At 50.5% G+C, this 57,671-nt stretch carries 27 protein-coding genes and 1 pseudogene (1 of these 28 only partly in view); 4 read left to right on the forward strand and 24 right to left on the reverse strand.

The window, feature by feature from the left end:
* Positions 1–186: 186 nt before the first annotated feature.
* From ACX9GV_RS10900 to lrp, 24 genes and pseudogenes are all read right to left on the reverse strand, one after another.
* Positions 187–1,458, reverse strand: a complete 1,272-nt coding sequence (locus tag ACX9GV_RS10900) for a tetratricopeptide repeat protein (protein WP_473195528.1) — start codon at positions 1,456–1,458, stop codon at positions 187–189.
* A gap of 200 nt (positions 1,459–1,658) precedes the next feature.
* The gene (locus tag ACX9GV_RS10905) at positions 1,659–4,157 is read right to left on the reverse strand and encodes a TolC family protein (protein WP_473195529.1); all 2,499 of its coding nucleotides are present in this window, start codon (positions 4,155–4,157) and stop codon (positions 1,659–1,661) included.
* Between the two features lie 4 nt (positions 4,158–4,161).
* A complete protein-coding gene (locus ACX9GV_RS10910) occupies positions 4,162–5,340 on the reverse strand; it encodes an HlyD family type I secretion periplasmic adaptor subunit (protein WP_473198020.1) in 1,179 nt (392 codons plus the stop codon).
* A gap of 308 nt (positions 5,341–5,648) precedes the next feature.
* A complete protein-coding gene (locus tag ACX9GV_RS10915; protein WP_473195530.1) occupies positions 5,649–7,880 on the reverse strand; it encodes a type I secretion system permease/ATPase in 2,232 nt (743 codons plus the stop codon).
* A gap of 565 nt (positions 7,881–8,445) precedes the next feature.
* The gene (locus ACX9GV_RS10920; protein WP_473195531.1) at positions 8,446–9,393 is read right to left on the reverse strand and encodes an OmpA family protein; all 948 of its coding nucleotides are present in this window, start codon (positions 9,391–9,393) and stop codon (positions 8,446–8,448) included.
* Between the two features lie 148 nt (positions 9,394–9,541).
* On the reverse strand, positions 9,542–11,845 hold the full coding sequence (locus ACX9GV_RS10925; RefSeq protein WP_473195532.1) for an FG-GAP-like repeat-containing protein: 2,304 nt from the start codon (positions 11,843–11,845) through the stop codon (positions 9,542–9,544).
* Entirely contained in the window at positions 11,842–31,176 is a 19,335-nt protein-coding gene (locus ACX9GV_RS10930) for an Ig-like domain-containing protein (protein ID WP_473195533.1), read from the reverse strand. The genes ACX9GV_RS10925 and ACX9GV_RS10930 overlap by 4 nt, the downstream gene beginning before the upstream one ends.
* 464 nt (positions 31,177–31,640) lie before the next feature.
* A complete protein-coding gene (napF, locus tag ACX9GV_RS10935) occupies positions 31,641–32,204 on the reverse strand; it encodes a ferredoxin-type protein NapF (RefSeq protein WP_473195534.1) in 564 nt (187 codons plus the stop codon).
* Entirely contained in the window at positions 32,204–32,812 is a 609-nt protein-coding gene (gene dmsD / locus ACX9GV_RS10940) for a Tat proofreading chaperone DmsD (RefSeq protein WP_023492771.1), read from the reverse strand. Before dmsD ends, napF begins: the two co-directional genes overlap by 1 nt.
* Before the next feature lie 48 nt (positions 32,813–32,860).
* On the reverse strand, positions 32,861–33,721 hold the full coding sequence (locus ACX9GV_RS10945; RefSeq protein ID WP_473195535.1) for a DmsC/YnfH family molybdoenzyme membrane anchor subunit: 861 nt from the start codon (positions 33,719–33,721) through the stop codon (positions 32,861–32,863).
* A gap of 1 nt (position 33,722) precedes the next feature.
* On the reverse strand, positions 33,723–34,340 hold the full coding sequence (locus ACX9GV_RS10950) for a DMSO/selenate family reductase complex B subunit (RefSeq protein WP_473195536.1): 618 nt from the start codon (positions 34,338–34,340) through the stop codon (positions 33,723–33,725).
* A gap of 10 nt (positions 34,341–34,350) precedes the next feature.
* Positions 34,351–36,807 carry a dimethylsulfoxide reductase subunit A gene (gene dmsA, locus ACX9GV_RS10955; protein ID WP_473198021.1) on the reverse strand — a complete coding sequence of 819 codons (2,457 nt, stop codon included), beginning with the start codon at positions 36,805–36,807 and terminating at the stop codon, positions 34,351–34,353.
* 735 nt (positions 36,808–37,542) lie between these two features.
* Entirely contained in the window at positions 37,543–38,637 is a 1,095-nt protein-coding gene (locus tag ACX9GV_RS10960; protein WP_473195537.1) for a fimbrial protein, read from the reverse strand.
* A 188-nt stretch (positions 38,638–38,825) separates the two neighbouring features.
* Positions 38,826–41,318, reverse strand: coding sequence for a fimbria/pilus outer membrane usher protein (locus tag ACX9GV_RS10965; protein ID WP_473195538.1), 2,493 nt, complete (start codon positions 41,316–41,318; stop codon positions 38,826–38,828).
* Positions 41,319–41,335: 17 nt separating this feature from the next.
* The gene (locus ACX9GV_RS10970; protein WP_473195539.1) at positions 41,336–42,058 is read right to left on the reverse strand and encodes a fimbrial biogenesis chaperone; all 723 of its coding nucleotides are present in this window, start codon (positions 42,056–42,058) and stop codon (positions 41,336–41,338) included.
* A 319-nt stretch (positions 42,059–42,377) separates the two neighbouring features.
* On the reverse strand, positions 42,378–42,902 hold the full coding sequence (locus tag ACX9GV_RS10975; RefSeq protein WP_473195540.1) for a fimbrial protein: 525 nt from the start codon (positions 42,900–42,902) through the stop codon (positions 42,378–42,380).
* A gap of 708 nt (positions 42,903–43,610) precedes the next feature.
* Positions 43,611–44,069 (reverse strand): annotated as a pseudogene (locus ACX9GV_RS10980) (molybdopterin dinucleotide binding domain-containing protein); the annotation flags it as partial.
* 173 nt (positions 44,070–44,242) lie between these two features.
* Positions 44,243–45,535, reverse strand: a complete 1,293-nt coding sequence (gene serS / locus ACX9GV_RS10985) for a serine--tRNA ligase (protein WP_473195541.1) — start codon at positions 45,533–45,535, stop codon at positions 44,243–44,245.
* A gap of 389 nt (positions 45,536–45,924) precedes the next feature.
* Complete coding sequence (locus tag ACX9GV_RS10990) at positions 45,925–47,268, reverse strand: replication-associated recombination protein A (protein WP_473195542.1); 1,344 nt, start codon at positions 47,266–47,268, stop codon at positions 45,925–45,927.
* A gap of 7 nt (positions 47,269–47,275) precedes the next feature.
* Positions 47,276–47,887, reverse strand: coding sequence for an outer membrane lipoprotein periplasmic chaperone LolA (lolA, locus tag ACX9GV_RS10995; RefSeq protein WP_023491924.1), 612 nt, complete (start codon positions 47,885–47,887; stop codon positions 47,276–47,278).
* Positions 47,888–48,149: 262 nt separating this feature from the next.
* Positions 48,150–48,494, reverse strand: a complete 345-nt coding sequence (locus tag ACX9GV_RS11000; protein WP_473195543.1) for a type II toxin-antitoxin system HicB family antitoxin — start codon at positions 48,492–48,494, stop codon at positions 48,150–48,152.
* A complete protein-coding gene (locus ACX9GV_RS11005) occupies positions 48,491–48,745 on the reverse strand; it encodes a type II toxin-antitoxin system HicA family toxin (protein WP_037386120.1) in 255 nt (84 codons plus the stop codon). Before ACX9GV_RS11005 ends, ACX9GV_RS11000 begins: the two co-directional genes overlap by 4 nt.
* Positions 48,746–48,934: 189 nt before the next feature.
* The gene (locus tag ACX9GV_RS11010) at positions 48,935–52,447 is read right to left on the reverse strand and encodes a DNA translocase FtsK 4TM domain-containing protein (RefSeq protein ID WP_473195544.1); all 3,513 of its coding nucleotides are present in this window, start codon (positions 52,445–52,447) and stop codon (positions 48,935–48,937) included.
* 120 nt (positions 52,448–52,567) lie between these two features.
* A complete protein-coding gene (gene lrp / locus ACX9GV_RS11015; protein WP_023491928.1) occupies positions 52,568–53,062 on the reverse strand; it encodes a leucine-responsive transcriptional regulator Lrp in 495 nt (164 codons plus the stop codon).
* Positions 53,063–53,275: 213 nt separating this feature from the next.
* Between lrp and ACX9GV_RS11020 the strand changes: the two genes are divergently transcribed.
* From ACX9GV_RS11020 to cydC, 4 genes are all read left to right on the forward strand, one after another.
* Entirely contained in the window at positions 53,276–53,590 is a 315-nt protein-coding gene (locus ACX9GV_RS11020) for a hypothetical protein (RefSeq protein WP_473195545.1), read from the forward strand.
* Positions 53,591–53,663: 73 nt separating this feature from the next.
* Positions 53,664–54,641, forward strand: coding sequence for a thioredoxin-disulfide reductase (gene trxB, locus ACX9GV_RS11025; RefSeq protein ID WP_473195546.1), 978 nt, complete (start codon positions 53,664–53,666; stop codon positions 54,639–54,641).
* A 324-nt stretch (positions 54,642–54,965) separates the two neighbouring features.
* A complete protein-coding gene (gene cydD, locus ACX9GV_RS11030; protein WP_473195547.1) occupies positions 54,966–56,732 on the forward strand; it encodes a heme ABC transporter permease/ATP-binding protein CydD in 1,767 nt (588 codons plus the stop codon).
* Between the two features lie 2 nt (positions 56,733–56,734).
* On the forward strand, positions 56,735–57,671 hold the 5' portion of the coding sequence (gene cydC / locus ACX9GV_RS11035; RefSeq protein ID WP_473195548.1) for a heme ABC transporter ATP-binding protein/permease CydC. It continues 809 nt past the right edge of the window; 937 of the gene's 1,746 nt are visible here — the first part of the coding sequence; it begins with the start codon at positions 56,735–56,737; its stop codon lies beyond the right edge, outside the window.

The raw sequence follows: 57,671 nt of genomic DNA on the forward strand, positions 1-57,671 counted from the left end.
TTAGCCAAGCTCACTCTACTGGCAAGCACTTGCCGGTAGAGTGAGCCTTAAGGATGAAGTGAAAATGCTCGCCATACCTCTCTCGGCTTTATTGATGACGGGGATATGCCCGTCAAACTGGCAGTTTCACCTCACGACGTCAGGAAAACGGGTTAACCCGTGTTTTCCTGACGTCGTAGAGGCCGCTCAATCGATATTTTTAAGTTGCCATTCGCCAGCAAGAATACGATCAAGCATAAAGAAAGGCATGTATTCACGCCAAGTATGCTCTTTCACCACACTGGCATATTGGCATAGGCTATTGCTGTGCTGATCCAAGACTTCCCACCGCTGTAATTCACCCTCTTCTTTACTGCTAGCGAGGCCGGCCAATTGATAGCTGACATTGCTGCCAACATGAAATTTATTGGTTTTCCAACGGATTGGCGCATGGGGAGGGAAAGGTTGTGCTTGATAGAACCCAAACATATCATCGTGACTGAGCAAACTCTGTCGGATGGTGGGCCAGAGCTGCTGACGCATAAAATATTGATCGACAAAACGACGATGATTATCTTGCTTACTCAAATAATCACTAACCTGTACAGGAATTGAAGGCAGATTAGCATTATGACAACCGCCCCACATCCCGGCTAACAGCAGTTCAGTATGGGTAAAGTAATCACGCATATGGTGATACCAATAATCACTCTGCAACCACGCTTCAACCGCCCCTTGCTCTCGTTCAGAGAGCAACGAATCAGCATCACGAATAAGATAACGTTTGACTTCGGGGTCATCCAGAACCAGAAAACGCCACATCAGTGCTGGGACATTCTGGTGCAAATCCCCTGCAACTTTTATCACTTTAGCGCCGGTATCCAGCAAACGCTGCTGCACCGGTTGGGGCACCGTATCATCCAGATAAAAACGGCAATGCCAACCAGGGAACAGCTCTTTGCTCACTTGCGCGTTCATAATCGCACTTTCACAGTAACGCACCTGTGAACCAAAAAGAGTAAATGAGATGGCATTCTCTTGCGGATTATGGGGATTAAACGCAGGCGGATGGGATTCGGGCAGAGGATAAAGCTGGCCACCACCAAATATCTGATCCCCCTGCTCCAGTGATATCAAACCATAGTGTTTCACTTCATCGGGTCGATTCGTCCAACCACAAGCCTCCGTCAAACCATCAATCATCGTGGCCGGGAGTGCCTCTAATGGCAGACTTTGAAACAATTTCTTATAGGTTTTATAGGCTTTTTCATATTCTTCAGTTCGCATTAAACACAAGGCATAGCTGGACAATACATCAGGATTACGCGGCACCAAACGCAGTGTCGTTTCTGCAATTACTTTCCCTGCGGCATAATCATCATTCGCTATTGCGGTACGATACTGTTGCGCAAGATGGTTAAGCCGTTGTTCCTGACTATGAGACTGAGCTATTGATTTTTTTTTCTGGAAAGGAAGCATAGAATTAAATTTGCCTCAGACTGATCAATGATGATGGCGATGCTTACTGCCTGTACTGGGTGGCAGTAAGCACCCTGCTAAGATGCTTCAACGTTATGATGAACCGCCTTATTGAGGTTCACCCAACGGGGAAAAATGCAAATGCATCGCTACCACCCTATTACTTGAAATCGGTTAGGTATAGTCCCGTTTAGTTTAGCTTACCTTTCCAACCAGCTCAGTAACATTGCGGCACTGGCAATCACATTAATGTTCGCAACGTAACCATCATAACGATTATTAATCGCTGATAGCTGGTTGTTAAAATGATCGTTTTCTGCCGTGAGTACATCCAGCAAAGTCCGCTTGCCGAGGTGATACCACTGATCATAAAACATTTGCCTAACTCGATCGGTCTCTATAGACAAACGGTCAAAATCTTGTGCGCGTAAAAACGAAGAGTCACGAGTCTGGACCAAATTATTGATTTGATACTCCAAATCTCGATAGGCAGTTTCATACTGTTGTTGAGCACCCGTCGCTTTAGCCAGCGCAGCCTGCTGAGCCGCTTTCTGTGAGCCACCGCTAAACGCATTCCACTGAACATTCACGCCGGTATACCAGCCGGTTTCATTACCATTGATATCTTTAGCGGTATTCTTGGAAACCACCAAATTAAGTTGCGGCAACCCCGCAGCCTTAATACTGTCAGCCTCAGATTCAGCCGCCTTGGTTTGTGCCTGCAATTTCAGCAAATTGGGGTTTTTTGCCAAAGAGGCGATCGCCGTTGATGCCGGGACCATTGAATCTTGCCAGGAAATATTTTCAGGTAAGTTGGGTTCTACCCCCAATAAGCGCACCAGCTTGATGCGGCTTACACTTAATTGGTGTTCAATATCGTCTAAATTTGCACGGGCAGATAATAGTTTGGCTCTCGCCTGAGTAAACTCACTGGCACGGCCTTGGTCTGCTACCGTAATCTGCTCCAACATATCGGCCAGTTGCTTCATTCGCGTCATATAAGCGACTGCTACTACACGACTTTCCTGATAGCGCGCGAGATTTATCAATTCTGAGACAGTATTATACGCCAGCATCTCTTTGGTATAACTTCTCGCATTAACCGCCGCCGTCACCCCTTCTTCTGCGCTATCAACTTGATGGCTTATCTTGCCCCAATCATAGATAGGGGTGACCACTGAGACATTGCCACTGGTATCTTTGGCATTGGAGTTATTTCGCTGTAGGTCTGCGCTGCCCCCTTGGGTCGCCAAGGGTGTTGATACCCCAACCTGAACCTGCGGCCAGCGCTGACCTTTGGTTTGATCAACATAATAACCTGCGGCCAGAACATCTGCGTCAGAGGAACGCACTTCTGGGCTGTGCATCAATGCCATCGTCACCATTTTACGTAAAAAGGTATGAGATGAAGCATCGCTTTTCCCGGCGTAAACGTTATCTACCACATTACCCGCATCACGCTGGTTACTTTCAGTATTTGAACGCACTTTGTCATAAGCCGGGTCTGGCTGTAACGGCTGCGGGAAATAGTCGCCACTACTCTTCTGCTCTGGCTGCTTGCTATCTGCGGTTATTTCATTTTTGATATAAGCATCGCTACGCAGATTATTGCGGTCAACCATCTTGGGCTGCGGTTCACCCTGAGTGATATCCCCAGATTGACTATTTGCTGCCTGACTATTTTCTGCCTGGCTATTTACTGCCTGACTATTTGCTGCCTGAGTCGGTTGGCTGTTAACTGAGCTTGTCTCGCCTTTCTCAGCATAAACGTTATCTACCGCATTATCCGAGGCACGCTCAATTTCAGCAGTACTTAAACGCGTTTTGTCATAAACCGGCTCTGGCTGAAACAGTTTCTTGCTTTGAGAAACCGTGCCCTGCTGTGCTGGCTGTTTGCTGTCTGTCGATATTTCACTCTTGATATCAGCGTCTGCACGCAAACCATTAGGTTCCACTACCTTGAGCTGCGGTGCACCCTGAGTGACATCTCCTGACTGACTATTTGCTGCCTGAGTCGGTTGGCTGTTAACTGAATTTGTTTCGCCTTTCCCAGCATAAACGTTATCTACCGCATTATTTGAGGCACGCTGAATTTCAGCAGCACTTAAACGCGTTTTGTCATAAACTGGCTCTGGTTGAAACAGCGTCTGGCTTTGAGAAACCGTACCCTGCTGTGCTGGCTGTTTGCTGTCTGTCAACATTTCACTCTTGATACCAGCGTCAGCACGCACACCATTAGGTTCCACCACCTTGGGCTGCGGTGCACCCTGAATAACATCTCCTGCCTGACTATTTACTGCTTGAGTCGGTTGGCTGTTCACTGAAGTTGGATACGCACTACTCTGTGTTAAACTCTCTGTTGAACTCTCTGAGTTACTGGTCAATTTAGGCGAAGGCGTGCTTGAGACGCTAGGTGAAGTTGCGTTGGCTGCCCCATCGGCAACAAATTGCGACTGACTGTTAGCCCCAGATTGACCGCTCTCTTTAACCTGCTCCACGCTTTGCGGCGCTGAAGGTTTCAGATTAGATTGCTCAACATACTCCTCCTGGGTCACCATAGGCGGTAATGAATTAATATCATTGTCGCTCTCCCCTGATAAGGAGGACTGTTGGTCAATTGCCAGGCTAGAAAAAGGTAAACATATCGCTATTGCCATGGCTATTTTCAACCGACGAAACTCACTCTGCTTCTTTGCCATCCGCTTATCTCTCTCTAAATGCTTCACGTGCTTTTAAGACAGGTTTCAATATATAAGACAAAATTGTCTTTTCACCTGTTCTAATTTCCACTTCAGCGACCATGCCGGGCATAATCGGAAACGTTTTATCTTTCATATGCAATGCAGCTTGGTCGGTACGTACATAGACTCGATAATAGGTTGAGTCTCCACGGCCCGCACGTGCTTTTTCTTCATCGACCAAGGTATCAGAACTAAGATGTTCCACTACCCCAGACAAACCACCATAAATGGCATAGTCATAAGCAGTAACTTTCACCGTTGCAGGTAAGCCTGGACGAATAAAGGCCACATCAGCAGGCTTAATCTTGGCTTCAACTAAAAGGTTATCTTCCAAAGGAATGATCGTCATGATCTCAGCCCCTTGAGCGATAACACCGCCTATGGTGGTGGTATGAATACTATTCACCGTTCCACGCACTGGCGCGACAATGGTGGTGCGCTCCATGACATCCTGCCGACCACGCAATACTTCCTGGGTCTGAGCAAGTTCCGATTCAGCCTTATTCAGCTCATTATTCGCCTCAGAACGAAATCGGTTGATGCGATCGACGATTTGCAGTTGGAACTCATTGGCCTGGCGACGTAACCGTAGAATTTCCACATCTGACATCAGCCCTTTTTGGGCTAATGGCGCAGAAAGCGCGACTTCATTTTCCGCTAAAGCCAGACTTTTCTTAAGTGCGGCGACACTATCGTTAAGTGTTTTCAACTGAGAGTTGTAGGCTTTAGTTTCATTTTCGATAATACCAGCCTCCGCCATCACCTCTGGAGGAAACTCTAATTTGGTGTCATACGCTTGGGCGCGTAATCTGGCTATAGTTCCTTTAAGGGCTAATACTTTTGATAAAGACTCACCATAGCTGGAACCCGCGCGGGTCGGGTCCATTTTCAGTAGAACCTGCCCCTTTTCGACAATGTCGCCTTCACGGACATTCATTTCAGCCAGAATCCCACCTTCCAGGCTCTGAATGACCTGCTCGTGGCTAGCGGGGATGATTTTACCTTCACCACGGGTGACTTCTTCAACCTTGGCAAAATGTGCCCATACCAAGGCAACCACCAACACAATCAAGATAAGATAAAGCATGATCATGCTGAATGGCGTTTTTTGTGAAATCAACGCCGCCTGCAGATCATTCATAAAATGCAAGTCATCAGGCTCTATCTTTCCAGTGTGTTGCAGGTTATTACCATCCTTTTTTTTCTTGCTGTTAACTTTATCTGGCTGGTTCACGGTTTTTATCTTTGCCTCATTATCTGCTATCGTTCCATCACCATTATTGCTGTAATCCGCATTATCTGGGCCGGCTAATGCCACGTCATCCTTGTTCATCCATTGTTCCTTGTCAGTGTATTACCATCATTTTCAAGGTATAACAGTATGAACTATCTGATCTTGAAATCGATTGGATGCCATTGCAGGTCACCACTTAATGGACATTTATTCTGCTAACTGCCCGCTGCAGCTTTCTGCGCATTCTTCTCGCCATTGGCACTCAGCATGGCAATCACTTGATCTTTAGGACCATCAGTCATCACATGTCCGTCATCCATAACAATCAGACGATCAAAAATACTCAGCACGGACATACGGTGCGTCACGATAACCAAGGTTTGTCCCTCAATCGCTTTTTGCAATTGCTGAATAAACTTGTTTTCTGTCAAGACATCCATTGAGCTGGTAGGTTCGTCCATCAGTAAAACTTTAGGTTTCAGTAATAAACAACGCGCCAAGGCAACCAGTTGTCTCTGCCCACCGGAAAGGCTATTCCCCATCTCACCTACGGGCATATCATAGCCCAGCGGGTGCTTAGCGGCGATGCGATCCAACCCTGTCATCTGGGCAACGCGCAAAAACTCTGCTGTAGTGACCCCTGGATTACCTATAGTGACATTAAAGCGTAAGGTGCCACTAAAAAGTCGGCAATCCTGGCCCACATAACCCACTGCGGCACGCCAATCTGCAGGATCAACCTGGGTCGCATCAACACCATCGATGGAGAGCTGACCGCTACGCTGTTGATAAATCCGCGCCATCACCCGTAGCAATGTCGACTTACCACTGCCAATGCTGCCGATAATCGCTACGCGCTCACCAGCTTTGATGGTGATATTGATATTATCCAGAACGGAGGGTGGCACCATCATTCCAGGGACCGGATAGGCGAATGCCACCTTTTTCAGCGTCAGATTGCCATCAAATTTGGGTGTTGGCAGATAATTAAATGTTGGATCGCGTTCCGTAGGCAGTGCCATTAACTGGTCAAGAGACTTTAACGCGGTTTTTGCATGCTGATAGCGCAGCGCCAACCCAACCACTGCCGCCAGCGGTGCCAGTGAACGACCTGACAGAATGACCACCCCTATCATCGCCCCCATGGTCAGTTCCCCAGCATGAATCAGGTAGACACCAAAGACCACGATAGCCACTGTACAGGCTTGCTGCATAAAGGTGACGAAATTTGAAGTCAAGGCTGAAAGATAGCGGGTTTTCATCGAAGAAGCGGCTGCCAAAGCACTGATATCATCCCAGCGTTTTTGCATTACCCCATGCCCTTGAGTGGCTTTCAGTACTTCCATCCCCTCAATAGACTCAATCAACATCCCTTGCTTTTGGGAAATTTCACGAATATTTTCAGCCATATAACGGCTTAACGGCCATTGAATGACCACACTGACCAACAAAATAATCGGTACTGCCAAAAGTGGAATGATCGCCAATTGTCCGCCTATCATATAAATGATAAACATGAACAGAATACAGAATGGCAAATCCGAAAGTGTAGAAAGCGTGGCGGAAGTAGCAAAATCACGCACTGCTTCAAAATCACGCAATTGGTTCGCAAATGTACCAGTTGATTGCGGTTTACTTTCCATCCGCATCGCCATCACTTGCCGGAACAGCTTGGCACCGACAATCAAATCAGCTTTTTTACCGGCGATATCGATCAAATAAATACGAACTTGGCGTGAAATAAACTCAAAGATGACGGCAATCATCACCCCGATGGCCAATGACCATAATGTGACATAGGCCTGGGTCGGGATCACCCGGTCATAAACGTTCATGGTGAAAAATGTGGTGGCCAAGGTGAGAATATTGGCTAGCAATGCCGCAGTTGCCGCACTGTAAAAATAATGGCGATAACGCCACAAGGTGGAAAACAGCCAGTGACTTTCACGGGTCGACTCTGGCAATATTTCATCGTCCTGGCGTGATTCCAGTTTTGGCGTCGGACTCGCCGCCATCACATAACCAGAAGCTGACAGATCCTTCTCTGAGAGTGTCACCGTGCCACCGCTTTCAGGTGCCACAATCTGGTATAAGCTGTTGGCCTTTTGCCCGGTTCTGGCGGTAACGATACAATAAGTGCCATCATTACGCGCTACAATCACCGGGAATAAGTAAGAAGAGAGTTGCGAAAGGTCACGCTTAATCCAACCAGCTGAAATACCCACTTGCTCCAGCATACGCAACGCTAACTCGGGCTCTAGCTTATCGCCCCGTGGTAAACCGGCGTAAAGCACTTCTGGGCTGTTTACTTTGTTATAGTGCTTACACAACCACTCAACCGCCCAAAGCAACGAGTCTCTGCTGTGATCATCAATATTATCAAACTCCAGTGAATGCATCACCGAGGTCTCCGTTGCCTCTCCTGGTTCCGGCAGTTGTTTACTCATAATCTTTCCCTAGTTTTACTTAGACTTTAATTAAATCGTGTAAGAAAAACATGTGTATAACTGTGAACGTCTAGTCTGAATCTATCAGAAAACGATAGAGCATAGGCGGTAATTTATCAAATTTAGCAAGCTACTTCAAAAGTTTGCTAAAGAGAATAGGATTCTTCTGTAAGTTAAATCAATCGTAGTAACGCATTGGAATTTTCACCTGAGTAATACCTTCCAGTACCTGCACATTAATATAAATAGGGTGTGTATACTACACTAAGTACAGTGTAACAGAGATGCATCTCTGTACCAAAAATCCCGTTTAAAAAAGTGTAATAAAGATAATAGAAGTATTAAAACTATCACTTGCTATCAAAAGTCAGCAAAATTGATGACGCATAGAGTCGTAAAGGAGGGACAGAGCATAAACCAAGTCGGCGCAAATCGAAAGATATACCCGCCACCATCAAAGCAACGCACTGTTGCAGGCGTTGCTCACTCATCCAACAGTTTGAATGGCGACGGGCATATAAAGACTAGAACAAACTGCTATTCACTACTATTTAACAAACCACTACTATTTAACAACAATATCTACCCGACGCCCCTGGGCGTTACAGCTACTATCTTGATGCTTGGCATTGGCTTCACACTGCTCAGCATCTTTGGCGATCCCCATACCACTGGTATGAGTGATCAAATTTTGATTAACGCCGGCACGGATCAGTGTATCGCGAACCGTATTTGCCCTGGCCTGTGACAAGCGTTGGTTTGCTGCCGCATTACCAATAGCATCGGTGTAACCAATTAACTGAATGTCAGAGACGTTATTCCCTTCCTTAAGGAATGTTATGACATGGTCCAATTTAGCTTTTGAGGCCGGTAAGATTGAACCATACTGACTTTTGCCGGTAGGAAAATGGAGACTTTCCTGCAACAACACGGCGGTACCACCCTTAACGTATTCGCAGGCTTTCACTTGCTTCGCGCGATTAATAATGCGCGACTGTAGACGCATAGATTGCAAATCCGCCTCAGCCACTGAGCGTTTAGCTAACGCTGTCGTGGTCCCGGTCTCCCCTGGATTAACCACCAGGAAATAGGTCGTTGCACCCAGGGTTTTCAGTTGATGTTTGGGGGCCAGTTTACCTTGATACAACGGTTGATCCTGGAAGTAGGACTCAATGGCGTGCCCACCAGGGACAACACAAAAGACCGTATACTCGCCAGGCAATAGTACCGATTGCAGTTGACGATCCACATAAACCGTCGCAGGAAGTTTACCTTCCGGATAGTAGAAGACAATTTGCGCCAACTCCGGCACAACCTCTCCGACAGGACGATAACCGTTTGCAATGGTCCCTGAACCAGCGGTCTGCCCATTGGCATCTAACACCGTAGACACCGTATTGTTATGCCCACCAGGGAGTCCCTCCTGCGCAGAAGCTGGCAAAGAACACCATCCGCTGGCTAACATTAATGACACGATAGTGGCGTACTTGAATTTATTACCAAGAGCTTTCATTAAAATCTCCATGCAGGGCGATATCTCATCCATCAATATCAATAAATTGCTGGCGTTGTCATCACCCTTAATTAGGTCATCTGTAATCTGTTGATCAGCTATGCAAAAGAGCCCACAGTGTTTCCTCTGTGGGCCCCCATCTTATTGATTAGACAATAATTTGGTTATTTTGCAACAACGTTGCCAGATCAGTCTGGACATTAGCCAACGTAATAGCATAGGTAAAGGCGTTCGCATTGCCTGAACCATCGCGATCAATACTGATCACCGTGTCATAGCCGACGTTCTCCACCTTCAGGTACTTAAGAATACCTTGGGAAGAGTAGTCCAATTCCATCTTGCCATCATCCTGGAAGAAAGAGATTGAGCCGTTGTAGTCCAGCAGATCACTCAGGTCAATCAGGTCTGCATCACCGTCAGTCACCACGTCACCCACATGGAAGCCATGGATAGTATCGCTGCCATTACCGCCGGTGCCGTCAGTTTCCATCCCTGCCAAGACCTTATACATCAACGTATCGTTACCACCGTTAATCAGGTAGAACGCATCGTTGCCGCCGCGGCCTTCAAACAGGTTGTTAGCCGAGCTATCGGTAAAGGTATCGCCCTGGCTAGAGCCAATCAAGCCTTCGATACTGATCAACTTATCAGAGCCTTGGCCTGTTGCCGAGCCATTCTTACCCGTACCCTCCCAGAGTACAGCGGTGATAGCGCTTGCTGAACCGCTGTAATCAACGATATCCATCCCTGCCGTGGCACTCCAGACTGCCTTACCACTGACAATCTGGTTCCAGCCACCACTCCCGTTGTAGGTATCGTCACCCGCTGAAGCAAAGAAGGTGTCGTTATAGCCGGTACCGACAATGCCCGTTGCGGTGGTATTGGTGGCAGCTGTGTCACTTTCCGCCGTCAGTATATACGCATCATGGGATTTACCGGTGGTTAAGCCACCCCAGTTCTCATTAACCGTGCTATTGGTGTAACCGCCTTGGTCTGCGGTTGCCCCTACATGGTTGGTCTGGCCATTGGTAATACGCAACAACTGCACCGAGTAAACTTCATTCGGATCCAACCCGAAGAAGCTCACCAGACCCATACTGTTGCTCGAGCCAGAGGACTGCGGGTTAATCAACTGCGTGGCCACCAACTCACCCTTCGAGTTATACAGCTTGACGGTATTGCTGTAGAAGGTATTGATGCCTTGGCCGTCAACAATACGGATCTGCAGGCTGGTACCATCAGCGGCAATGTTGGTGTTTTTCACCAGCAAGGTCGGTGCGGCATTATCACTCGACACCACTGCGCCATCTGCACCTGAACGATACAGCACCAGGTCCATTGATCCATCCCAGTCATAATCCAGGGCGACTGCACCCGTCAGATTACTGTAGGTGGTTGCGGTCAACTTCACTGGCGCAGTATTCCACCAGGTATTAGTCCCCTGGTTCAGATAAAGTTGCGGACTAGCAGTAACACCTGAGCGTGGAACTTCAACGATATCCATCTTACCATCGTGGTTCCAGTCAACGGCCATTGAGATCCCGCCATCAAGGCTATCGCCAAACCATAATGCATCAACATCCTGCGTTAACAGATTCCCTTTACCATCGTTCAGGTAGATACGGCTTTCATCACTGTTATTCCCGCCTTTAGAACCACGGCTCAGGAACAGATCCAACCAACCATCACCGTTGTAATCGCCATAGGTCATGGAAATGGCTCTATCACCGGCATCTTCATGGCCGTCATTGCGGAATACATTGGAATAAATATCTACCTTACCAAAATTGGTCTTATTGGTAGCTGTGGTCTGGTTATACAAGACAGCAAGACCGCGCCCAAGGTTACCTCCGTTCGACGTAAGTGTGTTGAAGTCGACATGGCCAGTAATATCAATGGTACCGTTATTATCGATATCCACCGCCCCAAGTTCGTGCATAAAGCTCAAGCCAGCAGGCAGCGCGCCACCTGGGTGACCATTTGGACCATCTGGGCTCAGTACACCATTTTCGTTCTTAAGGAACGAAATAGAGTCTGCTTCCGAGTCAGCCAACACAAAGTCCAGATAGCCATCACCGTGACGGTCATAGGCTATCACCCCCCCTAAGTGGTTAAGGGTGCCTTGGTCTACTGATTTCGCCGTGTAACTGCCATCAGCATTCTGCATCCAGTAGGCAGTACGTCCACCGTTACCATAAGAGCTGACCTGTGACATCACATCAGTCAAACCATCTCGGTTAATATCCGCAAAGGTCGCCGAGTTAATAAAGCGGCCATAACTTCCCTCGGTTACATCGCTTGGTTGTGCCAGGTACTTGGAGTTGTAATCCTCCAGGTTTTGCATATTGTAGACTCGCCCAGCGTTAGCGGTACCTGTGCCCGTTGCAGCACGCGCACTCTGGAAGAATGACCACAAGCCATTTGTCCCAATGGTCACTGCTGCCGCATTCACGCCAAGGCCTTCCCCATCGGTCGTCCCCCCCACTTCTGCACGATCAGCGTATTACCATCACCCTCAGTGACCCCGATACTGGTGGAGGCACTTAACGAAGAACGGTTACCGGCCTCATCCCATACCATAAAGGCCAGATTATGCGCGCCGGCTGGTAGTGTGCTGCTGATTGACCAGCTACCGTCAGCATTGGCTCTAGCAAAGCCGATAATCTGATCCAGCCCTTCCTGGTAGGTCCCATTACCGTTGACATCACTCACCAGTGAAACAATCGCCCCTGCTTCAACCTTACCGTACTTGGCTTCGTTGAAGGTGTAGGTGGTGGTGCTGTTAACAATTTGCGGCACATCAGGCGCACCAAGGATCGCATTCGGTGCCTCCAGATCAATCACAACCTGATAATTGCTCTTGAAATTGACGTTAGTGCCCAGGTTACCTGCAGAATCAATCACCCGCAGTTGGTAGTTAAACGTGGTGCTCTGAGTGACCGCAGCCAACTGATAGTTCCAGTCAGTCCCAGTTTGAGACAACAGCGTGGTCCAGTTACTCCCATTATCAAAGGAGATCTGCAGATACTGGTTGCTCTGCAGCGCAGCACTCAAGGCCCCCTTGATGGTCACCGTACGGTCACGGGTGACCATATCGGTGTTAATCTCTGTCGCACTGTGGCTGAACAGATCGCCTGTTTTCAAACCGCTAGAAGTATCGGTAGTAATAATTGCGCTGGTGGTCATACCATTCAGGTTCGGTGCCACGGTGCTCACGGTCAGCGCATGCGCATCGGTGTCACCAATATTACCTGCCTTATCAACCACACGCGCCTGGATGGTATAGTCCTTTGAAGTCAACGGCTTGCTTTGCAGATCCACCGTCCAACTGCTGGCGGTCGTGCTGCTCGCTTTGGTCCAGGTTTCACCGCCATCCACACTCACTTCGACCCACTCGTCTGCCAGCAGGGCCTTGTTCAGTGTACCGTTAATCAACAACGTGGTATCGCTGGTGTTGAAGTCGGTATTACTGATACCCAAGTCATCACTGATTGACGTGATGCTGATAGCCGCATCAGAAATCGTCGCATCAATGGTGATGGTTTCAGTACCACTCGGCGCACTCTCCTGACCTGCATTGTTGGTCCCGGTTACTTTGAAGTTGTAAGTACCGTCTACCAATGCTGGGTTGGGTGTAAAGCTCCAATTACCACCTGGGCCCGCAGTAGTGGTACCGACCTTAGTATTACCGTTATAGATGGTAATCGTATCGCCTTCAGCCACCGAAGACGTCCCGCTCAATGTCGGCGTATTGTCCTTGGTCAGGCTGTTGTTGGTCAACTCCATACGGGTAGTGCCGGTATCATCAATAATACTGTCGATAACCGGAGCGCCTGGGGTCAATGACATAATAACGTCATAGCTGGTGCTCGGCTTGGCGCTATTACCTACCTTGTCAGTCTCTTCCACGGTCAACGTGTTTTTACCGTCATACAGTGAGCCCGTAGCGGTCAACGTCCACTGGCCATTGCTGCCTACGGTGGTGGTGCCCAGTACTTTGGTATTACCATCGCCATCGGTGGTGTATACCGTGATGGTGTTACCCTCTTCAGCACCGGTACCGTTAACCAACGGATTGCGATCATCCAACACGCTACCCTTACTGACCGGGCCGGTTATCAAGCCATACTGATCAACGACCTCAGTGATCGCTACCTTGCTCACATCCGGTGGCGTGAAGTCCAGCGTCAGGGTAAAGGTTGTCGATGGCAAACTGACGTTACCGGCCCCATCGGTTGCCTTGACGTAAAAATCATGCGTGCCTTCATTCAGGCTACTGATTGGCTTGAACGTCCAGACACCGCTGTCACTGGTTTTCGCTGAGCCTAACAGACCGGTTTGGTCATACACCATCACCACACTGTTGGCTTCCGCACGACCTGTCAGGACCGGGTAGGGATCATCTGTGGCACTGCCGCTGAGCATGCCTTGCGGTTGTGGCGCACCCACATTGTCTGCTGCCGAGTCGATAAACGGCGCGCCCGGTGCCACCGTATCGACGGTAAACACCCAGGTACCGCTGGTACTGACATTCCCGGCCGGATCTTTGGCGCTGGCGCTCCAGGTATACTCACCCTGGCCCATATCCGCATTTGGCGTAAAGCGCCATTCACCGTTGCTTTCGGCAGTGGTACTGCCCAGAATGCCGCTTTCATCGCTGACGGTGACCACACTGCCCGCCTTCGCGGTACCAATGAGGGTCGGACGCGAATCATTCGTCACCCCGTTCTGGGCTATCAGCTCCACCTTATCGACTGGGTTATTATCTTCCAGACCGGTCAGTAGTACCTTCGTTAGATCCACATCCACTTTGAAGATCAGGTGTTGCCCTTCATCGCTGGTGTTACCGGCCTTGTCGGTCACGGTCGTGGTCAGGTCATGTTGACCATTACCCAATGGGTCGCTCGGCTTAAAGCTCCAGTTCCCTTGAGCATCCACCGGCGCGCTACCGATTTCCTTATTGTTATCATAGACATGGACCACACTGCCCGGTTCAGCCTTACCACTGATGACTGGCGCGCTGTCGTCGGTAGTTTTGTTAGCAAGGATATCGCCTTGCTCGTCACCCATCTTATCTTCCACCTTCAAATTGGTGGCCGGTGCTGGTGCCTGCGTATCGACAACAATATTGAAGATACCGGTTGGGTCACTGGTGACACCGACACTGTTGGTCACCGTCGCTGTCAGGTCATGTTTACCCTCACCCAGTGCAGGCTGTGGCGTAAAGCTCCACTTACCGTCGTCGTCTACCTTGGCCGTACCGAGTTCATTCTTACCGTCGTAAACCGTCACCGTGCCGCCTGGCAACGCAGTCCCGTTCAGGGTCGGGGTGTTGTCATTGGTGACATCCCCTGGCTGCAATGCCACCGTTTCTGTTCCTGGCCCCTCATTATCGATGACCGTACCCAGCACCGGTGGTGCCGGTGGGACTGTACTGACGGTAATACTGTAAGCCGGTGACTTATCGGTAGTGTTGCCGACCAGATCGTGCTCTGTTGCGGTCAACACAGCCACACCATCCACAAGCGGCAGGTTCGGCTGCATCGACCAGGAGAGATCGGTCTTCACAACCGCCGAGCCAATAATTTCGTTGCCACGGTATACCGTAATGATATTACCCGCTTCCGCACCGGTCCCACTGATGGTTGGACGTCTGTCGTCAGTGGTGTCACCTGAGGCCACGTTACCGGTCAGGCCACCCGCTTGGTCGTCCACACCGGTGATTGCCACTTTGCTGGCATCCGGCGCGCTGAAGTCCAGCGTCAGGGTAAAGGTTGTCGATGGCAAACTGACGTTACCGGCCCCATCGGTTGCCTTGACGTAAAAATCATGCGTGCCTTCATTCAGGCTACTGATTGGCTTGAACGTCCAGACACCGCTGTCACTGGTTTTCGCTGAACCTAACAGACCGGTTTGGTCATACACCATCACCACACTGTTGGCTTCCGCACGACCTGTCAGGACCGGGTAGGGATCATCTGTGGCACTGCCGCTGAGCATGCCTTGCGGTTGTGGCGCACCCACATTGTCTGCTGCCGAGTCGATAAACGGCGCGCCCGGTGCCACCGTATCGACGGTAAACACCCAGGTACCGCTGGTACTGACATTCCCGGCCGGATCTTTGGCGCTGGCGCTCCAGGTATACTCACCCTGGCCCATATCCGCATTTGGCGTAAAGCGCCATTCACCGTTGCTTTCGGCAGTGGTACTGCCCAGAATGCCGCTTTCATCGCTGACTGTAACCACACTGCCCGCCTTCGCGGTACCAATGAGGGTCGGACGCGAATCATTCGTCACCCCGTTCTGGGCTATCAGCTCCACCTTATCGACTGGGTTATTATCTTCCAGACCGGTCAGTAGTACCTTCGTTAGATCCACATCCACTTTGAAGATCAGGTGTTGCCCTTCATCGCTGGTGTTACCGGCCTTGTCGGTCACGGTCGTGGTCAGGTCATGTTGACCATTACCCAATGGGTCGCTCGGCTTAAAGCTCCAGTTCCCTTGAGCATCCACCGGCGCGCTACCGATTTCCTTATTGTTATCATAGACATGGACCACACTGCCCGGTTCAGCCTTACCACTGATGACTGGCGAGCTGTCGTCGGTAGTTTTGTTAGCAAGGATATCGCCTTGCTCGTCACCCATCTTATCTTCCACCTTCAAATTGGTGGCCGGTGCTGGTGCCTGCGTATCGACAACAATATTGAAGATACCGGTTGGGTCACTGGTGACACCGACACTGTTGGTCACCGTCGCTGTCAGGTCATGTTTACCCTCACCCAGTGCAGGCTGTGGCGTAAAGCTCCACTTACCGTCGTCGTCTACCTTGGCCGTACCGAGTTCATTCTTACCGTCGTAAACCGTCACCGTGCCGCCTGGCAACGCAGTCCCGTTCAGGGTCGGGGTGTTGTCATTGGTGACATCCCCTGGCTGCAATGCCACCGTTTCTGCTCCTGGCCCCTCATTATCGATGACCGTACCCAGCACCGGTGGTGCCGGTGGGACTGTACTGACGGTAATACTGTAAGCCGGTGACTTATCGGTGGTGTTGCCGACCAGATCGTGCTCTGTTGCGGTCAACACAGCCACACCATCCACAAGCGGCAGGTTCGGCTGCATCGACCAGGAGAGATCACTCTTCACAACCGCCGAGCCAATAATTTCGTTGCCACGGTATACCGTAATGATGTTACCCGCTTCCGCACCGGTCCCACTGATGGTTGGACGTCTGTCGTCAGTGGTGTCACCTGAGTTCACATTGCCGGTCAAGCCCCCCACCTGGTCGTCCACCCCGGTGATCGCCACTTTGCTCGCATCCGGCGCGCTGAAGTCCAGCGTCAGGGTAAAGGTTGTCGATTGTTGGCTGACGTTACCCGCCCCATCGGTTGCCTTGACGTAAAAATCATGCGTGCCTTCATTCAGGCTATTGGTTGGCTTGAACGTCCAGACACCGCTGTCACTGGTTTTCGCTGAGCCTAACAGGCCGGTTTGGTCATACACCATCACCACACTGTTGGCCTCCGCACGACCTGTCAGGACCGGGTAGGGATCATCTGTGGCACTGCCACTGGTCATGCCTTGCGGTTGTGGCGCACCCACATTGTCTGCGGCCGAGTCGATAAACGGCACGTTCGGCGCCACCGTGTCGACGGTAAACACCCAGGTACCGCTGGTGCTGACATTCCCTGCCGGATCTTTGGCGCTGGCCCTAAAGGTATGCTCACCCTGGCCCATATCCTCATTTGGCGTAAAGCGCCATTCACCGTTGCTTTCGGCAGTGGTACTGCCCAGAATGCCGCTTTCATCGCTGACGGTGACCACACTGCCCGCCTTCGCGGTACCAATGAGGGTCGGACGCGAATCATTCGTCACCCCGTTCTGGGCTATCAGCTCCACCTTATCGACTGGGTTATTATCTTCCAGACCGGTCAGTAGTACCTTCGTTAGATCCACATCCACTTTGAAGATCAGGTGTTGCCCTTCATCGCTGGTGTTACCGGCCTTGTCGGTCACGGTCGTGGTCAGGTCATGTTGACCATTACCCAATGGGTCGCTCGGCTTAAAGCTCCAGTTCCCTTGGTCATCCACCGGCGCGCTACCGATTTCCTTATCGTTATCATAGATATGGACCACACTGCCCGGTTCAGCCTTACCACTGATGACTGGCGCGCTGTCGTCGGTAGTTTTGTTAGCAAGGATATCGCCTTGCTCGTCACCCATCTTATCTTCTACCTTCAAATTGGTGGCCGGTGCTGGTGCCTGCGTATCGACAACAATATTGAAGACACCGGTTGGGTCACTGGTGACACCGACACTGTTGGTCACCGTCGCTGTCAGGTCATGTTTACCCTCACCCAGTGCAGGCTGTGGCGTAAAGCTCCACTTACCGTCGTCGTCTACCTTGGCCGTACCGAGTTCATTCTTACCGTCGTAAACCGTCACCGTGCCGCCTGGCAACGCAGTCCCGTTCAGGGTCGGGGTGTTGTCATTGGTGACATCCCCTGGCTGCAATGCCACCGTTTCTGCTCCTGGCCCCTCATTATCGATGACCGTACCCAGCACCGGTGGTGCCGGTGGGACTGTACTGACGGTAATACTGTAAGCCGGTGACTTCTCCGTGGTATTACCCACCGCATCGCGCTCTGTTGCGGTCAACACCACCACACCATCCGCAAGCGGCAGGTTCGGCTGCATCGACCAGGAGAGATCACTCTTCACAACCGCCGAGCCAATAATTTCGTTGCCACGGTATACCGTAATGATATTCCCCGCTTCCGCACCGGTCCCACTGATGGTTGGACGTCTGTCGTCAGTGGTGTCACCTGAGTCCACATTACCGGTCAAGCCACCCACCTGGTCATCCACCCCGGTGATCGCCACTTTGCTGGCATCCGGCGCGCTGAAGTCCAGCGTCAGGGTAAAGACTGCGGATTGTTGGCTGACGTTACCCGCCTTGTCCACCGCCTTGACGTAAAAGTCATGCGCGCCTTCATTCAGGCTACTGATTGGCTTGAACGTCCAGACACCGCTGTCACTGGTTTTCGCTGAGCCTAACAGACCGGTTTGGTCATACACCATCACCACACTGTTGGCTTCCGCACGACCTGTCAGGACCGGGTAGGGATCATCTGTGGCACTGCCACTGGTCATGCCTTGCGGTTGTGGCGCACCCACATTGTCTGCGGCCGAGTCGATAAACGGCGCGCCTGGTGCCACCGTGTCGACGGTAAACACCCAGGTACCGCTGGTGCTGACATTCCCTGCCGGATCTTTGGCGCTGGCCCTAAAGGTATGCTCACCCTGGCCCATATCCTCATTTGGCGTAAAGCGCCATTCACCGTTGCTTTCGGCAGTGGTACTGCCCAGAATGCCGCTTTCATCGCTGACGGTGACCACACTGCCCGCCTTCGCGGTACCAATGAGGGTCGGACGCGAATCATTCGTCACCCCGTTCTGGGCTATCAGCTCCACCTTATCGACCGGGTTATTGCCCTGGTTATCTTCCAGACCGGTCAGTAGTACCTTCGTTAGATCCACATCCACCTTGAAGATCAGGTGTTGCCCTTCATCGCTGGTGTTACCGGCCTTGTCGGTCACGGTCGTGGTCAGGTCATGTTGACCATTACCCAATGGGTCGCTCGGCTTAAAGCTCCAGTTCCCTTGGTCATCCACCGGCGCGCTACCGATTTCCTTATCGTTATCATAGATATGGACCACACTGCCCGGTTCAGCCTTACCACTGATGACTGGCGCGCTGTCGTCGGTAGTTTTGTTAGCAAGGATATCGCCTTGCTCGTCACCCATCTTATCTTCCACCTTCAAATTGGTGGCCGGTGCTGGTGCCTGCGTATCGACAACAATATTGAAGACACCGGTTGGGTCACTGGTGACACCGACACTGTTGGTCACCGTCGCTGTCAGGTCATGTTTACCCTCACCCAGTGCAGGCTGTGGCGTAAAGCTCCACTTACCGTCGTCGTCTACCTTGGCCGTACCGAGTTCATTCTTACCGTCGTAAACCGTCACCGTGCCGCCTGGCAACGCAGTCCCGTTCAGGGTCGGGGTGTTGTCATTGGTGACATCCCCTGGCTGCAATGCCACCGTTTCTGCTCCTGGCCCCTCATTATCGATGACCGTACCCAGCACCGGTGGTGCCGGTGGGACTGTACTGACGGTAATACTGTAAGCCGGTGACTTATCGGTGGTATTACCCACCGCATCGCGCTCTGTTGCGGTCAACACCACCACACCATCCGCAAGCGGCAGGTTCGGCTGCATCGACCAGGAGAGATCACTCTTCACAACCGCCGAGCCAATAATTTCGTTGCCACGGTATACCGTAATGATATTCCCCGCTTCCGCACCGGTCCCACTGATGGTTGGACGTCTGTCGTCAGTGGTGTCACCTGAGTCCACATTACCGGTCAAGCCACCCACCTGGTCGTCCACCCCGGTGATCGCCACTTTGCTGGCATCCGGCGCGCTGAAGTCCAGCGTCAGGGTAAAGGTTGTCGATTGTTGGCTGACGTTACCGGCCCCATCGGTTGCCTTGACGTAAAAGTCATGCGTGCCTTCATTCAGGCTATTGGTTGGCTTGAACGTCCAGACACCGCTGTCATTGGTTTTCGCTGAGCCTAACAGGCCGGTTTGGTCATACACCATCACCACACTGTTGGCTTCCGCACGACCTGTCAGGACCGGGTAAGGATCATCTGTGGCACTGCCGCTGAGCATGCCTTGCGGTTGTGGCGCACCCACATTGTCTGCGGCCGAGTCGATAAACGGCGCGTTCGGCGCCACCGTGTCGACGGTAAACACCCAGGTACCGCTGGTGCTGACATTCCCTGCCGGATCTTTGGCGCTGGCGCTCCAGGTATGCTCACCCTGGCCCATATCCTCATTTGGCGTAAAGCGCCATTCACCGTTGCTTTCGGCAGTGGTACTGCCCAGAATGCCGCTTTCATCGCTGACGGTGACCACACTGCCCGCCTTCGCGGTACCAATGAGGGTCGGACGCGAATCATTCGTCACCCCGTTCTGGGCTATCAGCTCCACCTTATCGACCGGGTTATTGCCCTGGTTATCTTCCAGACCGGTCAGTAGTACCTTCGTTAGATCCACATCCACCTTGAAGATCAGGTGTTGCCCTTCATCGCTGGTGTTACCGGCCTTGTCGGTCACGGTCGTGGTCAGGTCATGTTGACCATTACCCAATGGGTCGCTCGGCTTAAAGCTCCAGTTCCCTTGGTCATCCACCGGCGCGCTACCGATTTCCTTATCGTTATCATAGATATGGACCACACTGCCCGGTTCAGCCTTACCACTGATGACTGGCGCGCTGTCGTCGGTAGTTTTGTTAGCAAGGATATCGCCTTGCTCGTCACCCATCTTATCTTCCACCTTCAAATTGGTGGCCGGTGCTGGTGCCTGCGTATCGACAACAATATTGAAGACACCGGTTGGGTCACTGGTGACACCGACACTGTTGGTCACCGTCGCTGTCAGGTCATGTTTACCCTCACCCAGTGCAGGCTGTGGCGTAAAGCTCCACTTACCGTCGTCGTCTACCTTGGCCGTACCGAGTTCATTCTTACCGTCGTAAACCGTCACCGTGCCGCCTGGCAACGCAGTCCCGTTCAGGGTCGGGGTGTTGTCATTGGTGACATCCCCTGGCTGCAATGCCACCGTTTCTGCTCCTGGCCCCTCATTATCGATGACCGTACCCAGCACCGGTGGTGCCGGTGGGACTGTACTGACGGTAATACTGTAAGCCGGTGACTTCTCCGTGGTATTACCCACCGCATCGCGCTCTGTTGCGGTCAACACCACCACACCATCCGCAAGCGGCAGGTTCGGCTGCATCGACCAGGAGAGATCACTCTTCACAACCGCCGAGCCAATAATTTCGTTGCCACGGTATACCGTAATGATATTCCCCGCTTCCGCACCGGTCCCACTGATGGTTGGACGTCTGTCGTCAGTGGTGTCACCTGAGTCCACATTACCGGTCAAGCCACCCACCTGGTCATCCACCCCGGTGATCGCCACTTTGCTGGCATCCGGCGCGCTGAAGTCCAGCGTCAGGGTAAAGACTGCGGATTGTTGGCTGACGTTACCCGCCTTGTCCACCGCCTTGACGTAAAAGTCATGCGCGCCTTCATTCAGGCTACTGATTGGCTTGAACGTCCAGACACCGCTGTCACTGGTTTTCGCTGAGCCTAACAGACCGGTTTGGTCATACACCATCACCACACTGTTGGCTTCCGCACGACCTGTCAGGACCGGGTAGGGATCATCTGTGGCACTGCCACTGGTCATGCCTTGCGGTTGTGGCGCACCCACATTGTCTGCGGCCGAGTCGATAAACGGCGCGCCTGGTGCCACCGTGTCGACGGTAAACACCCAGGTACCGCTGGTGCTGACATTCCCTGCCGGATCTTTGGCGCTGGCCCTAAAGGTATGCTCACCCTGGCCCATATCCTCATTTGGCGTAAAGCGCCATTCACCGTTGCTTTCGGCAGTGGTACTGCCCAGAATGCCGCTTTCATCGCTGACGGTGACCACACTGCCCGCCTTCGCGGTACCAATGAGGGTCGGACGCGAATCATTCGTCACCCCGTTCTGGGCTATCAGCTCCACCTTATCGACCGGGTTATTGCCCTGGTTATCTTCCAGACCGGTCAGTAGTACCTTCGTTAGATCCACATCCACCTTGAAGATCAGGTGTTGCCCTTCATCGCTGGTGTTACCGGCCTTGTCGGTCACGGTCGTGGTCAGGTCATGTTGACCATTACCCAATGGGTCGCTCGGCTTAAAGCTCCAGTTCCCTTGGTCATCCACCGGCGCGCTACCGATTTCCTTATCGTTATCATAGATATGGACCACACTGCCCGGTTCAGCCTTACCACTGATGACTGGCGCGCTGTCGTCGGTAGTTTTGTTAGCAAGGATATCGCCTTGCTCGTCACCCATCTTATCTTCCACCTTCAAATTGGTGGCCGGTGCTGGTGCCTGCGTATCGACAACAATATTGAAGACACCGGTTGGGTCACTGGTGACACCGACACTGTTGGTCACCGTCGCTGTCAGGTCATGTTTACCCTCACCCAGTGCAGGCTGTGGCGTAAAGCTCCACTTACCGTCGTCGTCTACCTTGGCCGTACCGAGTTCATTCTTACCGTCGTAAACCGTCACCGTGCCGCCTGGCAACGCAGTCCCGTTCAGGGTCGGGGTGTTGTCATTGGTGACATCCCCTGGCTGCAATGCCACCGTTTCTGCTCCTGGCCCCTCATTATCGATGACCGTACCCAGCACCGGTGGTGCCGGTGGGACTGTACTGACGGTAATACTGTAAGCCGGTGACTTATCGGTGGTATTACCCACCGCATCGCGCTCTGTTGCGGTCAACACCACCACACCATCCGCAAGCGGCAGGTTCGGCTGCATCGACCAGGAGAGATCACTCTTCACAACCGCCGAGCCAATAATTTCGTTGCCACGGTATACCGTAATGATATTCCCCGCTTCCGCACCGGTCCCACTGATGGTTGGACGTCTGTCGTCAGTGGTGTCACCTGAGTCCACATTACCGGTCAAGCCACCCACCTGGTCGTCCACCCCGGTGATCGCCACTTTGCTGGCATCCGGCGCGCTGAAGTCCAGCGTCAGGGTAAAGGTTGTCGATTGTTGGCTGACGTTACCGGCCCCATCGGTTGCCTTGACGTAAAAGTCATGCGTGCCTTCATTCAGGCTATTGGTTGGCTTGAACGTCCAGACACCGCTGTCATTGGTTTTCGCTGAGCCTAACAGGCCGGTTTGGTCATACACCATCACCACACTGTTGGCTTCCGCACGACCTGTCAGGACCGGGTAAGGATCATCTGTGGCACTGCCGCTGAGCATGCCTTGCGGTTGTGGCGCACCCACATTGTCTGCGGCCGAGTCGATAAACGGCGCGTTCGGCGCCACCGTGTCGACGGTAAACACCCAGGTACCGCTGGTGCTGACATTCCCTGCCGGATCTTTGGCGCTGGCGCTCCAGGTATGCTCACCCTGGCCCATATCCTCATTTGGCGTAAAGCGCCATTCACCGTTGCTTTCGGCAGTGGTACTGCCCAGAATGCCGCTTTCATCGCTGACGGTGACCACACTGCCCGCCTTCGCGGTACCAATGAGGGTCGGACGCGAATCATTCGTCACCCCGTTCTGGGCTATCAGCTCCACCTTATCGACCGGGTTATTGCCCTGGTTATCTTCCAGACCGGTCAGTAGTACCTTCGTTAGATCCACATCCACCTTGAAGATCAGGTGTTGCCCTTCATCGCTGGTGTTACCGGCCTTGTCGGTCACGGTCGTGGTCAGGTCATGTTGACCATTACCCAATGGGTCGCTCGGCTTAAAGCTCCAGTTCCCTTGGTCATCCACCGGCGCGCTACCGATTTCCTTATCGTTATCATAGATATGGACCACACTGCCCGGTTCAGCCTTACCACTGATGACTGGCGCGCTGTCGTCGGTAGTTTTGTTAGCAAGGATATCGCCTTGCTCGTCACCCATCTTATCTTCCACCTTCAAATTGGTGGCCGGTGCTGGTGCCTGCGTATCGACAACAATATTGAAGACACCGGTTGGGTCACTGGTGACACCGACACTGTTGGTCACCGTCGCTGTCAGGTCATGTTTACCCTCACCCAGTGCAGGCTGTGGCGTAAAGCTCCACTTACCGTCGTCGTCTACCTTGGCCGTACCGAGTTCATTCTTACCGTCGTAAACCGTCACCGTGCCGCCTGGCAACGCAGTCCCGTTCAGGGTCGGGGTGTTGTCATTGGTGACATCCCCTGGCTGCAATGCCACCGTTTCTGCTCCTGGCCCCTCATTATCGATGACCGTACCCAGCACCGGTGGTGCCGGTGGGACTGTACTGACGGTAATACTGTAAGCCGGTGACTTATCGGTGGTATTACCCACCGCATCGCGCTCTGTTGCGGTCAACACCACCACACCATCCGCAAGCGGCAGGTTCGGCTGCATCGACCAGGAGAGATCACTCTTCACAACCGCCGAGCCAATAATTTCGTTGCCACGGTATACCGTAATGATATTCCCCGCTTCCGCACCGGTCCCACTGATGGTTGGACGTCTGTCGTCAGTGGTGTCACCTGAGTCCACATTACCGGTCAAGCCACCCACCTGGTCGTCCACCCCGGTGATCGCCACTTTGCTGGCATCGGGTGCTGAATAGTCAGTGGTCAGATTAAAGACGTCGGATGGTTCGCTGGTGTTACCCGCCTCATCCGTCGCCGTGGTGGTGATCTTGTGTTCACCTTCCACCAATGGGGTGGTTGGGGTAAATGACCAGGCACCCTTGTCGTCGGCAGCAGCCGAGCCCAACAGTTTTCCATCATCATAGATATTGATGATGCTATTTGGCTCTGTCGTTCCCTTGAAGGTTGGGTTGGCATCGTCAGTGGCATCGCCGCTGGTCAATGGACCACGGTTATCACCGACGTCATCAATGGCGCTACCAATCACCGGCTGTTCTGGCGCGGTGGTATCTACCTTCAGCTCAAAGGCGGGAGAGGTCACGGTCTTACCGGCGGCATCTTCTGCCGTCACGGTCAGGCTGTGGTTACCTTCCTTCAGGTCGGTCTCTGGCGTAAAGCTCCAGCTACCATCTTGCTTGACGGTGGTGGTGCCCAGCACATCATCCCCATCCTTGACGGTGATAACACTGCCTGGCTTGCCGCTGCCGTTCAGTTCTGGGCGTGCATCGTCGGTGACTTGACCGGGTTGCAGGTTACCGGTTACAGACCCTACGTTGTCATTGACTGAGCCCAGTTGTACCACTACCGGTGAATCATCCACCTCAAATTTGATATCCGGGCTTGGCTCACTCACGTTGCCCGCCGGATCAGTCACGGTGGTGTTCAGCTTGTGCTCGCCGTTATCCAGCGGCTCAGTCGGGGTAAAGCTCCACGTGCCGTCATCTTCAATCTTGGCGGTACCGATTTCCTTACCGTTGTCGTAGATGGTGACTGTACCGCCGGGTTCGCCGGTACCGTTCAGGTTTGGTGAGCGGTCATCGGTGGTATCCCCCGGGTTCACTTCACCGGTCTTCTCACCCACGTTGTCGGTGATAACGATATCGCCAGCCGGATTAGGGACGGTGGTGTCGACCACAATATCAAAACTGCCTCTTGGCGCGCTGACGTTACCTGCTGCATCCGTTGAGGTGATGGTCAGGGTATGGTTGCCATCTTTCAGTTCAGCGCCTGCTGCTGGCGTAAAGCTCCACTCACCCTTGCCGTCTGCCGTGGTTGAACCGATCAGTTCACCTTTATCGTAGACCTTGACCAGGCTATTCGCCTCGGCACTACCTTTCAGGGTTGGGGTGTTGTCGTTGGTGACATCCCCTTTCTGCAGAGCGCCAGCTTTCGGTTCAACATCATCCAGCACGCTGGTAATGGCTGGTTCTGACGGTATGGTGATGTCAACATTGATGTCATAAGACGGCGTGCTTGGGGTGGTCTTGTTACCCGCCGCATCGACCGCCACGATGGTCAGTTGGTTGTTACCTTCCAGCAGTGGCGTGGTTGGCGTCAGTGACCAGGTGCCATTATCGAGTACCTTGGTGCTGCCAATCGGGTGATTGCCGGTCGCATCATTGGTGTAGACAATGATGATATCGCCCTTGGTACCAATACCACTGATCACAGGCTGGCTGTCATCGGTGCTGTTTCCTGATGCAACGTTACCTGTCTCATTGCCCACGCGGTCTTCCACACCGGTGATCTCCAGGAACCCTGGCCCAATTGGCGATGCAGTGTAGTCGGTAGTCAACTTAAAGACGTCGGATGGTTCGCTGGTGTTACCCGCTTTATCCGTCGCGGTAGTGGTGATCTTGTGCTCACCTTCCACCAATGGGGTGGTTGGGGTAAACGACCAGGCACCATCTTCGTTGGCTTCAACTGAACCCAACAGTTTGCCATCATCATAGATATTGATGATGCTATTTGCCTCAGCCGTTCCATTAAAGGTTGGGTTGGCATCGTCAGTGGCATTGCCGCTGGCCAATGGACCACGGTTATCACCGACGTCATCAATGGCGTTACCAATCACGGGTTGGTCTGGCGCGGTGGTATCTACCTTCAGCACAAAGGCGGGAGAGGTCACGCTGTTACCGGCGGCATCTTCTGCCGTCACCGTCAGGCTGTGGTTACCTTCACCCAGGTCGGTCTCTGGCGTAAAGCTCCAGCTACCATCTTGCTTAACGGTGGTAGTCCCCAGCTCGCGGTCGCCATCCTTCACAGTGATAACACTGCCTGGCTTGCCGCTGCCGTTCAGTTCTGGACGTGGATCGTCGGTGACATCACCGGGTTGCAGGTTACCGGTCACTGAGCCGACATTGTCATTCACTGAGCCCAGTTGTACCACTACCGGTGAATCATCCACCTCAAATTTGATATCCGGGCTTGGCTCACTCACGTTGCCCGCCGGGTCAGTCACGGTGGTGTTCAGCTTGTGCTCGCCGTTATCCAGCGGCTCAGTCGGAGTAAAGCTCCACTTGCCGTCATCTTCAATCTTGGCGGTACCGATTTCCTTACCGTTGTCGTAGATGGTGACTGTACCGCCGGGTTCGCCCGTACCGTTCAGGTTTGGTGAGCGGTCATCGGTGGTATCCCCCGGGTTCACTTCACCGGTCTTCTCACCCACGTTGTCGGTGATAACGATATCGCCAGCTGGATTAGGGACGGTGGTGTCTACCACAATATCAAAACTGCCGCTTGGCGCGCTGACGTTACCTGCTGCATCCGTTGAGGTGATGGTCAGGGTATGGTTGCCATCTTTCAGTTCAGCGCCTGCTGCTGGCGTAAAGCTCCACTCACCCTTGCCGTCTGCCGTGGTTGAACCGATCAGTTCACCTTTATCATAGACCTTGACCAGGCTATTCGCCTCGGCACTACCTTTCAGGGTTGGGGTGTTGTCGTTGGTGACATCCCCTTTCTGCAGAGCGCCAGCTTTCGGTTCAACATCATCCAGCACGCTGGTGATGGCTGGTTCTGACGGTATGGTGATGTCAAGATTGATATCATAGGATGGTGTGCTTGGGGTGGTCTTGTTACCCGCCGCATCGACCGCCACGATGGTCAGTTGGTTGTTACCTTCCAGCAGTGGGGTGGTTGGCGTCAGTGACCAGGTGCCATTATCGAGTACCTTGGTGCTGCCAATCGGGTGATTGCCGGTCGCATCAGTGGTGTAGACAATGATGATATCGCCCTTGGTACCAATACCACTGATCACAGGCTGGCTGTCATCGGTGCTGTTTCCTGATGCAACGTTACCTGTCTCATTGCCCACGCGGTCTTCCACACCGGTGATCTCCAGGAAGCCTGGCCCAATTGGCGATGCAGAATAGTCGGTAGTCAGATTAAAGACGTCGGATGGTTCACTGGTGTTACCCGCTTTATCCGTCGCGGTGGTGGTGATCTTGTGCTCACCTTCCACCAATGGGGTGGTTGGGGTAAACGACCAGGCACCATCGTCGTTGGCTTCAACTGAACCCAACAGTTTGCCATCATCATAGATATTGATGATGCTATTTGCCTCTGCCGTCCCTTTGAAGGTTGGGTTGGCGTCATCGGTAACACTGCCGCTGGCCAATGGACCACGGTTATCACCGACGTCATCAATGGCGTTACCAATCACCGGTTGCTCTGGCGCGGTGGTATCTACCTTTAGCACAAAGGCGGGAGAGGTCACGCTGTTACCGGCGGCATCTTCTGCCGTCACCGTCAGGCTGTGGTTACCTTCACCCAGGTCGGTCTCTGGCGTAAAGCTCCAGCTACCATCTTGCTTAACGGTGGTAGTCCCCAGCTCGCGGTCGCCATCCTTCACAGTGATAACACTGCCTGGCTTGCCGCTGCCGTTCAGTTCTGGACGTGGATCGTCGGTGACATCACCGGGTTGCAGGTTACCAGTCACTGAGCCGACATTGTCATTCACTGAGCCCAGTTGTACCAGCACGGGTGAATCATCCACCTCAAATTTGATATCCGGGCTTGGCTCACTCACGTTGCCCGCCGGGTCAGTCACGGTGGTGTTCAGCTTGTGCTCGCCGTTATCCAGCGGCTCAGTCGGAGTAAAGCTCCACTTGCCGTCATCTTCAATCTTGGCGGTACCGATTTCTTCACCGTTATCATAGATGGTGACCGTGCCGCCGGGTTCGCCCGTACCGCTCAGGTTTGGTGAACGGTCATCGGTGGTATCCCCCGGGTTCACTTCACCGGTCTTCTCACCCACGTTGTCGGTAATAACGATATCGCCAGCCGAGTTAGGGACGTTAGTGTCTACTACAATATCAAAACTGCCGCTAGGAGCACTCTCGTTGCCTGCGGCATCCGTTGAGGTGATGGTCAGGGTATGGTTGCCATCTTTCAGTTCAGCGCCTGCTGCTGGCGTAAAGCTCCACTCGCCCTTGCCGTCTGCCGTGGTTGAACCGATCAGTTGACCTTTGTCATAGACCTTGACCAGGCTGTCCGCCTCGGCACTACCTTTCAGGGTTGGGGTGTTGTCGTTGGTGACATCCCCTTTCTGCAGAGCGCCAGCTTTCGGTTCAACATCATCCAGCACGCTGGTGATGGCTGGTTCTGACGGTATGGTGATGTCAAGATTGATATCATAGGATGGTGTGCTTGGGGTGGTCTTGTTACCCGCCGCATCGACCGCCACGATGGTCAGTTGGTTGTTACCTTCCAGCAGTGGGGTGGTTGGCGTCAGTGACCAGGTGCCATTATCGAGTACCTTGGTGCTGCCAATCGGGTGATTGCCGGTCGCATCAGTGGTGTACACAATGATGATATCACCAGCAGTACCAATACCGCTGATCAGCGGCTGGCTGTCATCGGTGCTATTCCCTGATGTAACGTTACCTGTCTCATTGCCCACGCGGTCTTCGACGGAAGTAATCGCCAAATGCTCAGGATCAACTAATGGAGACGTGGTGTCGACAGTAAAGTTCAACGGCTCAGAGGGCTTACTTTCGTTACCCGCCGGATCGGTTGCCGTGGTGGTAATACTGTGATTGGTTTCGTCCAGTGGTGTCTCAGGCGTAAAGCTCCATTTGCCGTTATCCCCAACTACCGTTGAACCAATCTTTTCACCGTTATCATAGATATTGATAATATCGCCAGGTTGGCCGCCACCGCTGAATTTAGGTTGAGTATCATCGGTTGTACCACCATTCTTGATTGCGCCGGTGATAGCACCCACGTCATCCTGGGCATTCGACACATCAGGTTGCCCTGGTGCTGTGGTATCAACCACAATCACAATAGGATCAGAAGGTGTGCTGGCATTACCGGCCGGGTCAACTTCACTGACTGTCAGGCTATGGTTGCCCTCGGCCAGGGGCTCTTCAACCTGATAGCTCCATTCACCTTGACCATTAACAACCGTTGAGCCAATCGGCTGACCATTGTCACTAATAATAATGACATCACCAGGTTGCCCCACGCCTTTCAGTTCAGGTTGGGTATCATCCGTGGTGGTGCCACTGGTCAATGGGCCGGTCAGGGCACCGACGTCATCGATAACGCTCCCAATAGCAGGCTTGCTAGGGGCTTGTGTATCGACGTTAAATTCCCAACCACCACTCTGTTTACTCTCATTACCCACAGGGTCGGTTTCAGAAACCGTGATGTTGTGCTTTCCATCAGTCATCGGTGTCTCTGGCTGGAAAGACCAACGACCATCGTCATTGACGACGGTCTCGCCAATCACATTACCGTTGTCATAGATAGTCACGGTGTCACCTGGCTGACCGCTACCGGTCAGGACAGGACGTGGATCATCCGTGGAATCACCCGGTTTTATTTCACCGACAACGTCCCCCGTTTTGTCCATGACATGCTGCATACCAGGGACATCCGGCGGTGTAGTATCAACCGTGAAGTTCAGAGGATCAGAAGGCGAGCTGACGTTACCAGACGGATCAGTCTCGGTGATCACCATTTGGTGACTGCCGTCACCCATTGCTTGATCAGGGGTAAATGTCCAGTTGCCATTGCCATCAATGACCACGCTGCCAATGGCACTACCGTTGTCATACACGGTGATGATGTTACCAGCGACACCTTTACCACTTAAGGTAGGATGAGATTCATCTGTCTGGCCGCCGTTTTTAATTTGGCCCTGAATAGAACCCGTATGGTCAAGTGCACCGCCAATCGCCGGTTTTGCCGGAGGGGTCGGTTCAGGGTCATTATTATCATCTTTACTACGGTTATGATAGGCAACCGCGGCCCCAGCGCCGATCGCTGTCGCTGCCGCCAGCCAACCCAAAAGACCAAACAGCGCATCCTGATTATCATCAGAAGCGACAAAAATGCCTTCACCACTGCCTTGAGATGGACCACCTAATGCGACAGGCGATGACTGACCATCAGTAAAGAGATAGCCGTGCTCATAGCCTTCCCCGGACAAGGGAACATAGGCATACAGCTGGCCATCTTCAGCCATTCCCAGTAACACCGGGTTGTTGGCTTCACCATTAAAGTAGTCTTCAATAATAATACTGGCTTGTGTGTCCCCTTCCTGGATCACGTGCAACGCCTTGCCGACACGAACTAAAGTCACGTTCTCCGGAGCAAAATCATTGCCTAGATTCTTTAAGACGTATTTATTACCGCGAATTAATTTAACTTTTACTGCATTGTTGGCATTCGCGGTTAATAAACGGGTTTTCCCTTCGCCATTGTTAACAGCCAAAACTATCGTTTGATCCATAACTTCGTAACTCCATTTGATATTTTAATGATGTTCTAACCTGACTCCGTGATGGTTCGGCATCCCTTGGTGGAAACAGATATCGCACGCTATGTGGAGAACTGGTCAAAATGTAGACGCAGGACTGATAAAATAGCTTCTATTGTTGCTGAATAAGGCAACACAGTAAATTAAGAATATTCTGAAAGTTCAATATTCGGAACATTCAGAACATTCTTAGTATGTGGCTAAAGTTGTAAGTAAAAACAACAGGCTTTTCAGTAAGCAATAACCCTGTGCCTTGGATGGACTGGGGCTCGCAGGTGGCTACGCGCGGCAAGTGATAATGGGTAGGTTTTCAGCAGAATCAGTAACAGTGCCTGATGGATGACAACCTGCTGGTGATAAAAAAACAAGTCTGATTTGACGTTTCACACCGACAGTAACTTGAATAACAACTGTCATCGTTGTTTTGGAGTTTATCGTTATTCTGGCAAACATTTTTCGCCCGTAGGTATCAACATGATATGGCCATGAAAACAGGATAATTTACACATCCCACACCCATTGCAACAGGCATCATCATACTGTAATTGGCGAACACCACGGTCATCCAGCTGAAAGGCCAGCGCCTGCTGCGGGCAATTAATGACACACATCTGGCAACTATCCTGACGCCCCAGACAACTTTGGCTGATCTGCGGGCGTAGTAGCGTATCGCAGGGCATAATGTTACGTAGCGCTCCAGTCTGGCAAGCTGCGGTACATTTCAGGCAGAAGTCACACTCGGTAAAATCGATGTTCAGGACCACTTGGTCTTGTTCTACGCTCAATAAGCCATACGGACAACGATTCACACACTCACCACAACCATTACAGGTGGCATTAAATAATATTTCTGGCAGCGACTGAGGGGGACGAGCCACCCTCGGTAAAGGTAAAGCCGCCGCAACCGGCTCCGATAGGGCTTGGCTGCGTTGCAACCAACCGGTCAACAATCTGCGCCGGCTGGCACCTTGCCGAGAGAGTGGTTGGCTGCTGCTTTTCATCAGTAATAGAGCTCTAATGTGGCAATGGGCTCTGGACAATCCGCTGCCCACCCTGCCAATGTCACCTGAGCCAACTGCGCAACACCTTGATAGAAAGGATGCCCAGCATGTTGTTGCAACAGTTCCAGATAACGCGGGGCCCAAGGCAACAAATGTTGCGCTATCAAAGCAGCAATCCGCTTTTCTTGCTGCTCTTCTGCCAACCAGGCGGTCATCATCAGCAAAGTGCCAATATGATCTTCCGGTTCATTGTGTTGCCGTTGAGCTTCAATGCCCTGCACCCGTAACCATTGGCGCAAACGCAGCGTCGAATCACCAAATAAGACGCACTCTTTATCCAGATAAACCGAACCCCAAGGTGGAGCCGGTAACGCATAAGGGCCAACAAACAGACGTTGATAAGCCTCTTCCAGCGTTTCTGGCAGATCCCCCGCCAGCCCTTGGGCAATCAAATCTGCCGCCTGCTGGCCACCGGGATAAGGCCATTCTGCCAGCCATTGTGGATCGGCCAGGTATTCCAGTAAGGGCGAACACTCTGGGCTATCAGGTGGCGCATACAGCAAAATACCCATCACACGCCCTGTTAACGCTATTTTTTCCAGCATCATAAAATCGAACTTCTCCACAGGCGCAGCACGCTGCGCCTAGATTAAGTATTAACCCGCCACGGCCATACCAACCGTCATATGCAGGCCGTAGAACACACCGCGACCGATCATCTCACCGGCAAACACCAATACCAGGCCCAAGGTCAACCCCATTACCCCCGCGTTACCACGACGCAACTGCGGGCAAATCCAGCAACCCAGGCCCAGTACCAGCAGCACTAACCGCCAGACCATCAACTGACCATAGTTTGGAACCAGAGCGGAAGCCTGCTGTACCGAACTGCTGATCATTGCCAGTTCACTGCCCTGTAACAACGCTGAGCAGAGGCTGAGTAACAGCGCCAACACACTGACCATTATCAGTTGACCGCGACCCGACACTTCCAGCCCGGCGACGCGTAACAACAAGACACCCAGTAAGGGCCCACCGATAAACACCGACAGGAAGAAGTTGAGTGTGGTATAGCCGTTATGCCAGGTCGGTACCGTATCAATCTGATAGACCCGCGTCATGGCATAGACAAACAACAGGCCCAGTACCATCGTAAACATCAACCAGACTTTCCCCAGCCCCTGTGGCATTTTTTTCAGTATTGTCAAAAGCCAATACAGTCCGCCCACCGCAAAGAATAGCGAACCGCTGGCAATCTCGTTACTCAAGGCCGACTCACCCACACGGTTTAAAGAATTGAACGCCCTGACAGGCGAGCCCAGGTGCATCAACGAGGCGATAAAGGCCATCCCCATCAGCAACCAGAGGAAAAACATTGAACGGTGCACCGCCTTGCTCTGGCGATCGGTAAGATTACCGGCAATGATGGCCAGACCCATCACGATTACGCCCCCCACGACAAACTGCCCCAAGACGGTAAACACCATCAACGGCCATTCATGCCATCCCGTTCCCATTTTAAACCTCCTTCGGATTAGCCAGATGGCCGGTAGTGTCGCCACTCGGGCGGCTGTTGGCATTAGGTTTCAGCACAATACAGGGCTGGGTAAAATGCGCGGCAGGTAAAGGTGCCACCTCAGCCAAGGTGCCATGTTGCTTTCGCAGTTCCTCAATCGGGCCGAAGTCCAGCGCCCGTAGCGGACAAGACTCGACACAGATAGGTTTTTTGCCCTCAGCAACGCGCTCATAGCAACCATCACATTTGGTCATATGGCCTTTGGCTTCATTGTATTGCGGCGCACTATAGGGGCACGCCATATGGCAATAGCGGCAGCCGATACAAATCTCTTCATTGACCACTACAAAGCCATCTTCCCGCTTATGCATCGCCCCACTCGGGCATACCTTGGTACAGGCAGGGTCTTCACAGTGATTACAGGCAATCGACAAATAGTAGGCAAAGACGTTCTGGTGCCAGACCCCATTGTCCTCTTGCCAATCACCCCCCGCGTATTCATAGATACGGCGGAAACTGACTTCCGGCGTCAGGTTTTTATAGTCTTTACATGCCAACTCACAGGTTTTGCAGCCGGTGCAACGACTTGAGTCGATATAGAATCCATATTGCGTAGTCATCAGCGACTCCTTAAAGTTTGGCAACCTGCACCAGGTTGGTATGGGAAGGGTTGCCTTTGGCTAGTGGCGAGGGTCGCTGGGTCGTCAACACGTTAATGCTGCCTGCATGGTCAATTTTGTTTCCATCAGGTGCGTACCAAGCTCCCTCTCCTAATGCCACCACCCCTGGGCGCATACGCGGTGTTACTTTGGCATTAATACGTACTTCACCACGGTCATTGTAAATGCGGATCAAATCACCATTGGCGATACCGCGAGACTCGGCATCAATCGGGTTAATCCACATTTCCTGGCGGCAAGACGCTTTCAGAACATCCACATTTCCGTAGGTTGAGTGGGTCCTGGCCTTATAATGGAAACCGGTCATCTGTAGTGGATATTGGCTACTCAATGGATCACTGGGGCTTTCAAATCCCGCCGTATAAATCGGTAATGGATGAATAACATCCTCTTTTTCCAATTCCCAGGTCGCCGCCACTTCGGCTAACTGAGCAGAGTAGATCTCAATTTTGCCAGAAGGTGTCGTTAGTGGATTGGCTTGCGGGTCAGCGCGGAATGCTTTGTAAGCGACATGGTGACCCTCTGGATCGCGCTGTTTAAAGATCCCTTGCTCAAGGAACTGTTCAAACTCGGGTAATGCCGGGATTGCCTGGCGGGATTGTTGATACAGATAGCGCAACCACTCTTCCTGTGTACGCCCTTCGGTAAAGAGTTGCTCAACCCCCATACGACGAGCGATCTCGCTGGTCATCTCATAGATGTTTTTGCACTCACCAATCGGCTTGATGGCCTGATCAGCAAAAATGACATACCCCATATTCCCGCTGGAGGCATCAAGACAAAAATCCTGCTGTTCCGAGGCCGTACAATCCGGGAGGACCAGGTCGGCATATTTCGCCGATGAGGTCATGTGGTTATCGATCACCACGATCATTTCACACTTCTTCTCATCCTGCAGAATGTCATGGGTGCGGTTAATCTGTGAATGCTGATTAATCAGACAGTTACCAGCATAATTCCAGACAAATTTGATAGGAACATCCAGTTTATCCTTACCACGCACACCATCACGTTTGGCGGTCATTTCTGGCCCACGCAAGATGGCATCGGTCCAAAGAAACATGGAGATACTGGTTTTTACTGGGTTCGTTAGCGTTGGCATCCGTACAAAGGGTAATGAATATGACCCTTCACGAGCGCCACTGTTACCGCCATTAATGCCCACATTACCGGTCAATATGGGCAACATGGCAATGGCACGGGAAGTCAGCTCACCATTGGCCTGGCGTTGTGGCCCCCACCCCTGGCAAATATAAGCGGGCTTGATGCTGCCAATTTCACGGGCCAGTTTGATAATGCGATCAGCTGGAATGCCGGTAATCTGCGCCGCCCAAGCGGGGGTTTTCGCGATACCGTCCTCCCCCTGCCCAAGAATATACGCCTTATAGTGGCTATTCGCTGGTGCACCTGCCGGTAAGGTTTTTTCATCATAACCGACGCAATATTTATCCAGGAAAGGTTGGTCTACCAGATTCTCAGTAATCAGCACATGTGCCAGCCCAGCGACCAGAGCGGCATCGGTCCCTGGACGAATGGGGATCCACTCATCTTCACGGCCTGCTGCGGTATCGGTATAGCGAGGATCAATAACAATCATACGGGCATTGGAACGCTCACGCGCCTGCTCCAGCAGGTAGGTCACCCCACCCCCGCTCATCCGTGTTTCCCCAGGGTTATTACCGAACATCACCACCAGTTTGCTGTTTTCGATATCCGTCGGGCTATTACCGTCAGCCCAACCGCCATAGGTGTAATTCAACCCCATCGCAATCTGCGCCGTACTGTAATCGCCATAGTGGTTCAAATAGCCGCCGCAGCAATTCATTAAGCGGGCAATCAGCGTTGCACCGGGGGGCCAGGAACGGGTCATGGTCCCCCCCAAGGTCCCGGTACCATAATTCAGATAAATAGCTTCATTACCATAATCTTTTATTATGCGTTTCAGGTTATCGCTAATTAGCGTAAAGGCTTCATCCCAACTGATACGTTTAAATTTGCCCTCTCCCCGCTTACCGACACGCAGCATGGGATACTGCAGCCGATCAGGGTTATAAACACGGCGGCGCATAGAACGCCCACGCAGACAGGCTCGTACCTGATGCAATCCTTGATAGGCATCATCGCCCGTATTGTCCGTTTCAACGTATTTGATGGCACCATCAACAATATGCATCCGCAATGGGCAACGGCTACCACAGTTAACGGTGCAGGCACTCCATACCACTTTCTCTTCCGGCTTAGGGACCGCTGCCCCTGGGGTTACCCCATTTTCTGCCTTTACTTGGCGGCTAAATGGTAACGTGACACCACCAACGGCCAGGGCAAGCCCGCCAATGGCGCTGTTTTTAACCAACTTTCGCCTGGAACATTGTAGGCCAGACAGCGTTTTTTTTTCGGATTCATTCATCATGTTTCACTCTGGGTTGGTAAAATCATTCAGTAGAAATGGTAATAAAACGGCGATGCCTAGCGTTATTTAACTTACTGAAAAGTAACAAACTCGTTGTTTTGATGGTGTCCTTACCCCATTAAAATAGGAGTAAGTGACAAATCTACTGGGACTAATCGGTCAATAACCGGTTTGAGTAACGCCAAAAGAAAAATCACAGTATCGTGACTTCAATAGATTTGAGTACTGCCTGCTGAGACTTTAAATAAATAAAACTAATAAGTCAGTCACGGCTGCAGTCAACACACCAGTAACTTGAACGAACCTAGGCACAAAAAGACAGATGAAATATTTTCACTATGATCTGCACTTTGCAGCACTATCCACCAAAATAGGGCGCACCACTTTGCTCACAATCAATAAAACTCTGATATTTCAGCCATTATTGATAATGATTTTTATTTCAGTGATAGGTTCTGAGTTTTGCCCTACGCTGGCTAGCTGGTGGGTCAAGATAACGGGTGGGTAATGACACCCCAGGTGCTATTCGCGCCTAAATAATCGTGCCTAAAGCCGCTTCACATTAGCATCTGGCTGGTGGGTATGATGCGGAACGCTGACACGCCGTAAACCCGTCCTTGGGGGCTCGTATCGCGCGTCCATGCGCTCAACGGTCAGCTAACCTGCATCATACCCATCTGTAGTACAATTAGACGCCGCTATTTAGGGTATAGCGGTATCGAGAGGAGATGTTTATTTAGGGGCAATCACTAAATGGGCATGGGAGTCAGCCATTCCAGGTTTAATCGTGCCGACCTGGACATAGCGGGCTAAAAATTCCATTGATAAAATACCCGAAGCATTAGAGACCAGGTTGGTATCAATCCAGCGATAATCTACACCCGTAGCAGGTGTAATGGGTAAAGGATTACCGGAGGTATCAGTCAGTTGCACACCCACCCCCTCAGCACTGTTCGCGACATTATCTAGCGCTAAAATCCCCTGAGTGCCATCAGGATTATAGTTGCTGGTCGTTCCCATGACGGCCCATCTCATTGCCGTATTCTGCGAACAACGTGCAGTCACATTCACTAATTTATCAGCGACCCCATCTGCCGGTTGACCAAGCGCCCTGAAATCACTGCTATTCACCCGCCCCAGATTCACTGTAACCGTGTTAAAAGCCTGGCAAGGCGCGGTTTGGATCTTCACATCATTAGCCAAACCTAAACGCACCAGGTTAAACAGGCGTGTATTCCATGCTGGCGGTGTCGAGCTGTTATCCATCAAACTGAACAGGACTAAGGCACCATCGTTATTATTTGTCATCATCAGCCCCGACGCAGGAATGGTGCCTGCCAATCGGTATAGTGAGACCTTAAGCGTGAACGACCCAAGCTGCCGCCAATTGACAATATATTGATTGTCTCGACATTGGCCAGTAAAAGGCGGGTAGCCAGAAGCACCACTTTGGGCGTCGGCACAACGAATACCTCTTATTGGACTGGGGCTTATGGGTGGCAGATTTTTGTTCGGTGCCGTACGCAGCCAACTAAAGGGATATGAATTACCATCAGAAAGAAGTTCTACGGTGTAACCGACACTGCCAGACCCGGAACCGCCATAAGGGTTGTTTCTTCCGTTATCTCTTATGACATAAATATGACCATCTTGCGTTGGCGCAGTGACTCCATTAACCGGATAGCCACCTGAACTTTGCGCATAATGTTGCTCAAGCCACCAATATTTCACTTCATCATTCACGTCATCACATATTGCCAACCAACCATTATTAGCTGCGAACAATTCAGCGCTGCTGACACTTTGCTGCGCAAGAATAGTTCCCACCGGGGTTGCCGGGTCAATGTAGAGCGATGCACCAAAATTAACTCGTAAGGGATAGTCCCAAAACGCTGAATCAATTTTATTACAGGCTGACCATGCCTTGTTTATACAAAGAAGCGAGAGTAAAATCAGAAAAAATGATTTTGCACTGACCGTTTTAAACTTTATTTTTATCATACCCACCTCATTAATCAAATACAAATAACCGGCTGCTTAGAAATATTTTTTGGATTGGTTTCTTTACGTTTTTCAACACTAAAGTGACACAGTTTTTCTCTTTTATTTTCATCATTCCAAGTGACTTTAAGCTGAGATTTTATATTTTCCCTGATCATCAAAATACCGCCACCACCAACAATACCCGCCATTTTCCCGTTACTGATAGCAGTTGCCCCGAGAGGCACATTTTCACCCTGATATTTAACTTCAAAAATACGCAGCTCACCATGGATAGTATCAAACTTCAATTTAACAATTGCCCCGGCATGTGGCGCAATATGTTGTGATGTATTTTTGATCTCCAAATCACTGGCTGCCGTATTGGGATTCAATGAGATTTCGTTATCACGATAAGGTGACAAATAAGGGAAAATAGCATATCCGCGACTATCCACTTTAATATTATTATTCCCTGAAACAACAGCATCAGTAGCGCCAGTGGCTTCAATAATCGCTGCGGTATCACCGGTATATTGACCAAATGTAATTCCACCACTATGCAGCGCAACAGAACCATTCATACCCAGCGCATACTGAGTGGTATTCTTTTTATAGGAAGCACTTGCAGATCGATTACCATAAGGCGTTAACTTCGATACATTACCGCTATAAACATTTTCATGTTCACCAGCGGTGGCCATCGTCGTGCTTAACCCATAGGAAAAACTGCGGTCTTCAAGCAAGGAACCTGTTACGGAAGCCAGTGCATATCCGTCACCTGCGGATGATTGGGTATAAGCCGTGGTCATCACTGGAGAATAGGTTGATGTACCCAAAGGAATACTTAACCCTAACTGGTACTGTATTTCATCACGATTATTACTGATATTATATGACCTTGCAGCAGAAAGCGTATATCTTAGTCTTTTATATTGATTACTGTAGCCCACCAGGTAGCTATTAGCACTTTTCACCCTGCCCCAATAATTGTTAAGACCGGCAGTCATATAGATACTGCCAGCATTACCAAGGGGTTGGTTAATACTCAACTGCACTGAGTTCTTCTGGTTCATTGAGCGTAAATCATATTCATCCACTTGCTGACTATGATCATATTTATCTCGAACCCTTGCAGAATCTTGTAGTGTAGTAAACCCCGAAGAGGAGTAATGATAAGTTGCGACATTAATGCTAGTCCCTGATTTATCAATAACATTAGAATAAGATAACCCTATGTTATAACCTTGGGTTTTATCATACCCAAGACCTGCCCTTGCCAGTGCCACATTGGCAGAAACTGCCCCCATCGTGGTATTTATGGCAAGACCCGTCAGCATAGATTGATAATGTTCACTGACCTGCACACCGCCAAAACCGGTAAAATAGTTATTCAACCCCCGATGATAGGAGAGTGAAGTAACAAATGGTTTTTTACGCAAACTACTATCATTCAATTTGCCTGCAGCCACTGAATATTTAGATTGATTTGGTCGCAATAATTCGGGTAATGATGCATAAGGGACAACGTACGTTTTTTGTTCACCCGTAGTTTCTTGAATGGTAACATTAAAGTCCCCTCCATAACTGGCCTGATAAAGGTCAGAAATTAAGAAAGCACCGGGTGATACCGTCGTTTCATAGATGATATTTCCATTTTGCCTGACGGTTACTCTGGCATTAGTATCCGCTATACCACGAATATCCGGCACATAACCGCGTCTGGAGTCAGGCAACATGCGATCATCAGAGAATAATGAAATACCGAGTAATGGTGTCGCGGGTAAAAAACTCTCTCGCGTATCAATTTCTCCTGTTTGCACCACAGAAAAAATCCCAGGAATATCTCGCTGAATGTAGGTACGCAACATGCTTAGTTTTTGCTGATCGCCAAGCGTAAGTGTACTGTAGCTTCGAAGCTGCCATCTACCTGCATTAAGCCAGATATTCATACCGGAGAAAAAACTGTCATAGCTGTCGCTAAAACTCCCGGTATCAGTATTAGAATGATAATAATTACTGATGTAATTTATCATTGCCGCAGTTTCTCCAGAGTCCCAGGCTGAAGGGTCTACATAACCCCGTGGGGTATACTTGGATGCCACTTGCGGTGCAATGACATCAACAGATAACGTCGATATAACAAATTTCACTTTAATATCGAAATTATTACTATCCAGTGCTATTTCCCCATTAGCATTAATAGTTTTAATGTATTCCTCATTAATTTCATCTTTAAACCCCAGCTGTAATAACACTGATTTATCAAAATAAATAACAGATTTACTCTCAGAATTTATTGATACTGTTATTGCCGTAGCACCAATAAAAGCACCATTTTTATAGAGTTCGACATCATACTCCCCTTCTTTTAGCTGATTTCCGTTTGAAAAAGTAGAGATATCGATACCGGTTCCGACAAAAAAAGCAGGATTATATTCCACTTCAGTTTCTTCTTGCGCATAAAGTGGCATGCTCAATAAAGAAATAATTATTATCCCTTTGTTTATTAAGCTGTCTTTTTTCATACTTTACTCATTAGATATTAATTTATTATAACTGGACGATAAATTACAGCACCATAGTCATTAACCATGCCGTACTCAGCCTTACCCTTATTAACATCCGATAACGTAACCCCTTTTAAAACCCAATTCTCACTCTGCCCGGGTGCCACCATATCGACTTCGTTCTTGATTTGTTTTCCATTGACATTGACATTCAGTTCAGTCAGCGAGGCATAATAACGGCTGTTATTACTCACCTTAGCCAGAACATTGCCACGCCCATCATGGGTGAAATGCCAAACGAGATCTTTGTGCATGGCATCAACCTGGTTTTTTAACGCTGCTGGCCGATAGAATATTTTTATTTTATTAACAATAGAGAATTGCAAGTAATTATCAGTCCCCTTTTTGGGTGCTGCCGGGATATCTTTGATGTTTAGCCAGTAGATTGACTCCTGATGAGTGTTAGCAACATCTTCTATTTTTTTTATTCTCAAATGCTGCTCACCGTTACTCTCTATTTTAAATACGGCTGGATACAGAATAAAAGGAGAGGTCGCAGTGCTTGGCAAGTTACTATTTATTTTATTATCAATCCATGCCTGAACCATTGACGAGGTATTATCTCGATTATTTATTTTCACTGTAACACTACTATCAGACTCATTGTAGATAACCCGTGTACCAGTAATAGAGATACTCGCGAAGGCGATTGTTGGAGAAAGGCACAATGATATGACTATTTTCGTTAAATTTTTCATTTTATAGGCAGTAATTTTATTTTTGATAATAAAAACCAATCGAATACTGATGCGGTTATTAGGTAATTAGCTATACTCTTCATACTTCATACTTCAGGCTGCTTGGCTGTTAGCTGCGCACAGATACTCGGCTTTTCCTGAGCCTCTCGTCAAACGGGCCAGCGTAAGCGCTGTTCAAAACACTCGAGATTTTGTCAAGCAACACCAAGTATTTTGGGTATATATTGGTTCACCTTGAAACGTAAGATAGATAATAAGAAAAGTTTCCCTAAAGGTTTACAGAGTAAACCTTTAGGCAAATTATTTTCTTAACTACAGATTATCTATAGACCAACTCGATGGCACCGGTGGCGGTCAACTTCCCAGCTGTAATGCTTGCCTGATATTGCTGATACCATGCAGTCAAAGGGATTGACGCGGTACCTGATGTGGTATTTATTGTTTGGAAAGCGGAGTTATTGCCCGCCGTTTTAATATGCGTGTCTGTTGAGTCATATACCGCAATGCCAACACCTCTTGCCTCACTTGCTGCAGCGGGCAAGAAAAGACCTGTAGTAGGGTCGACTTGCGTACCGGTACCGGTAAAGCGCACCGCAACCGAGCCACTGGCTGGTGTGCAACCCGTCAAATTAATCGTAAAGGCAGTTTGACCCGCTCTTGAACCAATATCGTTAAAATTACTGGTCGAGATAGTAGGTAAAACGACGCTAACCGTTCCTGAACCGGTACTAATGGTACAAGTATTGGCAACAATCTCACCCGTAAAGTTAATGGTACCATCTGCTGCATAAGCTGAAGACATGAACAATAAAGATAATGCAACAATCGGTTTTAATTTTTTCATAGCAGCTCCTGTTATTTGCTATTATTAATAAAAAATCCATTATTAGAGAGAACAGATTATATTAAGGTGCAAAGGTAAATATTATTAATTAATCTAATTGAAATTAAATACAACCTCCGTTTTTTGGTAAATAATCACTAACTGAATAACTTAATCAGCCTATATCTATAAATAATTTAGATAATCAATTAAATATATTAATTATTGGGTGGGGTAAAGATGATAATGCAACGTTCTTTTTAATTCCCCACAAGCCATATTCACAAGATATTGAGAGTATATCGATTAAGCGGGTCATGAGTAACCCATCACAAAGCATCACTACAGCAGCCTATTTCAGCCGTTTCATTGCTTACACTGGCAATAAATCAGAGTTAAATGTCGATAAATTCTAAAATAATGGCGTATTATTTCAAAAAAGGAAGGGTTTGCGCACTGGAATTTCTATGGATTTTTTTGAAACTTTCAGATACTAATTAGTTCGCTGGCTATATTATAGAGCCTTGCAATAAAATAGTAGTATTCAGTTAGGCCACTCAATTATTTGGGCCAAATACCTCCTCAAATAATCGCTGAGAATAATGAGTCCATCGGCTTAACGTAACGTATTAGGGGGTTATTTAAAAGCCCTCATTGGCCTCATTCAATCATTGCAAACTGTGGCTTGGTACCATCAGCAAACACTTATTGTTACTCATCAAGTCAAATTCAAACTTTTTCAATCTGAATCCGGTTGGTATGTTGCGGATTACCCTTCGCCAATGGCGAGGGACGCAGTGTCGTCAGGGTATTCTTACAGGCCCCATGATCGATACGATCCCCTTTCATATCTGCTTGATGCCAAGCACCCTGCCCCATCGCGACCACACTAGGCATTATGCGTGGGGTAACTTTGGCAAGAACTCGTACTTCACCACGGGCATTGAATATTCGCACCATTGCGCCACTGGCAATGCCACGTTGCTGTGCATCAAGAGGATTAATCCACACCTCCTGCGGACATGCCCCTTGCAATATATCAATATTAGCGTAGCTGGAATGGGTTCTGGTTTTGTAATGGAAACCAAACATTTGCAGTGGGTAAGTTTTCCGTAACGGGTCGTCCCAATCTTCAAAAGTTGAGGCATAAATCGGTAAAGGACTGATTGTTTCGTCTTGCTCTAACTGATTGCTATGCTTCACATTATTGATTTATTGCCCCCAATATCGCCCATAACTGAGTAATAAACTTTGTTTGCTATCAAGACCGGGAAAGTTATTTATAGAAGGGAGAAGAGATCAGGATATAAAGCAAAAAGCGCCCGCAGGCGCTTTTAATAGAGAAGAACATCCAACTAAAACTAGCCGATATACTCCAGCCCACCCATATAAGGGCGTAATACGTCTGGCACCTGAATACGGCCATCAGCCTGCTGATAGTTTTCCAGCACGGCCACCAGAGTACGGCCTACCGCCAAGCCTGAACCATTCAGAGTATGCACCAAGCGCGGTTTTTTATCAGCCTTGGTGCGGTAACGAGCCTGCATACGACGCGACTGGAAATCCCCCATGTTGGAGCAAGAGGAGATCTCGCGGTAAGTATTCTGCGCCGGGAGCCACACTTCCAAGTCGTAAGTTTTGCAGGAACCAAAGCCCATGTCCCCGGTACACAACAATACCTTGCGGTAAGGCAGGTTCAGCAACTGCAGTACTTTCTCGGCATGACCGGTGAGTTCTTCCAGTGCATCCATAGACTCTTCCGGGCGAACAATCTGCACCATTTCGACTTTATCAAACTGGTGCATACGGATCAGGCCACGGGTATCACGACCATATGAACCTGCTTCAGAACGGAAGCAAGGCGTATGCGCCGTCATTCGCAGCGGAAGATCGTCTTCTTCGAGGATTTCGTCACGTACCAGGTTGGTAACAGGCACTTCTGCCGTTGGGATCAGCGCATAATTGCTGCTTTCTGACTCTTCTTCCAACGGTTTGGTATGGAATAAATCAGCGCCGAACTTCGGTAGTTGACCCGTTCCATACAGTGTTGCCTGGTTTACCAGGTAAGGAACATAGGTTTCCAGATAGCCATGCTGTTCTGTATGTAGGTCTAACATAAACTGTGATAGCGCGCGGTGCATACGCGCGATTTGACCTTTCATCACCACAAAGCGCGCACCGGTCAATTTTACGGCAGCAGCAAAATCCAGGCCGCCACAAATTTCACCTAATTCAACATGATCACGCACAGGGAAATCATACTGGGCAGGTTCCCCCCAACGGCTCACTTCCAGATTTTCACTGTCGTCTTTACCATTTGGCACGCTATCATCAGGCGTGTTAGGCATAACCAGCGCGTAATCACGGATCTCACTCTGCAGTTTATCCAGAGCCGCTTTAGCCGACTCCAACTTGTCACCCAATTCATTTACTTCACGGCGTAGAGGTTCGATATCTTCACCACGCGCTTTAGCCGCACCGATGGATTTCGAGCGAGAATTGCGTTCCGCCTGTAATGTTTCCGTTTCTACTTGCAGAACCTTGCGGCGCTCTTCTTGTGAACGCAACAGATCCAGATCGAGTTTAAAACCTCTGCGAGCCAGTTTTACGGCAACTGCGTCTAGCTCATTACGCAGTAAATTGGGATCGAGCATGCTAATCCTGTGCTTGTAGTTATTGAAAGAAAACTATTTATACTCTTCATACTTCAAGCTGCTTGGGTGTTAGCTGCACTCTGTCACCCCAGCCACATAGTCAGCTATGCTCCTGGGGATCAATGAACCTCATTCCTGAGGTTCACCCTGTGCGGGCCAGAACAAGTGCTGTTCAAATCGGTTCCTGACCGATTTGTCCATCGCTGGCCGCCTGCAAGCAACTCGAATTATTTTGGGTATAGTATTTAGGTCATAAAACTATGGGCTTCTTTCACTTACGATTTTGGCTTATCAGCCCCCTGAGAGCACTGGGTTAACCATTACCTACAGCCGGGGATAAACCCCGCTAAAAGAAGCGTTATGCCGCTAACCTTACCGCAACAATGGCACTAGCGGTAGCGTTTTGTCGGGCTATTTTGATCCTGCTCAGCGAGCCATTGCAACTTTTCACCAATTTTACCTTCCAGACCACGCGCGGTCGGATGATAGTAACGGGTAGCAGCCATTTCTGGTGGGAAATAACACTCCCCAGCAGCATATGCATTAACTTCATCATGGGCATAACGATATTCTGCCCCCAATCCCATCTCTTTCATCAATTTGGTTGGGGCATTGCGCAAATGTTCCGGTACGTCATAATCCACCAACTCCTTGGCATCATGCATCGCCGCTTTAAAGGCGCTATAAACGGCGTTACTTTTCGGCGCGCAAGCTAGATAAACAATCGCCTGAGCAATCGCCCGTTCCCCTTCTGCTGGCCCAACACGGGTAAAGCAATCCCACGCGGCAATAGCCACTTGCATCCCCCGGGGATCGGCATTACCAACATCTTCAGAGGCGATGGCTAACAAGCGGCGTGCGACATACAGCGGATCACCGCCGGCAGTAATGATACGGGCATACCAATAGAGCGCTGCATCGGGTGCCGACCCGCGTACCGATTTATGCAGCGCAGAGATCAGGTCGTAATAACGGTCACCTTTATTATCAAAACGCGCGCTACGCTCCCCCGAAACTTCCTTCAGCAAGGTTGGCGTCAGCACACGCATGCCTTTGCTGTCTATCTCGGCCATATCAGCCATCATTTCAAGGCTGTTTAAAGCACGACGTGCATCCCCCGCCACCAATTCCGACAGGATCTGTTTGGTTTCTGGTAGCAGGGTGATGTTCTGGCCGCCAAAGCCACGATCAGGGTCTTTCATTGCCTGATCCACGACCAGAGCAATATCCTCGGCAGTCAATGCCTTCAGCAAATAAACCCGGGCACGGGAAAGAAGTGCCGAATTGAGTTCAAAAGAGGGGTTTTCAGTGGTGGCACCAATAAAAGTAATGGTTCCATCTTCAATATGCGGCAAAAAGGCATCCTGCTGGCTCTTATTGAAGCGGTGAACTTCATCAACAAACAAGATAGTACGGCGCCCGGCATCACGATTTTGCCGTGCTCGTTCTATGGCCTCGCGGATCTCTTTAATGCCCGAAGTGACCGCAGAGATCCGCTCAACATCCGCCTGCCCATAACGGCCAATCAACTCCGCCAGGGTGGTTTTCCCTGTTCCTGGCGGCCCCCACAAAATCATTGAATGCAGTTGCCCCGCCTCAATAGCACGAGGTAAAGGCTTGCCCGGCGCCAACAAATGCTGTTGACCAATGTATTGAGCCAGCGTTGTCGGCCGCATACGGGCCGCCAACGGCTGAAACTCATTATGGGAAAAATCAAGCGACATGTTACTCACGAACACCTCACTGCCGTTGGTCGTCCACCGTCACCCCTTTCGGCAGTGTGAATTTAAACTTGGCGGCATCAACACGGCTATTCTGCTGGCCTTTCAACTGATAAGCACTACGTTGCCCATCTTGCTCAACCGCAGTAAAGCTCTTGATGGTACCGCTATTGGTAACGGTAATGGCAAATTGCTTCAGATTGCCACTGCTCGCTTTCGGCGTCAGTTCAAATTCATCACCTTTCTGCTTAACGTTGTATTGCTTCCAGTCATTAGCATCGTTGCGGGTGATCAACATAAAAGGGGTGTTGCCAGTAGCACTTTTCAACCAACTGGCCGTCACTTGCTCAACAAAGGGGTTATAGAACCACAGTGTTTCACCATCAGAAACCAACACACTTTCATCTGGGGAAGTCATATGCCAATTAAACAGATTGGGGCGTTTTACCCATAGCTCGCCTTCACCCTGTTGTACCGCGGCACCATCTGCACTAGTTACCGTTTGAGAGAAGCTGGCATGAAAACTGTTTACCTTCGCCAAACGACTCTGTAGATCTTGCGCCGCATCGGCCCACACGGCAGTAGACACCCATCCCGAAAGCAGACAACAGGCAACTAACAGTTTTTTCATTGTTTCAGTACCTTATGAAATGTTCTTATCGCAAAGCAACGCTGTGCGCATCAAATAACCCTAAACCCCACCACTTTACCTGAAACATTGAGTTGGCAACCAGTGCAATATTCCGATAACCATCGCGGGTTTACGCATCTTTGCAAAAAGGCCGCAAACGCGGTCAGGTAAAAGTAAGATAGCCGACTCAGATTGGTGAGGGCTTTGCTGGCAAAAAATAGTGATCAGGACGGGCCCATACCCATAGCCGTTTCACGCAAAATCAGGAATGCTTTTCGATCACCAGATCGACACCTTCATTAAGCAATTCATTAATGGAATGCCCAGTAGCCTGTGCCGCTAGTGCTAACGCCTGATGGCGCTCTGGTGAGAGTCGGGTGGTCACTTTACCGCTATAGGTTTTATACGGCGCAATGTTGTCTTTCCGGCACTCATCCAAGAAGATCGCCAGCGAGATGGCCCCTTCTTTTTTCAGTTCTTCGACGCTGTAGGCATAAAAGTCTGCCCCGCCATTCAGCCCGATAAACTCGCCCCGGAACATTTCGATCTCCGGGTCAAAGCTGATAACAGCAATATGGCCGTCGATTTTCAGTGTGTTATTCATCATGGTTTAATTCCTAAACTATCCAACCAGATCCTGATGGCGTTAACCGCTCCTTTGTCAGTGGTCGGTCTAGGGTGGGGCCGGTGAAAGATGCGTTTCTCACCCTTTAGTAACACAGCGACCCTAGAGCCTTCCCTTTCGTGAACTTCCGCCCCTAACGCAGTAAAAAGTGCCTCGATATCAGACCACTTTATAGAACCGTTAACGGGCCGAGAGAATACATCTGACAACGTTTTTTGGTGTCGTTTGTTCATGGATTTTATAGTATCACTTTATGACACTACCGCAAGATACAGATATTGTATGTATTCAGGTTAGTTGAATGACCGGCAGATAGAAAAAGGCCGCAAAAGCGGCCTTTGAAACTCTTTTTAGCTGTAATGCTGCCCAAAGCGGATAGTGCGAAAACCTGTCACTTGGTCCCCTTCGGTATCAGTGGCTAATTACTCATGGCGCGGAGGGGCAAGTACCTCACGGTTACCGTTATGCCCTTGTTCACTGACAATCCCCTGGGCTTCCATCTGTTCAATTATGCGCGCGGCACGGTTATAACCGATACGGAACTGGCGTTGTACTCCGGAGATCGACGCACGGCGTTTATCGATCACAAACTCCACCGCCTGGTCGAACAACGGATCGAGTTCTTCATCGCTTTGACCACTACCCGCAGTGCCATCACCATCGTCAGCTTCGTTGAGAATGCCCTCTTTATATTGAGGACGCTCACGCGCTTTCCAATCTTTGACCACCGCATGAACCTCTTGGTCGCGGACAAAAGCACCATGAACACGCACCGGAATTGATGAACTTGGTGCTAGGTACAGCATATCCCCCATACCCAGCAATGATTCCGCTCCACCTTGATCGAGGATAGTGCGTGAGTCAATTTTGCTGGACACCGTAAACGCGATACGCGTCGGGATATTGGCCTTGATCAACCCGGTAATCACATCAACCGATGGCCGTTGCGTTGCCAACACTAAGTGGATCCCGGCAGCACGGGCTTTCTGTGCCAAGCGAGCGATTAACTCTTCCACCTTTTTCCCCACGGTCATGATCAGATCAGCGAACTCATCTACCATCACCACGATATAGGGCTCTTTTTCCAGCATCGGCATACTCACTTCCATGCTGTCACTCGGTTTCCAGAATGGATCCGGGATTGGCCGCCCCATTGCTTCCGCCTGATCGACCCGTTCGTTATAGCCCGCCAGGTTACGCACCCCCAATGCGGACATCAGCTTATAGCGGCGCTCCATCTCGGCGACACACCAGCGCAATGCATTGGCGGCATCTTTCATATCGGTAACCACATCAGTAAGGAGATGCGGAATCCCTTCGTAAACCGACAGTTCAAGCATTTTCGGGTCGATCATAATAAAGCGCACCTCTTTCGGTGTGGCCTTATACAAGATGCTCAGGATCATAGCATTGACCCCTACCGACTTACCGGACCCGGTGGTACCTGCGACTAACAAATGGGGCATTTTAGCCAGATCAGCCACCACTGGCTGACCAGCAATATCTTTACCCAGCACAATCGCCAACGGTGAAGGATTATCACGGAAAGCCGGGCAATCAAGCACTTCTCGCAGATAAACCGTCTGGCGTTTGGCATTTGGCAATTCCAGCCCGACATAAGGTTTACCAGGAATAACCTCTACCACACGAACTGCCGGTGCAGACAAGGAGCGAGCCAGATCGCGCGACAGGCTTGAAATACGCGCCGCTTTAACACCTGGTGCCAAATCCAGCTCAAAACGCGTAATAACTGGGCCAGGCAGAATGTCGACAACATCCGCTTTTACCCGATAATCCGCCAGGCTAGCTTCTACCAAGCGCGCCTTTTGCTCTAAGACAAAAGTATCTACCGGCTCAATATCTTTTGGCGCTTCCGTCAGCAGATCTAATGTCGGCAATGGCGTTGTTGGCTTCTGCAGTGGCAGATCATTGCGCATCAGGAATGGATGGATCAAGCTATCCATCGCCGGTGCAACTTCTGTTTGTGGTGATTGAGGTTGCGGTGCTGGCACTCGCGGCGCTGAAACCGGTGTGCTCGAATAGGCTGGCACTGCAGATTCATATTGACCAAAAGGCACATCATCTTCTTGCTCGCTTTGCAGCTCAATACGATCTTCAAGCTGAGGCGATAAGTTGAATAACGGTTCTTTTGGGCCATCATCAAACTGATCGGTGGTTGGCGTAATGCCAAAACCGCGTTGAGAGAAAGAAGCAGGTGGAGAAAGCTCTACAGGTTCAGATTCCCGGTACTCTTCACCATAGCGAGCCTGCTGTTGTGCAGCAAATGCCTGGGCTAGTGCAGCCTGGTTCTGTGCCTCTTCATCCGCTTGTTGGTCTGGCTGATACCCTTCGCCATAGCGTTGGCTCTGCTGCTCGGCAAAAGCCTGACCTAATAAGGCTTCCTGCTGAGCATCATCCTGGGGTTGCTGCTGCAAAAAGTCGTCCACACGCTGTGCTTGTTGCTGTTGTTGCTGTTGTTGCTTTTGTTGCTGTTGTTGCTGTTGCTCAGCCATGCGCTGAGAAGGCAGTTTGATACCATAAGAAGCCAACTCACGCCGGGTTGGGATCCGTACCCGATTTGGCCGGGGCAGTTCAGGGCCAATACCCTGCTTAATCTGCGAACTGGCGTCATTAGTTGCGGTGAATGCGGGTGTAAACAGGTTATTCACCGCCCCCAACGCCGCACTGCCAGCCGGGTCAAGCACACCATCGCTATCACGTTGAGCTGCAGTAAAATCAAGTGGTGAAAGTTCTGCTTGTGCCGTATCCGTTATCTGCCAGTTACCCATCCGGGGATCGTTTTCTATTTCCAGATAAGAGGTTGCCGAATGGCTTGTATTAGACTCAACAGCCTTATCGGTAGGGATTTCGAATGAATACAACGGCGGCACATCAGCCTCTGCAGCCAGCCCTAGGGGCAGAGAATTGTCTGCGGCAGACGCTTCAGGCGCCATGATACCTGCTGGTGGTATCGCGGCGTCAGGCAGGGTAGAGCGCAGCATACCCGCAGGTTCGAACTCAGCAGTCGGATAGTCATCGCTGCTGGCTCGTAAGCCACTCAATAAGGGGTCAGCAACATCCTCCGCTACTTCTTCTGCTACTTCTTGGGCCATTTCCGCCACGGAAGGAGCAGAAAACAGCACATCGCCATCATCAGCAATTGCATCAGCAGAGACCGCGGTCATAGGCTCCTGAGTCGTTAGCTCAGGCCGATCTTCAAACACGCGGACATCATTACCATCGCGGTATTCAATACCATTGCGGGGTTCAATATCTTCATCTAGCTCAAGATCATCATCGTGGTAATGTTCTTCACGACGGGAACGATTGGTCATAAAGGTGGCAGCACTCAACACTACCCAGCCGATTTTCTCAGCAATCGTCAGCCATGACCAACCGGTGAACAAGGTTAAACCCGCAGCCCAAACACAAAGTAACGCCAACGTTGCACCAATGCCATTGAACCAAGGCAACATGGCATTACTCAGTAAGCTGCCAATTACCCCGCCGGAAGCAAAATAATAGAGGTCATCAACATTCAGTGCCGCCAGACCACAAGAGGTCAGTACCAGCGCTAAAGTGCCGATCAGGCGCAATGCCAACGCAAAATAGTCAATATAATCGCCATCCTCAGTTTGGCGATAACTCACCCAGCAAAGAATCAGCATGATCGGGGGGATCGCGTAGGCAAGTACGCCAAAAGTGAAGAACAAGGTATCGGCCAACCAGGCACCAACACTGCCCCCCAAATTGTGGATAGGCTCATGCCATGCGGTTTGTGACCAACTAGGATCAGATGGATTGAAACTGAGCAGGGCAACCATCAGGTAGATGGCGCAAACAGCCACCACCAGCAGCATAGCTTCGAGCAAACGCCGCCCACTGCTGAGTTTTTTTAGAGTAACGTCTTTATCTTCTGTGTATTCCTGGCTCAAGAAAGGCTCTCCAGGTTCCTGTTAGCTGACAGCGTAACAACGCCGAGAAGTTTTCTCGGCGCTAAAACTGTATGAATAAACAGGAGTATAGCGAATTTAATCAGGTTTTGCACCTGCGTGTTACCGTGTTTTGATAACCAGACGATTGGTTTGCTTAACTTCTTCCATAACCACATAAGTGCGGGTGTCATTAACCCCTGGTAAACGCAATAGCGTTTCACCCAGCAACCGACGGTATGCTGACATATCCGGTACACGGGTTTTCAACAGATAGTCGAAATCACCTGAAACCAAGTGACACTCCTGGATCTCTTCCAATTTCTGCACCGCAGCATTGAACTGTTCAAACACATCTGGCGCACCTCGGTTCAAGGTGATTTCCACGAAAACCAGTAAGGAAGCATCCAGATAATGGGGGTTAAGCAATGCGGTATAACCATTGATAAAGCCCTGACGCTCAAGACGGCGCACACGCTCTAAACAAGGTGTTGGGGATAAACCGACACGTTTCGAAAGCTCGACGTTAGAAATCCGCCCATCTTTTTGTAGCTCATTAAGAATGTTGCGGTCGATGCGGTCCAGGTCTTTACCTGGTCGTTTTTTATTCTCTGCCATTATTGTTGTCTCTCTTATGTTCTTCCCTGCACTTACACCCTAAGCCAAAACAATGTACCAAGGCAGGGTTTGTTCCAAGCGAAGACTCGATGCCAGTGGTAAGCGTCCCCCTCCTTGGTTAATCAGGAGAGTTCGTTCTTGATACCCATTCTCATTCAAACAGCGGGGGTTTGGCTATACTTAGTCACCCTAAGGCAATAATAAGCGACGCTGATGCGGATTTACCCGTCTGCCACCTGGCTGCAATTTGAATCAGTCTGGATGTTAATACTAAAATTCGCTGTCAGTCCGGAAAAAATTTCTCCTTCCTCTGATGTTTTCGCAAATGCACAGCCGATTGTCAAAGTAAAAGAACTAAAATCAGTAGAACGTGCCACTTGCCTGATGGAAATTCATCCCCAACAGAAGCGGAAAAGCCACGTGGATAGCCCTATTCTGCAATCCGTCGCTATTTTGCCCGATTCATTTCGCATCAAAGATACCGACTCATTTTTTGCCATTCAACAAATCATTAACAACGCGCCTTAACACTTTTTTTACGCGGGCATTTTCCCTACAATCAGCATCATTATCTGCCATTGTGCAAAAAGAGGTTATTGAAATGGGCAACGCTAAACACAGCAAGTTATTGATCCTAGGCTCCGGCCCTGCGGGCTATACCGCCGCAGTTTATGCCGCACGCGCCAACCTGAACCCCGTGTTGATCACCGGTATGGAGCAAGGTGGCCAATTGACCACCACCACCGAAGTGGAGAATTGGCCGGGGGATGCTGAAGGGCTGACCGGCCCAGCCCTAATGGAACGTATGCGTGAACATGCGGCAAAGTTCGATACCAACATTATTTTCGACCATATCACCCGTGTCGAATTGCAAAAAGCGCCTTTTCGCCTATTTGGTGACGACGATAATGAGTACACCTGCGATGCCCTGATTATCGCCACCGGCGCATCAGCACGTTATTTAGGGCTACCGTCAGAGCAGCAGTTCAAGGGGAAAGGCGTTTCCGCCTGTGCGACCTGTGATGGTTTTTTCTATCGTAACCAGAAAGTCGCGGTAGTTGGCGGTGGCAATACTGCCGTAGAAGAGGCACTCTACCTGTCTAACATTGCTGCAGAGGTGCACCTGATCCATCGTCGTGACAGTTTCCGCAGTGAAAAGATCCTCATCAATCGCCTGATGGAAAAAGTAAAGAACGGCAACATTATTCTACACACCAACAGCACATTGGATGAAGTGCTGGGTGATCAGATGGGGGTGACAGGTGTTCGCCTGCGCAGTACTCAAGCTGAGGATAAAACCGAAGAACTGGCGGTGGCAGGTGTGTTTATCGCGATTGGCCATAGCCCAAATACGGCCATCTTTGGTGACCAGCTTGAGCTGGAAAATGGTTATATCAAAGTGCAATCCGGTATTCACGGCAACGCAACACAAACCTCTATTCCCGGGATATTTGCCGCTGGTGATGTTATGGATCACATCTATCGTCAGGCAATTACCTCTGCTGGGACTGGCTGTATGGCCGCACTGGATGCCGAACGCTATCTTGACAGCCTTGCGACGCAACAAACAGGTCAGTAAGCATGTTATAACGATGGCATACTGCGTGGTGGTTAGCCCGCAGGTGACCTCAAGGATGAGGTTTATCAACCCGGGAATAGCAGCCGCTTAGCCATTATTCCGCCAGTTTGCGTAGCGGCTGTGCTATTTTGCTGACGGCTGAGTAGCAAAGTAACCTGAGCGTTCAAACCATAGTGTTCAATCCATTGGTGTTAAAATAATGGCATCCAAACAATAGTGTTCAAACCATGGCGTTTATTTGTCTTGCTTGTGACTTAAGCGAACATTTCAACAGTACGTTAACCTAGCCTGTTGCTACGGGCATTGGCGGCACAGACTTTTCCGATGAAAAAAACCAGACAGCAGCAGTTGACCCGTTGGCTCAAGACCCAGAGTACTTTGGCACGGCGTTGGTTGCGTATTTCTATGCTGCTCGGCTTGGCAAACGGTATTTTAATCGTCGCACAAGCCTGGCTGTTAGCATCCTTACTCCATGCTCTGATAATTATCCATCAGCCACGGAGTGAACTTGTTTCATCATTTATCTGGTTGGCGGCGACTTTTGCACTGCGTGCCGTGCTCAGTGGGTTACGTGAACGGGTTGGTTTCATTTGTGGGCAGGTAATACGCCAACGGATGCGCGCTCAGGTGTTAGATAAACTGCAACAGCTCGGTCCAGCCTGGATACAGGGCAAACCGGCAGGCAGTTGGGCCAGCATCATTATTGAACAAATCGAAGATATGCAGGATTACTATGCGCGTTACCTGCCGCAAATGTATTTAGCCGTGCTTATCCCGGTGCTGATCCTGATCACCGTCTTCCCAATTAACTGGGCAGCCGGTCTTATCCTATTGGTAACCGCCCCGCTCATCCCGCTGTTTATGGCGTTGGTCGGTATGGGTGCGGCAGATGCCAACCGCCGTAACTTTGTTGCCCTGGCACGCCTGAGTGGCAATTTTCTTGATCGTCTGCGTGGGCTCGATACCTTGCGCCTGTTCAACCGTGGTCAGGCAGAAACCGCTCACATTGCCCGTGCTTCGGAAGATTTTCGTCAGCGCACCATGGAAGTCCTGCGCATGGCGTTTCTCTCCTCGGCGGTGTTGGAGTTCTTCGCCTCTGTCTCTATCGCCGTGGTAGCCGTCTATTTTGGCTTCTCTTACCTGGGTGAGTTGAATTTTGGCAACTATGGGACAAGTGTCACGCTGTTTGCTGGTTTTCTGGTGCTGATCCTGGCACCCGAGTTTTTCCAGCCGTTGCGTGATCTGGGTGCCTTTTACCATGCCAAGGCTCAGGCAGTGGGCGCGGCGGAAGCGCTGGAAAGTTTTCTTGCTGCCGAAGGGGAATCGATGGGTAATGGCACGCAACGCGTGGACAACCGCACCCCACTGACCTTGCAAGCACAGAATTTGGAAATTCTCACCCCCAATGGGGTGTTACTTGCCGGGCCACTTAACTTTACTTTGCCTGGCAACCAACGCATCGCCTTGGTTGGCCTCAGTGGTGCCGGGAAAAGTTCACTGTTGAATCTGTTGCTCGGTTTTCTTCCCTATCGAGGTTCATTACAGGTCAATGGCATTGAATTCCGTGAATTGTCAGCGGAAAGTTGGCGTCAGCAATTAGGTTGGGTTGGGCAGAACCCCCACCTGCCAGCAGCAACACTGCGCGATAATATTCTACTCGGCAACCCACAAGCCGATGAACGTCAACTACAACAAGCCATTGATCAGGCCTACATCAGTGAATTTCTGCCACAGTTGCCAGATGGGTTGGAAACAGAACTGGGCGATAGTGCAGCTCGCCTCTCTGTGGGGCAGGCTCAGCGCGTGGCCGTGGCGCGAGCGCTGCTAAGCCCACGCAGCTTGTTATTGTTGGATGAGCCAGCCGCTAGCCTGGATGCCCACAGCGAGCGTTTAGTGATGCAGGCATTGAGTGTTGCCTCCCATCAGCAGACTACGGTGTTGGTCACACACCAGTTGGAAGAGACGGTAAATTACGATCAGATTTGGGTGATGGATAGCGGTAAAATTGTCCAGCAAGGCAATTACGCCACACTCAGTACGCAACCCGGTCTGTTTGCCAACCTGATAGCCCACCGTCGCAGGGAGCTATAATCATGCGCGTTTTATTACCATTCCTGGCGTTATATCGCCGCCACTTAGGGATGATTATGCTAGGCATAGTCCTGGCAATAGTCACATTACTGGCCAGCATCGGCTTGTTATCGCTATCTGGCTGGTTTCTAGCCGCTTCCTCACTGGCGGGCCTGGCGGGGTTGTCTAATTTCAATTACATGCTACCTGCAGCCGGTGTGCGTGGTGCAGCCATTTTCCGCACTGCCGGGCGTTATGCTGAACGGGTAGTGAGCCATGATGCGACATTCCGCGTTCTATCGCAGCTTCGCGTATTCAGCTTTAAAAAAATTCTACCACTCTCCCCAGGGGGGATTGCCCGTTTTCGTCAGGCCGAATTGCTAAATCGATTGGTCGCGGACGTCGATACGCTCGATCACCTCTATCTGCGTGTGATTTCCCCGCTGGTCAGCGCCGCCGTGGTGATTTTAGTGGTCACCGTTGGCCTAAGTTTCATCGATGGTCAACTGGCGTTCACCCTGGGCGCAATTTTGCTGTTCCTGTTGCTGATCATCCCCCCGGTCTTTTATCGCGCGGGGCAGCCCATCGGGGCAGAACTGACCCAATTGCGCAGTCAATACCGCACCGGCCTTACTGCCTGGTTACAAGGGCAAGCAGAACTGGTGGTCTTTGGCGCACTCGAAAATTTCCGCCAGCAACTCAATGACACTGAACAGCGTTGGCAGCGGCGCCAATGGCAGCAAGTCTCTCTAGGGGGGCTCTCACAAGCATTAATGATCCTGGCCAGTGGTCTGACTGTCACCTTGTTGTTGTGGCTTGCCGCTGCAGGTATTGGCAACAATACTCAGCCCGGTGCACTCATTGCCCTGTTTGTTTTTGCTGCCTTGGCCTCTTTTGAAGCCATGCTCCCTGTAGCTGGCGCGTTCCAACACCTGGGCCAAGTGATCGCCTCAGCCACTC

This window comes from Serratia sp. 25CWL12 (assembly GCF_055790885.1).

Bases quoted from the DNA above. Each gene is read 5' to 3' on its own strand.
- lrp (WP_023491928.1), bottom strand. From the start codon at position 53,062: ATGGCAGAGAATAAAAAACGACCAGGTAAAGACCTGGACCGCATCGAC.
- ACX9GV_RS10910 (WP_473198020.1), bottom strand. From the start codon at position 5,340: ATGAATGATCTGCAGGCGGCGTTGATTTCACAAAAAACGCCATTCAGC.
- ACX9GV_RS11000 (WP_473195543.1), bottom strand. From the start codon at position 48,494: ATGATGAATAACACACTGAAAATCGACGGCCATATTGCTGTTATCAGC.
- ACX9GV_RS10905 (WP_473195529.1), bottom strand. From the start codon at position 4,157: ATGGCAAAGAAGCAGAGTGAGTTTCGTCGGTTGAAAATAGCCATGGCA.
- ACX9GV_RS10900 (WP_473195528.1), bottom strand. From the start codon at position 1,458: ATGCTTCCTTTCCAGAAAAAAAAATCAATAGCTCAGTCTCATAGTCAG.
- cydD (WP_473195547.1), top strand. From the start codon at position 54,966: ATGAAAAAAACCAGACAGCAGCAGTTGACCCGTTGGCTCAAGACCCAG.
- ACX9GV_RS10965 (WP_473195538.1), bottom strand. From the start codon at position 41,318: ATGAAAAAAGACAGCTTAATAAACAAAGGGATAATAATTATTTCTTTA.
- ACX9GV_RS10930 (WP_473195533.1), bottom strand. From the start codon at position 31,176: ATGGATCAAACGATAGTTTTGGCTGTTAACAATGGCGAAGGGAAAACC.
- ACX9GV_RS10920 (WP_473195531.1), bottom strand. From the start codon at position 9,393: ATGAAAGCTCTTGGTAATAAATTCAAGTACGCCACTATCGTGTCATTA.
- ACX9GV_RS11005 (WP_037386120.1), bottom strand. From the start codon at position 48,745: ATGAACAAACGACACCAAAAAACGTTGTCAGATGTATTCTCTCGGCCC.
- serS (WP_473195541.1), bottom strand. From the start codon at position 45,535: ATGCTCGATCCCAATTTACTGCGTAATGAGCTAGACGCAGTTGCCGTA.
- ACX9GV_RS10950 (WP_473195536.1), bottom strand. From the start codon at position 34,340: ATGACTACGCAATATGGATTCTATATCGACTCAAGTCGTTGCACCGGC.
- ACX9GV_RS10945 (WP_473195535.1), bottom strand. From the start codon at position 33,721: ATGGGAACGGGATGGCATGAATGGCCGTTGATGGTGTTTACCGTCTTG.
- ACX9GV_RS11020 (WP_473195545.1), top strand. From the start codon at position 53,276: ATGCGGATTTACCCGTCTGCCACCTGGCTGCAATTTGAATCAGTCTGG.
- lolA (WP_023491924.1), bottom strand. From the start codon at position 47,887: ATGAAAAAACTGTTAGTTGCCTGTTGTCTGCTTTCGGGATGGGTGTCT.
- ACX9GV_RS10915 (WP_473195530.1), bottom strand. From the start codon at position 7,880: ATGAGTAAACAACTGCCGGAACCAGGAGAGGCAACGGAGACCTCGGTG.
- ACX9GV_RS10970 (WP_473195539.1), bottom strand. From the start codon at position 42,058: ATGAAAAATTTAACGAAAATAGTCATATCATTGTGCCTTTCTCCAACA.
- ACX9GV_RS10975 (WP_473195540.1), bottom strand. From the start codon at position 42,902: ATGAAAAAATTAAAACCGATTGTTGCATTATCTTTATTGTTCATGTCT.
- trxB (WP_473195546.1), top strand. From the start codon at position 53,664: ATGGGCAACGCTAAACACAGCAAGTTATTGATCCTAGGCTCCGGCCCT.
- dmsA (WP_473198021.1), bottom strand. From the start codon at position 36,807: ATGAATGAATCCGAAAAAAAAACGCTGTCTGGCCTACAATGTTCCAGG.
- napF (WP_473195534.1), bottom strand. From the start codon at position 32,204: ATGAAAAGCAGCAGCCAACCACTCTCTCGGCAAGGTGCCAGCCGGCGC.
- dmsD (WP_023492771.1), bottom strand. From the start codon at position 32,812: ATGATGCTGGAAAAAATAGCGTTAACAGGGCGTGTGATGGGTATTTTG.